The sequence below is a fragment of the Arenimonas sp. genome (genome assembly GCF_036275555.1).
GTDB lineage: Bacteria > Pseudomonadota > Gammaproteobacteria > Xanthomonadales > Xanthomonadaceae > Arenimonas.
In genome coordinates this window covers 55235-112237 of sequence record NZ_DASUDO010000031.1, presented here as the reverse complement: position 1 = coordinate 112237, position 57003 = coordinate 55235, and the positions used below count along the sequence as shown (strand labels likewise).

The 57003-nt window shown below is 71.1% G+C and carries 48 protein-coding genes (1 of these 48 running past the window's edge); 30 read left to right on the top strand and 18 right to left on the bottom strand.

Annotated features, from left to right (window positions below):
- The 4 genes from VFV21_RS08345 to VFV21_RS08330 form a co-directional block, all read left to right on the top strand.
- Positions 1-213, top strand: partial view of a coniferyl aldehyde dehydrogenase gene (locus tag VFV21_RS08345; RefSeq protein WP_329668969.1) — the end only. Its footprint begins 1206 nt before the window's first position; 213 of the gene's 1419 nt are visible here — the last part of the coding sequence; the start codon falls outside the window, past its left edge; the stop codon is at positions 211-213.
- Positions 214-377: 164 nt separating this feature from the next.
- The gene (locus VFV21_RS08340) at positions 378-752 is read left to right on the top strand and encodes a protease inhibitor I42 family protein (RefSeq protein ID WP_329668968.1); all 375 of its coding nucleotides are present in this window, start codon (positions 378-380) and stop codon (positions 750-752) included.
- 39 nt (positions 753-791) lie between these two features.
- A complete protein-coding gene (locus VFV21_RS08335; RefSeq protein WP_329668967.1) occupies positions 792-2885 on the top strand; it encodes a M3 family metallopeptidase in 2094 nt (697 codons plus the stop codon).
- A gap of 206 nt (positions 2886-3091) precedes the next feature.
- The gene (locus VFV21_RS08330) at positions 3092-4528 is read left to right on the top strand and encodes a DHA2 family efflux MFS transporter permease subunit (protein WP_329668966.1); all 1437 of its coding nucleotides are present in this window, start codon (positions 3092-3094) and stop codon (positions 4526-4528) included.
- Positions 4529-4613: 85 nt separating this feature from the next.
- Here VFV21_RS08330 and VFV21_RS08325 read toward each other — a convergent pair whose 3' ends face one another.
- The 3 genes from VFV21_RS08325 to VFV21_RS08315 all read right to left on the bottom strand — a co-directional run bounded on the left by VFV21_RS08325 (position 4614) and on the right by VFV21_RS08315 (position 6891).
- Positions 4614-5246 carry a class I SAM-dependent methyltransferase gene (locus tag VFV21_RS08325; protein ID WP_329668965.1) on the bottom strand — a complete coding sequence of 211 codons (633 nt, stop codon included), beginning with the start codon at positions 5244-5246 and terminating at the stop codon, positions 4614-4616.
- A 31-nt stretch (positions 5247-5277) separates the two neighbouring features.
- Positions 5278-6294, bottom strand: a complete 1017-nt coding sequence (gene ltaE / locus VFV21_RS08320) for a low-specificity L-threonine aldolase (RefSeq protein WP_329668964.1) — start codon at positions 6292-6294, stop codon at positions 5278-5280.
- A 63-nt stretch (positions 6295-6357) separates the two neighbouring features.
- Complete coding sequence (locus VFV21_RS08315; protein WP_329668963.1) at positions 6358-6891, bottom strand: cytochrome b; 534 nt, start codon at positions 6889-6891, stop codon at positions 6358-6360.
- Positions 6892-7001: 110 nt separating this feature from the next.
- On the opposite strand from VFV21_RS08315, the gene xth reads away from it, so the two are divergent.
- The gene (xth, locus tag VFV21_RS08310; RefSeq protein ID WP_329668962.1) at positions 7002-7781 is read left to right on the top strand and encodes an exodeoxyribonuclease III; all 780 of its coding nucleotides are present in this window, start codon (positions 7002-7004) and stop codon (positions 7779-7781) included.
- An 82-nt stretch (positions 7782-7863) separates the two neighbouring features.
- Here the strand turns inward: xth and VFV21_RS08305 are convergent, their stop codons facing one another.
- The 3 genes from VFV21_RS08305 to VFV21_RS08295 are packed head-to-tail and all read right to left on the bottom strand — an operon-like array spanning position 7864 to position 11780.
- Positions 7864-10080: a S9 family peptidase gene (locus tag VFV21_RS08305; protein ID WP_329668961.1), complete on the bottom strand. Its 2217-nt coding sequence runs from the start codon at positions 10078-10080 to the stop codon at positions 7864-7866.
- Positions 10080-10994, bottom strand: coding sequence for an MBL fold metallo-hydrolase (locus tag VFV21_RS08300; protein ID WP_329668960.1), 915 nt, complete (start codon positions 10992-10994; stop codon positions 10080-10082). The genes VFV21_RS08305 and VFV21_RS08300 overlap by 1 nt, the downstream gene beginning before the upstream one ends.
- Before the next feature lie 24 nt (positions 10995-11018).
- On the bottom strand, positions 11019-11780 hold the full coding sequence (locus VFV21_RS08295; protein ID WP_329668959.1) for a glucose 1-dehydrogenase: 762 nt from the start codon (positions 11778-11780) through the stop codon (positions 11019-11021).
- Between VFV21_RS08295 and VFV21_RS08290 the strand changes: the two genes are divergently transcribed.
- From VFV21_RS08290 to VFV21_RS08255, 8 genes are all read left to right on the top strand, one after another.
- On the top strand, positions 11668-12678 hold the full coding sequence (locus VFV21_RS08290; protein WP_329668958.1) for an SDR family NAD(P)-dependent oxidoreductase: 1011 nt from the start codon (positions 11668-11670) through the stop codon (positions 12676-12678). The two genes, VFV21_RS08295 and VFV21_RS08290, sit on opposite strands and share 113 nt — an antisense overlap.
- 1 nt (position 12679) lies before the next feature.
- Positions 12680-13723: a saccharopine dehydrogenase family protein gene (locus VFV21_RS08285; protein WP_329668957.1), complete on the top strand. Its 1044-nt coding sequence runs from the start codon at positions 12680-12682 to the stop codon at positions 13721-13723.
- Between the two features lie 87 nt (positions 13724-13810).
- Complete coding sequence (locus VFV21_RS08280; RefSeq protein WP_329668956.1) at positions 13811-14029, top strand: hypothetical protein; 219 nt, start codon at positions 13811-13813, stop codon at positions 14027-14029.
- 11 nt (positions 14030-14040) lie between these two features.
- On the top strand, positions 14041-14604 hold the full coding sequence (locus VFV21_RS08275; RefSeq protein ID WP_329668955.1) for a TIGR00645 family protein: 564 nt from the start codon (positions 14041-14043) through the stop codon (positions 14602-14604).
- A 105-nt stretch (positions 14605-14709) separates the two neighbouring features.
- Positions 14710-16884 carry a DNA helicase II gene (uvrD, locus tag VFV21_RS08270; protein ID WP_329668954.1) on the top strand — a complete coding sequence of 725 codons (2175 nt, stop codon included), beginning with the start codon at positions 14710-14712 and terminating at the stop codon, positions 16882-16884.
- A gap of 270 nt (positions 16885-17154) precedes the next feature.
- Positions 17155-18249: a TRAP transporter substrate-binding protein gene (locus tag VFV21_RS08265; RefSeq protein ID WP_329668953.1), complete on the top strand. Its 1095-nt coding sequence runs from the start codon at positions 17155-17157 to the stop codon at positions 18247-18249.
- A gap of 116 nt (positions 18250-18365) precedes the next feature.
- On the top strand, positions 18366-19259 hold the full coding sequence (locus tag VFV21_RS08260; RefSeq protein WP_329668952.1) for a c-type cytochrome: 894 nt from the start codon (positions 18366-18368) through the stop codon (positions 19257-19259).
- Between the two features lie 71 nt (positions 19260-19330).
- Positions 19331-19603, top strand: a complete 273-nt coding sequence (locus VFV21_RS08255) for a DUF4242 domain-containing protein (RefSeq protein WP_034212617.1) — start codon at positions 19331-19333, stop codon at positions 19601-19603.
- A gap of 17 nt (positions 19604-19620) precedes the next feature.
- On the opposite strand, the gene VFV21_RS08250 is transcribed toward VFV21_RS08255, so the two are convergent.
- From VFV21_RS08250 to VFV21_RS08240, 3 genes are read right to left on the bottom strand one after another with little or no spacing between them, the layout of a single operon-like run.
- Positions 19621-21003, bottom strand: coding sequence for a TRAP transporter large permease subunit (locus tag VFV21_RS08250; RefSeq protein WP_329668951.1), 1383 nt, complete (start codon positions 21001-21003; stop codon positions 19621-19623).
- Positions 21000-21521 carry a TRAP transporter small permease subunit gene (locus VFV21_RS08245; protein ID WP_329668950.1) on the bottom strand — a complete coding sequence of 174 codons (522 nt, stop codon included), beginning with the start codon at positions 21519-21521 and terminating at the stop codon, positions 21000-21002. Before VFV21_RS08245 ends, VFV21_RS08250 begins: the two co-directional genes overlap by 4 nt.
- Entirely contained in the window at positions 21512-21829 is a 318-nt protein-coding gene (locus VFV21_RS08240; RefSeq protein WP_034212798.1) for a DUF2782 domain-containing protein, read from the bottom strand. The genes VFV21_RS08245 and VFV21_RS08240 overlap by 10 nt, the downstream gene beginning before the upstream one ends.
- Positions 21830-21929: 100 nt before the next feature.
- Between VFV21_RS08240 and polA the strand changes: the two genes are divergently transcribed.
- A complete protein-coding gene (polA, locus tag VFV21_RS08235) occupies positions 21930-24662 on the top strand; it encodes a DNA polymerase I (protein WP_329668949.1) in 2733 nt (910 codons plus the stop codon).
- Between the two features lie 246 nt (positions 24663-24908).
- On the opposite strand, the gene hemF is transcribed toward polA, so the two are convergent.
- On the bottom strand, positions 24909-25886 hold the full coding sequence (hemF, locus tag VFV21_RS08230) for an oxygen-dependent coproporphyrinogen oxidase (RefSeq protein ID WP_329668948.1): 978 nt from the start codon (positions 25884-25886) through the stop codon (positions 24909-24911).
- Positions 25887-25953: 67 nt separating this feature from the next.
- Here hemF and VFV21_RS08225 point away from each other — a divergent pair, with 67 nt between their 5' ends.
- Positions 25954-26907, top strand: a complete 954-nt coding sequence (locus VFV21_RS08225) for a pteridine-dependent deoxygenase (protein WP_329668947.1) — start codon at positions 25954-25956, stop codon at positions 26905-26907.
- A 145-nt stretch (positions 26908-27052) separates the two neighbouring features.
- Here VFV21_RS08225 and VFV21_RS08220 read toward each other — a convergent pair whose 3' ends face one another.
- On the bottom strand, positions 27053-29401 hold the full coding sequence (locus VFV21_RS08220; protein ID WP_329668946.1) for a prolyl oligopeptidase family serine peptidase: 2349 nt from the start codon (positions 29399-29401) through the stop codon (positions 27053-27055).
- Between the two features lie 120 nt (positions 29402-29521).
- Here VFV21_RS08220 and VFV21_RS08215 point away from each other — a divergent pair, with 120 nt between their 5' ends.
- Together VFV21_RS08215 and VFV21_RS08210 are read left to right on the top strand one after the other, a co-directional pair.
- Entirely contained in the window at positions 29522-29776 is a 255-nt protein-coding gene (locus VFV21_RS08215) for a YcgL domain-containing protein (RefSeq protein ID WP_329668945.1), read from the top strand.
- Positions 29769-33065, top strand: coding sequence for an ankyrin repeat domain-containing protein (locus VFV21_RS08210; RefSeq protein ID WP_329668944.1), 3297 nt, complete (start codon positions 29769-29771; stop codon positions 33063-33065). The genes VFV21_RS08215 and VFV21_RS08210 overlap by 8 nt, the downstream gene beginning before the upstream one ends.
- Positions 33066-33203: 138 nt before the next feature.
- On the opposite strand, the gene VFV21_RS08205 is transcribed toward VFV21_RS08210, so the two are convergent.
- Positions 33204-35009: a monovalent cation:proton antiporter-2 (CPA2) family protein gene (locus VFV21_RS08205; RefSeq protein WP_329668943.1), complete on the bottom strand. Its 1806-nt coding sequence runs from the start codon at positions 35007-35009 to the stop codon at positions 33204-33206.
- Positions 35010-35123: 114 nt separating this feature from the next.
- Between VFV21_RS08205 and VFV21_RS08200 the strand changes: the two genes are divergently transcribed.
- On the top strand, positions 35124-35921 hold the full coding sequence (locus VFV21_RS08200; RefSeq protein WP_329668942.1) for a hypothetical protein: 798 nt from the start codon (positions 35124-35126) through the stop codon (positions 35919-35921).
- 62 nt (positions 35922-35983) lie between these two features.
- Here VFV21_RS08200 and rho read toward each other — a convergent pair whose 3' ends face one another.
- Both rho and trxA read right to left on the bottom strand, forming a co-directional pair.
- A complete protein-coding gene (gene rho, locus VFV21_RS08195) occupies positions 35984-37717 on the bottom strand; it encodes a transcription termination factor Rho (RefSeq protein ID WP_329668941.1) in 1734 nt (577 codons plus the stop codon).
- Positions 37718-37875: 158 nt separating this feature from the next.
- Positions 37876-38202, bottom strand: coding sequence for a thioredoxin TrxA (gene trxA / locus VFV21_RS08190; protein WP_034212593.1), 327 nt, complete (start codon positions 38200-38202; stop codon positions 37876-37878).
- A gap of 168 nt (positions 38203-38370) precedes the next feature.
- Here trxA and rhlB point away from each other — a divergent pair, with 168 nt between their 5' ends.
- The 7 genes from rhlB (at position 38371) to rpoH (ending at position 44488) form a co-directional block, all read left to right on the top strand.
- Complete coding sequence (gene rhlB / locus VFV21_RS08185; RefSeq protein ID WP_329668940.1) at positions 38371-40053, top strand: ATP-dependent RNA helicase RhlB; 1683 nt, start codon at positions 38371-38373, stop codon at positions 40051-40053.
- A 12-nt stretch (positions 40054-40065) separates the two neighbouring features.
- Positions 40066-40149 carry a DUF6053 domain-containing protein gene (locus tag VFV21_RS13490; protein WP_414638525.1) on the top strand — a complete coding sequence of 28 codons (84 nt, stop codon included), beginning with the start codon at positions 40066-40068 and terminating at the stop codon, positions 40147-40149.
- Positions 40150-40175: 26 nt separating this feature from the next.
- Positions 40176-40862 carry a cell division ATP-binding protein FtsE gene (gene ftsE, locus VFV21_RS08180; protein WP_329668939.1) on the top strand — a complete coding sequence of 229 codons (687 nt, stop codon included), beginning with the start codon at positions 40176-40178 and terminating at the stop codon, positions 40860-40862.
- Positions 40859-41839: a permease-like cell division protein FtsX gene (ftsX, locus tag VFV21_RS08175; RefSeq protein WP_414638523.1), complete on the top strand. Its 981-nt coding sequence runs from the start codon at positions 40859-40861 to the stop codon at positions 41837-41839. The genes ftsE and ftsX overlap by 4 nt, the downstream gene beginning before the upstream one ends.
- Position 41840: 1 nt before the next feature.
- On the top strand, positions 41841-42686 hold the full coding sequence (locus VFV21_RS08170) for a response regulator (protein ID WP_329668938.1): 846 nt from the start codon (positions 41841-41843) through the stop codon (positions 42684-42686).
- Between the two features lie 3 nt (positions 42687-42689).
- Complete coding sequence (gene ung / locus VFV21_RS08165) at positions 42690-43412, top strand: uracil-DNA glycosylase (RefSeq protein ID WP_329668937.1); 723 nt, start codon at positions 42690-42692, stop codon at positions 43410-43412.
- A 200-nt stretch (positions 43413-43612) separates the two neighbouring features.
- Positions 43613-44488, top strand: a complete 876-nt coding sequence (gene rpoH, locus VFV21_RS08160; protein WP_329668936.1) for an RNA polymerase sigma factor RpoH — start codon at positions 43613-43615, stop codon at positions 44486-44488.
- A 57-nt stretch (positions 44489-44545) separates the two neighbouring features.
- On the opposite strand, the gene VFV21_RS08155 is transcribed toward rpoH, so the two are convergent.
- A complete protein-coding gene (locus tag VFV21_RS08155) occupies positions 44546-45166 on the bottom strand; it encodes a response regulator transcription factor (RefSeq protein WP_329668935.1) in 621 nt (206 codons plus the stop codon).
- A gap of 109 nt (positions 45167-45275) precedes the next feature.
- Between VFV21_RS08155 and VFV21_RS08150 the strand changes: the two genes are divergently transcribed.
- Positions 45276-46937, top strand: a complete 1662-nt coding sequence (locus tag VFV21_RS08150) for an MASE1 domain-containing protein (protein WP_329668934.1) — start codon at positions 45276-45278, stop codon at positions 46935-46937.
- A 5-nt stretch (positions 46938-46942) separates the two neighbouring features.
- Here VFV21_RS08150 and VFV21_RS08145 read toward each other — a convergent pair whose 3' ends face one another.
- Positions 46943-48238: an NAD(P)/FAD-dependent oxidoreductase gene (locus VFV21_RS08145; RefSeq protein WP_329668933.1), complete on the bottom strand. Its 1296-nt coding sequence runs from the start codon at positions 48236-48238 to the stop codon at positions 46943-46945.
- A 12-nt stretch (positions 48239-48250) separates the two neighbouring features.
- On the bottom strand, positions 48251-50443 hold the full coding sequence (locus VFV21_RS08140; RefSeq protein WP_329668932.1) for a primosomal protein N': 2193 nt from the start codon (positions 50441-50443) through the stop codon (positions 48251-48253).
- 423 nt (positions 50444-50866) lie between these two features.
- Between VFV21_RS08140 and VFV21_RS08135 the strand changes: the two genes are divergently transcribed.
- Positions 50867-51760: a sigma factor-like helix-turn-helix DNA-binding protein gene (locus VFV21_RS08135; RefSeq protein ID WP_329668931.1), complete on the top strand. Its 894-nt coding sequence runs from the start codon at positions 50867-50869 to the stop codon at positions 51758-51760.
- Between the two features lie 34 nt (positions 51761-51794).
- Positions 51795-52412: a DUF3106 domain-containing protein gene (locus tag VFV21_RS08130; protein WP_329668930.1), complete on the top strand. Its 618-nt coding sequence runs from the start codon at positions 51795-51797 to the stop codon at positions 52410-52412.
- 6 nt (positions 52413-52418) lie between these two features.
- Here VFV21_RS08130 and VFV21_RS08125 read toward each other — a convergent pair whose 3' ends face one another.
- Positions 52419-53609 carry a DUF3667 domain-containing protein gene (locus VFV21_RS08125; RefSeq protein ID WP_329668929.1) on the bottom strand — a complete coding sequence of 397 codons (1191 nt, stop codon included), beginning with the start codon at positions 53607-53609 and terminating at the stop codon, positions 52419-52421.
- Between the two features lie 59 nt (positions 53610-53668).
- On the opposite strand from VFV21_RS08125, the gene VFV21_RS08120 reads away from it, so the two are divergent.
- Positions 53669-55027, top strand: coding sequence for an MATE family efflux transporter (locus VFV21_RS08120; RefSeq protein ID WP_329668928.1), 1359 nt, complete (start codon positions 53669-53671; stop codon positions 55025-55027).
- 60 nt (positions 55028-55087) lie between these two features.
- Positions 55088-56959, top strand: coding sequence for a signal peptide peptidase SppA (gene sppA / locus VFV21_RS08115; protein ID WP_329668927.1), 1872 nt, complete (start codon positions 55088-55090; stop codon positions 56957-56959).
- The last annotated feature ends 44 nt before the right edge of the window (positions 56960-57003 follow it).

The window sequence follows — 57003 nt, the reverse complement described above, 5'->3', positions numbered from 1 at the left end:
GTGAACGACTGCCTGATCCAGTTCGGCCAGCACTCGCTGCCGGTCGGCGGCGTCGGGCCCAGCGGCATGGGCGAGTATCACGGCCACGCGGGCTTCCTGGCCTTCAGCAAATCCATGCCGGTGCTGTACCAGTCCCGCCTCAACGGCATGTCGGTATTCGACCCGCCGTTCGGCAAGCTGGCCGATTTCGTCGTGAAGCTGTTCACGCGATGAACGCACGATCCACGCGTCTGGGCGGCTCGCTGGCGGCGATCGTGGCGGCCGCGATCTCGGCGGCGAGCCCGCCCGCACCGTTTGGCGCGTCACTGGCCGACAGCACGGCCGCGTCCGCCGGTGGCTCCCACGCGAACCCCGGGACCAAAGACGCCGTTGTTCCCGTGGCTGCGGGAACCGCCGCTTCGCCCCTGCGCCTGGTCGCCGCCGACAGCGGCCGCGCGATGACGCTGCCGGTCGGCGCCGTGCTGCGCGTGGAGCTGGACGCCAACTACAGCACCGGCAGCGAGTGGCAGCGCCGCGACGCCTTCGGCGCCGTGCTCGATTCCGTGCCCTGCGAGGGCCTCGTGCGCGAGCCGCTGGTGAAGGCCGGCGAGCCCGCGCCGCCGGTCGGCACCGGCAGCCTGGCCCGCTACTGCTTCCGCGCGGCCGCGCCCGGCCGCGCCTTCCTCTACCTTTTCTACGGCCGCGCCTGGCAGCCCGACTCCTCGCCGCTGGGCAGCTTCAACCTCGATGTCACCGTCACGCCCGCCGCCTGAGGCTTGGAATCCGCGGTCCGCAACGCCATCTGGAAACGCATGAACACTGAAAACCCCCTCCTCGCCGCCGGCGAACTCCCCGCCTTCTCCGCCATCACGCCGGACCACGTGAACCCGGCCATCGACGAGGTGCTCGCCGGCTTCCGCGCCGAAGTGGCGCGCCTGGTCGCCGACCCGCAGGCGCGCGACTTCGCCCGCCTGATGGCGCCGCTGGAACGTTGGGAAGAGCGCCTCGGCCGCTGCTTCGCGCCGGTGTCGCACCTGCATGGCGTCAAGGATTCGCCCGAGCTGCGCGCTGCGTATTCGGCTGCGCTGGAAAAACTCACCGAGCACGGCACCGAGCTTGGCCAGAACCGCGATCTGTACGAAGCGGTGAAAGCCGTGCGCGAGGCACCGGGCTTTGACGCGATGGATCGCGCCCGCCGCACGGTGGTCGAGGACAGCCTGCGCGGCTTCCGCCTGTCGGGCGTGGCGCTGGAGGAGCCCGCGCGCTCGCGCTTCAAGGACATCCAGACCCGGCTGAGCAAGCTCGAGACCGAGTTCGAGGAAGCGGTACTCGATGCCACCGACGCGTGGACGCGGCCGGTGGCGGAGGCAGAGCTCGCCGGCCTGCCGGAATCCGCGCGCGACATGCTGCGCACGATGGCGAAGGACAAGGGCGTCGACGGCCACGTGGCCACGCTGAAGGGCCCGGTGGTGCAGGCCATCCTCACCTTCGCCGACGACCGCGCGCTGCGCGAGCAGCTCTACACCGCCTACAACACCCGCGCTTCCGACCAGGGCCCGCAGGCCGGCACCCGCGACAACAGCGCGCGCATCGAGCAGATCATGGCGCTGCGCCATGAGGCCGCGGCGCTGTTGGGCTTCGACTCCAGCGCGCACCTGTCGCTGGCCGACAAGATGGCCGGCACGCCGGAGCGCGTGCTCGGCTTCCTGCGCGAACTGGCGGCCAAGGCCCGGCCGGTCGCGGCGCGCGAGCTCGACGAGCTGCGCGCCTTCGCCGCCGCCGAGCTCGGCATCGCCGACCTGCAGCCCTGGGACGTCGCGTACTCCGCGGAAAAGCTGCGCGAGCGCCGTTTCAACTTCAGCGAAGAAGACCTCAAGCCCTATTTCCCGCTGCCGGCGGTGATGCAGGGGCTGTTCACCGTGGCGGAGCGCGTGTTCGGCGTGAAGCTGGTCGAGCGCCACGGCGTGGATGCCTGGCATCCGGACGTGCACTACTTCGACGTGGTGGACCACGACGGCACCGTGCGCGCCGGCGTCTACCTCGACCACTACGCCCGCGCTGGCAAGCGCGGCGGCGCCTGGATGGACGTGTGCCGCTCGCGCATGGACGACGGCGAGTCGCTGTTCAAGCCGGTGGCCTATCTCACCTGTAATTTCGCGCCGCCGGCCAGGGATGGCCAAGTGTCGCGAGCGCAGGATGCGCAGGAGCGACCGGCGGGCGAGGGCAAGCCTGCGCTGCTGACCCACGACGACGTGATCACGCTCTTCCACGAGTTCGGCCACGGCATCCACCACCTGCTCACCGAGGTGGACTGGCCCAGCATCGGCGGCATCAGCGGCGTCGAGTGGGATGCGGTGGAACTGCCGAGCCAGTTCATGGAGAACTTCGCGTGGCAGCGCGAGGCGCTCGATATGTTCGCGCGCCACTGGCAGACCGGCGAGCGGCTGCCGGACGACCTGTACGCGAAGATGCTGCAGGCGCGCCACTTCCATGCCGGGCTGTTCCTGGTGCGGCAGCTGGAGTTCGCGCTGTTCGACTTCCGCCTGCACCTGGAGTTCGACCCGGCCCGCGGTGCGCGCGCGCTCGACCTGCTCAACGAAGTGCGCGACGAAGTCGCCGTGCTGCCGCCGCCGGCCTGGCACCGCGGCCCGCATGCCTTCACCCACATCTTCTCGGGCGGCTACGCGGCCGGCTACTACAGCTACCTGTGGGCCGAAGTGCTGAGTGCCGATGCCTTCGCGGCCTTCGAGGAAGCCGGCGTCTTCGACGCCGACACCGGCGCCCGCTACCGCCGCGAGATCCTCGCGGTCGGCGGCTCGCGCCCGGCGCTGGAAAGCTTCGTCGCCTTCCGCGGCCGCGAACCCCAACCCGACGCCCTGCTCCGCTCCTACGGCCTCGCGGCGTGACGGGGTGAAGGGCAGGGGGCGGACGCGGATTTGCGCGGATGAACGCGGATGAAGCAAAGGCAGGGTGGCTCCCTGCCGGCAGGTGCGTGCCCGCGAAAGCCAACTTATTTTGCTTTTTCTTTATCCGCGTTCATCCGCGTAAATCCGCGTCAGAAGCTTCTCCACCCCTGCCAGCCTGAATCCGTCCCCATGATCGAACGACGAGCATGCCCATGAACCCCGGTCGTCGCTTGGCGATGATCGTGGCGTGTGCGCTGTTCATCGAGAACATGGACTCGACGGCGATCGCGACGTCGTTGCCGGTGATCGCCGAGGACCTCGGCACCGAGCCGATCGCGCTCAAGCTCGCGCTCACGGCCTACCTGCTGGCGCTGGCGGTGTTCATTCCCGTCAGCGGCTGGGTGGCGGATCGGTTCGGGGCGCGCGGCACGTTCATGGCGGCCATTGCCGTGTTCCTGCTCGGGTCGCTGGCCTGCGCCGCCAGCGGCACGCTGGAGCAGATGGTGGCGGCGCGCTTCGTGCAGGGCATGGGCGGCGCGCTGATGGTGCCGGTGGGGCGGCTGGTGCTGCTGCGCACGGTGCCCAAGAGCGAGCTGGTGCAGGCGCTGAGCTGGCTGACGATTCCCGCGCTGGTGGCGCCGATCCTCGGCCCGCCGCTGGGCGGCTTCATTTCCACCTACAGCGACTGGCGCTGGATCTTCCTGATCAATATCCCGATGGGCCTGCTCGGGTTGTTCCTGGCCTGGCGCTTCGTGCCCGACCTGCGCGAGCCGGTGAAGCCGCTGGACTGGGCGGGTTTCGCGCTGTCCGGCCTCGGCCTAGCGCTGGCGCTGTTCGGGTTCTCCAGCCTCGGGCGGCACATGGTGTCGACGCCGGTCGCGGTGGGCTGCCTGCTGCTCGGCCTCGGCGGCATGGCGGGCTACGTGTGGCATGCGCTGCGGCATCCGCATCCGCTGATCGACCTGCGCCTGCTGAAGCTGCCCACGTTCCGCGCCGGCGTGATGGGCGGCATGCTGTTCCGCATCGGCATCGGCGCCACGCCCTTCCTGCTGCCGCTGATGCTGCAGCTCGGCTTCGGGCTCACGCCGCTGGCCTCGGGCCTGCTCACGTTCGTGTCGGCGGTGGGTGCGATGTTCATGAAGACGATCGCGGCCAGCGTGCTCAAGCGCTTCGGCTTCCGGCGCGTGCTGTGGGTGAACGCGCTGCTGGCGTCGGCGATGCTGGCGGGATTTGGCCTCTTCCGCGCCGACACCGCGCACTGGGTGATCATGGCGGTGCTGCTGGTGTCGGGCTGCTTCCGCTCGCTGCAGTTCACCAGCCTCAACGCCATCAGCTACGCCGAGGTGGACCCGGCGCGCATGGGCCAGGCCAGCAGCCTGTCGGGCATGATGCAGCAGCTGTCGCTGGCGCTGGGCGTGGCGATCGGCGGCTACGCGCTGCAGGTCGCGGGCCTGTTCACCGGCCAGGACTACGCCGCGGCCAGCAACTTCGGTTGGGCCTTCCTGACCGTGGGCACGATCTCGGCGCTCTCGGCCTGGGTGATGTTCCGCCTCCCGCCCGACGCCGGCGCCGAAATGGCCGGCCGCGCCGAGCCCGGGCACGAAGTCACCGAACCCAAGGCCGCCCAGCGGCCCAACACCTGACGCCGCCCCCTGTGGGAGGGACTTCAGTCCCGATGCCTTTCGCCGGAAAGCATCGGGACTGAAGTCCCTCCCACAGAGGAAAGCGTCAGGGCTTGATGGCTTCGAGTTCCCAGAGGAGCCAAGCGGGGGAGAGTTGGGCGCGCTTGCCTCGCAGGAAGCGGATCCAGCGGCGCACGGCGCGGGCGAAGCGCTTGGCGGGGCCGTGGTTCTGCGGGGAGTGGGCGAGGGCGCTGTAGGCGCTGGCGCGTTCGGTGCGGACCACGCGCAGGGCGCGGAACTTGCCCTGGAACCCGTACATCCTGCCCAGCGGCGACTCGCCGCAGAAGTAGGCATGGGTCTCGTCGGTGATGATGTTGACGTGGGTCGGGTCGACGAACGCTTCCGGGTGCGGGTAGGCAGGCGTGAGCGCGTACAGCCGGCCGCCCGGCGCCAGCACGCGCCAGATCTCGTCCATCAGCCGCACGAAGGGAAAGCAGGTGCCGCCATGGCCATCAGGGAAAAGGCGCGGCACGTGCTCGAGGTAGTCGAAGGCCGAGACCGAGCCCAAGCTGCTGTCGGCGAACGGAATCGGCTGCAGCACCAGGTTTGCGACGCGGTGTTCGTAGTCCACCGGGCCCTCGGGGGCGCGGATGTCCAGGCCGTACAGCGTGCCGCGGCCATAGGGATTGCGCGGCTGCGTGCCGCAGCCGAGGTCGAGGTGGCAGTCGGGAAGGCTCATGGCCCGATTATGCCCAAGCCCGTGCGCGGCATCACCGGAAGAACGCGCGGAACGCGGCGATGGCGCGCGCGAGCCCGGCGTCATCCACGTCCAGGTGCGTGACCAGGCGGATGCGCGGCCCGCGCCCGGCCGAAATGAGCACGCCGTCGTCGCGAAGCCTGGCGGCCAGCGCCGCCTGCTGGCCGTCGGGCACGGTGATGAAGACGAGGTTGGTCTGCGGCGGCTCCACCTGCACGCCGGGCAGCGCGGCCAGCGCTTCGGCCAGCTGCGTCGCGCGGCGGTGGTCGTCGGCCAGGCGCGCGACGTGGTGGTCCAGCGCATGCTGCGCCATCGCCGCCAGCTGGCCGGCCTGGCGCCAGCCGCCGCCGAGCACCTTGCGCCAGCGCCGCGCCTTGTCGATCAGCGCGTGCGGGCCGAGCAGCACCGAGCCCACCGGTGCGCCGAGCCCCTTCGACAGGCATACCGACACGGAATCGAAGTGCGAGGCGATGTGCGCCGCGCTGACGCCGCCGGCCACCGCGGCATTGAACAGACGCGCGCCGTCGAGGTGGTAGGCCAGGCCGTTCGCCTTCGCCAGTTCGCGGGCCTGCGCGAGGTAGGGCAGGGGCAGCACGCGGCCGTGCCAGGTGTTCTCCAGCGCCAGCAGGCGCGTGCGCGCGAAGTGCGGGTCGCCCGCGGGTTTGATCGCCGCGGCCACGGCGTCGAGCGGCAGCGTGCCGTCGGGCGCGTTGACGATCGGCTGCGGCTGGATCGAACCCAGCACCGCGGCGCCGCCGCCCTCGTACTTGTAGGTGTGCGCATCCATGCCCACCAGGTATTCGTCGCCGCGCTCGCAGTGCGCCATCAGCGCCAGCAGGTTGCTCTGGGTGCCGCTGGGCACGAACAGGCCGGCGGCGAAGCCGAGCTCGCCGGCGAGGCGTTCCTGCAGCGCATTCACGCTGGGGTCGTCGCCCATCACGTCGTCGCCAACCGGCGCGCGCAGGCCGGCCTCGCGCATCGCGTCGGTGGGGCGGGTGACGGTGTCGCTGCGGAGATCTACCGGGGGCATGCGCGGCCTGCGTGGCGGGAAGCGAGCCGCCACTCTGGCCGAGCCACGCCGCGAAGGCAACGCTCAGGCCATGCGGCGCAGGGTGTCGTCGCGGCGGACGAAGTGGTGGTAAAGCGCCGCCGCCACATGCAGCCCGACGACGTAGTAGAACGCCGTGCCGACCCACTCGTGCAGCTCTTCCAGCTGGCCCGCCAGCGCGGCATCGGGCGCCAGCAGCGCGGGCAGGGCGATCTGCGTGAAGGGAACCAGGATCGCCTTTCCGTCGGTCCAGGCGGTGCCCAGCCCGAGCAGGGGCTGCACGATGAGCATCGCGTACAGCAGCAGGTGCACCGCCTTGGCCGGCAGCGCCTGCCAGGCCGGCAGCGGCGGCCGGACCGCGGGCGCCGGCCGCGAGAACGCCAGCCGCAGCCGGGGCAGCATCAGCGCCAGCAGGGCGATGCCGACCCAGAAATGGGCCTGCACCATCGCCATGCGGGCGGGCGTGCCGCGCTCGAACCATTCGCGGCCCTCGATGAAGACGAAGGCCAGCACGATGCCGAGGAACATCAGCCAGTGCAGGGCGCGTCGGGACGGGGCGTAGCGGCGGGCGGGGTCCATCGGAAGGCTCCGGTCGGTTTCCTGAGCATCACATTACGCCGGACGGGTGCGCCTGCCTTGATGCCGGTCAAGCGGTCGCCCTCGCCAGCGCGAACCGTTAGCATTCGCGCATGGACACGACCACGATCGCCAGCTGGAACGTCAATTCCCTCAACGTCCGCCTCCCGCACCTGGAGGAATGGCTGAAGCTGCGCGCGCCCGACATCGTCGCGCTGCAGGAAACCAAGCTCGAGGATGCGCGCTTCCCCGACGACGCGCTGGCGGCGCTGGGCTACCGCAGCGTGTTCGCGGGCCAGAAGACCTACAACGGCGTCGCCATCGTCTCGCGCGAGCCGGCGACGGACGTTCAGGTCGGCATCCCGGGTTTCGAGGACGAGCAAAGGCGCGTGATCGCCGCCACGGTGGGCGGGCTGCGCATCGTCAACCTGTACGTGGTGAACGGCCAGGACGTCGGCACCGACAAGTACGACTACAAGCTGCGCTGGCTCGACGCCGTGCACGGCTGGCTGGCCGACGAGCTGAAGGCGCACCCGCGGATGGTGGTGTTGGGCGATTTCAACATCGCCCCCGACGACCGCGACGTGCACGACCCGGCGGTCTGGAACGACGCCAGCATCCTCACCTCTACCGCCGAGCGCGCCGCGCTGCGCCGGCTGCTGGCCCTGGGCCTGCACGACAGCTACCGCCTGCACAACGACGAGGGCGGTGTCTTCAGCTGGTGGGATTACCGCGCCGCCGGCTTCCGCCGCAACCTGGGCCTGCGCATCGACCTGTGCCTGGTCAGCGACGCCCTGCGCGAGCGCTGCGTCGGCGCCAGCATCGACAAAGAGCCGCGCACCTGGGAGCGCCCCAGCGACCACGCCCCGGCCCTCGTCCAGCTGGCCCGCTGACCCCCCCCTTGTAGGAGGGACTTCAGTCCCGATGCTCTTGGGCGAAAGGCATCGGGACTGAAGTCCCTCCCACAGCGGTCGGCTACTTCAGGCAGCGGGCGAGGAAGGCCTCGGACAGGCGGTAGCGGTGCAGGGCGTCGGCGCCCGTGAGGCCGTGCTTGGCGCCGGGGTAGGTCATCAGCTCGAACGGGGTGCCGCGCTTCTGCAGCTCCGACATCAGCTTGGTCGAGTTGGTGAACAGCACGTTGTCGTCGGCCATGCCGTGCACCAGCAGCAGCTTCGAGCGCAGTCCGTCGAGGTGGGTGAACACCGAGGCGACGCGATAGCCCTCGGGGTTCGCCGCCGGGTGGTCCATGTAGCGCTCGGTGTAGTGGGTGTCGTACAGCGCCCAGTCGGTCACCGGCGCGCCGGCGATGCCGCAGGCGTAGTGGTCGCTGGCCTGGGCGAGCAGCATCAGGGTCATGTAGCCGCCGTTCGACCAGCCGTGCACGCCGATGCGCGCGCCGTCCACCCAGGGCTGGCGGCGCAGGAAGTCGACGCCCAGCTTCTGGTCCTCGACCTCCACCGTGCCCTGCTTGCCGTACAGCGCGCCGCCGAACTTCGCGCCGCGCCGCGGCGTGCCGCGGTTGTCGAGCGAGAAAACGACGTAGCCGTTCTGCGCCAGGTACTGGTTGAACAGCGCATCGGCGCGCCCGGGCCAGGCGCGCGTCACCGTCTGCGCCGCGGGGCCGCCGTAGACGTACACGACCACCGGATACTTCTTCGCCGGATCGAAGCCGGCGGGCTTGATCAGGCTGTAGTGCAGGGTCTCGCCGCTGGCCGCCTCCAGCTGGCCGAACTCGACCGGGCGGTGCGCCGCCCGGTAGGGCGCGTAGGGATGCGCCGGGTCGGCGAGGTCGTTGGCCACCAGGGTCGCCAGCTTCGTGCCATCGGCGCGCAGTAGTTCGGTCTGCGGCGGCGTCTCCGGGTTGGACCAGAGGTCCACGAACACGGCGGCGTTCGCGCTGAACACGGCCTGATGCATGCCGGCCTCGCGGGTCAGGCGACGCGGCTCGCCGCCGGCCAGCGGCACCGCGTACACGTGGTTCTCCAGCGGCGAATCGCGCGTGCCGGAGACGTAGGCGAAGCCCGCGGCCTCGTCCACGCCCAGCAGCGCGTCCACCGTCCACTCGCCGGAGGTCAGCGCGCGCAGCGGCTTGCCGTCGGCGTCGTGCAGGTACAGGTGCTCGAAACCGCTGCGCTCGGACAGCCACAGGAAGCGCCCATCGGCCAGGAAGCGCAGGCCGTCGTGCAGCGGCACCCAGGTCTCGCTGGTCTCGGTGAGCAGCACGCGCTGGCTGCCCGTCGCCAGCGTGGCCTCCACCAGGTCCAGGCGCCGCTGGTCGCGCGACTGGCGCTGGAAGGTGACGCGGTCGGCGCCGCGCCAGTTCACGCGCGCCAGGTAGATGTCGGCTTCCTTGCCCAGGTCGACGTCGGTGACGCGGCCATCGCGCAGCGAGGCCACGTGCAGGCTGATGCGCACGTTCGGGTCGCCCGCGGCCGGATAGCGCTGCTCGACGATCTCGGTGCGGTCGGCGTACACCTCGGGCCGCTTCTGGATCGGCACCGGCGACGCGTCGATGCGCGCGAAGGCGATGGCCGAATCATCCGGAGCCCACCAGTAGCCGGTGTGCCGGCCCATTTCCTCGTCGGCCACGAACTCGGCGACGCCATTGCCGATCACCTCGCTGCCGTCGGTGGTGAGGGCGCGCTCGCGGCCGGTGGCCAGGTCGATCACCCACAGATTGCGGTCGCGCACGAAGCTGACGTAGCCGCCGCGCGGCGACACCTTCGGGTCGGTGGCGAAGCCCGTGCCCGAGGTGAGCTTGCGCACCGGATCGGCCACGCCTTCGCCCAGGTCGTACAGGTACAGTTCGCCGCCCAGCGGGAACAGCAGCGCCTTGCCGTCCGGCGCCCACTGGTACTCGACGATGCCGCGGAAGGCGGCGATGCGCTGGCGCTCGCGCCGCGCCTTCTCTTCGTCCGAAAGCACTTCGTCGCCCGGCAGCACCACCGCCGAATCCACCAGCAGGCGGCGCTCGCCGTCGGCGATGGCGTACTCCCACAGGTCGAGCTGGAAGCGGTCGGTGTCCTTGCCCTGCAGGAAGGTCACGCGCGAACCGTCCGGCGAGATCGCCGGCTTCATCAGGCTGGGGCCCGACAGCGGCGCGCCGCCGGTGATGGCCTCGAGGCTCAGCGTCTCTTGCGCGGTGGCGGCGGCGGTCAGGGTCATCAGGGTGGCCAGCAGCAGGCTCTTCATTACTTCGCGTCCCCGGCCGGGGCCATGCCCTGGTAGTTGATGCGCACCCAGCGGTCGGGCGGCAGGAAGCCCTGGCCCCACTGCGCGTCGAACTCGGCGGTCGGCTTGGCGGCGAGCACTTCCTCCAGCGTCTTGCCCTCGCCGATCAGCGTTTCCAGGCGCGCATGCACCACGCGCAGCATCTGCAGGTACTCGGCCAGCTGCCGGCGCGTGATCACCGCCGGGCCGTGGCCCGGGATGAAGCGGGTGTCTTCGTTCGACATCTCCATCAGCTTGGCGGTGGCGTCGGCCATGCCCTTGAGGCTGCCGCCGTTGCTGTAGTCCACCACCGGGTACAGCCCGTAGAACACCAGGTCGCCGGTGTGGATGACGTTGGTCTCCGGCAGGTGCACGATCGCGTCGCCGTCGGTGTGCGCGCTGGGGATGTGGATGGTGCGCACCGTGTGGCCGCCGACGTGGAAGGTGACCTGGTCGTTGAACGTGATCACCGGCAGCGCGCCCTTCGGCGCGGCCGGCACGGTGCGATCAAAGGCCGCCATCACCTGGTCGGACGACAGCCGCGTGCGCACGTTGTCGTGCGCCACCACCAGCGTGCCCGCTTCGGCGAAGGCTTCGTTGCCGCCGGTATGGTCGCCGTGCCAGTGCGTATTCAGGACGAAGCTCACCGGCTTGTCGGTGATCGCCGCGACGGCGGCGCGGATCTTCGGCACCATCGGCGCGTACTGGTCGTCGATCAGGAAGGCGCGGTCGGCGCCCACCACCAGGCCGAGGTTGCCGCCGGCGCCCTTGAGCGCGTACACGCCCTCGGCCACCTTAGTCGTTTCGATTTCGATCTTCGAGAAATCTTGCGCGGCCGCCGGCGTCGCCAGCAGCAGGGCCGCCAGCGCGGCGGGAATCAGGGCGGTGCGGTGCATGGGTGGCTCCGGGGTTAGGAAGGGTCAGGCCAGGTAGCCGCCGTCCACCGGCAGCGACACGCCGGTAAGGTACGAAGACGCCGGTGAAGAAAGGAACAGCACCGCCGGCGCGATCTCCCCCGGCTGCGCCATGCGTGCCAGCGGGATCAGCTGCAGCATCATCGCCATGATCTTGGGGTTGCCGGTGAGCGCCGAAGCGAACTTGGTGTCGGTCAGGCCCGGCAGCACCGCGTTCACGCGCACGCCCAGCGGCGCCAGCTCCTTCGCGAAGCCTTCGGTCATGTTGACGATGCCGGCCTTGGTCATCGAATAGACGAGTTGCCCGGGCGCGGCGCGCTCGGCGTTCACCGAGGCGATGTTGATGATGCTGCCGCCGCGGCCCTTCATGCGGCGCGCCGCCTGCACGGTGGTCCAGAAGTAGCCGCGCAGGTTCACTTCGACCGTCTTCTCGTAGGCATCCAGCGTCATGTCGATCGCCGGGCCGAAGTAGGGGTTGGCGGCGGCGTTGTTCACCAGCACGTCCACGGCCCGGCCGTCGGCGTCGAGCTTTTCGAACAGGCCTTCGATCGCGGCCGGGTCGCCGACGTGCACCGCGTGCGCCTCGGCCGAGCCGCCGGCCGCGCGGATCTGGCTGGCCACCGCCTCGCAGCCCTCGAGCTTGCGGCTGGTGCAGATGACGTGGGCGCCGTGCGCCGCCAGCAGGTGGGCGATGGCTTCGCCGATGCCGCGGGACGCACCGCTGACGAGGGCGGTCTTGCCGGAGAGGTCGAACAAGGGATCAGGCACGGAGGGCTCCACGTGGGCGTGTGAATTACGTACGGCTTGGTATGCTCCGGAATCTAGCACAGGCCCCGTCGAGGCCTGGCACACACCGGGGGAACGATCCATGGCGCAGCGGCGGGTACTGATCACGGGGGCGGGCAGCGGGCTTGGGCAGGCGCTGGCGATGCGTTATGCCAGGGCCGGCGATCGCGTCGCCTGCGTGGATATCGACGCCGCGCGCGCCGAGCTCACCCGCGCCGCGCTGCCCGGCAGTGGCCACCTCACCATGGCCGCCAACGTCGCCAGCGACGAGGCCATGGAGCAGGTGCACGAGACCGTGGCCCGCGAGTGGGGCGGCCTGGACGTGTTGGTGAACAACGCGGGCATGGCCACCGGCGGCGCCATGGTCGAGACCACGATGGCCGAGTGGCGCACCGTCCTCGACGTCAACGTGCTCAGCGTGGTGCGCGGCTGCCGCCTGTTCCTGCCCGGCATGATCGCCGCCGGCCGCGGCCACGTGGTCAACACCGCCAGCTTCGCCGGCCTGGCCGGCGCGCCCAGCATCATGAGCTACGGCGTGTCCAAGGCCGCGGTGGTGGCTTTGTCCGAGCAGCTGCGCGCCGAAGTGCACGACAAGGGCATCCGGGTCAGCGTGCTGTGCCCGGCCTTCTTCCGCACCAACCTGCTCGAGAGCTGGCAGGGCAATCCCAAGCTCAAGGATTTCGCTGCGAAGATGATGGACACCTCGCCCGACACGCTCGACTCCGTGGCCGACCACGTGTTCGCGGCGCTCGAGCGCGGCGAGTTCCTGGTGCTCCCGACCAAGCGCGAACCGATGCGCTGGCGCCTGAAGCGCTGGCTGCCGGAAACCTACTTCCGCCAGCTGCTGAAGATGGTCAAGTCGCGCGCGGCGGGGCACTGACATGGAGTGGATGATCTACGGCGCCAACGGCTACACCGGCCGCATGATGGTCGAAGAGGCGGTGAAGCGTGGCCTGCGCCCGGTGCTCGCCGGCCGCAGCGCGGCCTCGCTGGAGCCGCTGGCAAAGGCGCACGGATTGCCCGTGCGCGCCTTCGCGCTCGACGATCCGCAGGCCTTGCGCAGCGGGCTCAACGGCATCGGCCTGGTGCTGCACTGCGCCGGTCCGTTCTCGGCCACCTGCGCGCCGATGCTCGAGGCCTGCCTGGCGTCCGGGGCACACTACCTCGACATCACCGGCGAAATCGACGTGTTCGCGCACTGCCACGCGCAGGACGCCCGCGCCCGCGACAAGGGCATCGTGGTGTTGCCGGGCTCGGGCTTCGACGTGGTGCCCACCGACTGCCTGGCGGCCCAGCTCAAGCGCGAGCTGCCGACGGCCGATTCGTTGGTGCTGGCCTTCGAGGCCGGCGGCGGCCCCAGCCCCGGCACCGCCAAGACCAGCGTCGAAGGCCTGGGCAAGGGTGGCCGCGCGCGCATCGACGGCAAGATGACGCGGGTTCCCCTGGCCTGGAAGACGCGCACCTTCGAGCGCGACGGCGAGCAGCGCTTCGCCATGACCATTCCCTGGGGCGATGTCTACACCGCCTACGTCTCCACCGGCATCGGCAACGTCGAGGTCTACATGGGCGTACCGCCCGACACGGCGAAGAAGCTGCGCCGCCTGCGCCTGTTCGGGCCGCTGCTGGGCCTGGGCCCGGTGCAGTCGCTGCTCAAGAGGCAGGTGGAGAAGCGCGTGCGCGGCCCGTCCGACGCCACCCGCGGCAAGACCGGCTGCGTGGTCTGGGGCGAGGCGCGCGACGCTTCAGGCCGGGAGGTGAAGCGCCGGATGCGCACGCCCAATGGCTACGAGATCACGGTCACCGCGGCGCTGGGCATCGTCGCCCGGCTGCTGGAGGGCCCGGCGCCGAAGGGCGGCTATTACACGCCCTCGGCCCTGATGGGCGCCGATTACGTGCTGGCCCTGCCGGGGGTATCGCTGGACTGAACGACGCCCGGCGGCGGCGCTTGGCAGCGCCCCGCGTTGCCTCTACCCTTCGCGTGCCCGGTCCCCGGGCCCACCTGGAGTAGAACCATGCGCATGCCCGCCATCGTCATCGGCGTCATCCTGCTCGTCATCGGCGGCCTGATCGCCGGCGGCGTGTTCAAGTTCCAGACCACCGAGAAGGTCGCCGACATCGGCCCGATCGAGATCAGCAAGACCGACACCAAGTCCCCGCCTCTCAACCTCGGCTGGATCCTGCTCGGCGCCGGCGCCGTGGCGGTCGTGGTCGGCGTGGCCAGCAAGAAGTAACCGGACCTCCCATGAACAACACTGACTCCAGCGCGGCGCCGAAGCTCGGGCCGCTTTCCAAGCTCATCTTCGCGTCGCGCTGGCTTCAGCTGCCGCTTTACCTGGGCCTGATCGTGGCCCAGTGCGTCTACGTGTTCCTGTTCCTCAAGGAACTCACCCACCTGGTGGTGGACGCGAACACGCTCACCGAGCAGCTGATCATGCTGCTGGTGCTGGGCCTGATCGACGTGGTGATGATCTCCAACCTGCTGGTGATGGTGATCGTCGGTGGCTACGAGACCTTCGTGTCCCGCCTGAACCTGCAGGGCCACCCGGACCAGCCGGAGTGGCTGAGCCACGTGAACGCCTCGGTGCTCAAGGTGAAGCTGGCGATGGCCATCATCGGCATCTCCTCGATCCATCTGCTCAAGACCTTCATCGCCATCGGCGACCTGGGGGCCCCGGGTTCCAAGTTCACCGAGGCCGGCGTGATGTGGCAGACCATCATCCACACCATCTTCATCCTCTCGGCGATCGGTATCGCCTGGACCGACAAGCTGATGGCGCAGTCGGTGTCGGTCAGCAAGAAGCACTGACGGCCACCTTGTGGGAGGGACTTCAGTCCCGATGCCTTTCGCCGAAAAGCATCGGGACTGAAGTCCCTCCCACAGCGAATCCCCTGGCGCCGGTAGAATGGCGCCATGGATGTCTCCCACCTGCTCGATGAACTGAACCCGGCCCAGCGCGAAGTGGTCTCCGCGCCGCCAGGCCACGCCCTGGTGCTGGCCGGCGCCGGCTCGGGCAAGACCCGCGTGCTCACCCACCGCATCGGCTGGTTGAATGAGGTCGTGGGCGTGCCGGCGCACGGCATCCTCGCCGTCACCTTCACCAACAAGGCCGCCGCCGAAATGCGCGGCCGGGTCGAGGCGCTGCTGCGCCATGGTGCCCGCGGCATGTGGATCGGCACCTTCCACGGCCTCGCGCACCGCCTGCTGCGCCTGCACTGGCAGGAGGCCGGGCTGCCCGAGTCCTTCCAGGTGCTCGACCAGGACGACCAGGTCCGCCTGCTCAAGCGCATCAGCGCCGACCTCGAGCTCGACGAGGGCCGCTTCCCGCCGCGCCAGATGGCGTGGTGGATCAACGCGCAGAAGGACGAGGGCCGGCGCCCGAAGCACATCCAGCCGGCCGGCGGCGATTTCTACGGCCAGACCATGCTCAAGGTTTACGAGGCCTACGAGGCCCGCTGCCAGCGCGCGGGCCTGGTGGATTTCGCCGAGCTGCTGCTGCGTGCGCATGAGCTCTGGCTCGAGCACCCGGCGCTGCTGCACCACTACCAGCAGCGCTTCCGCCACCTGCTGGTGGACGAGTTCCAGGACACGAACTCGATCCAGTACGCCTTCGTGCGCGTGCTGGCCGGCGACACCGGCGAGGTGTTCGTGGTCGGCGACGACGACCAGGCCATCTACGGCTGGCGCGGCGCCAAGGTCGAGAACGTGCAGCGCTTCCTGCGCGACTACCCGGGTGCACGCACGCTCAAGCTCGAGCAGAACTACCGCTCCACCGGCAACATCCTGGCGGCCGCCAACGCGGTGATCACCCACAACCCCGACCGCCTCGGCAAGCAGCTCTGGACGGCAGACGGCGAGGGCGAGCCGATCGACCTGTTCGCCGCCTACAACGAAGTGGACGAGGCCCGCTTCGTGGTCGAACGCATCCAGGCCTGGATCCGCGACGGCGGCAGCGCCGGCGAAAACGCCGTGCTGTACCGCTCGAATGCCCAGTCGCGCGCGATCGAAGAGCAGCTGGTGCAGGCCGGCCTGCCGTATCGCGTGTACGGCGGCCAGCGCTTCTTCGAGCGCATGGAAATCAAGGACGCGCTGGCCTACCTGCGCCTGATGGCGAACCGCAGCGACGACGCCGCCTTCGAGCGCGCGGTCAACACGCCGCCGCGCGGCATCGGCGGCAAGACGCTGGACGAGGTGCGCCGCCACGCGCGCGAGCAGGCCGTGCCGCTGTGGCAGGCCGCCGTGGCGCTGTCGGAAGGCGGCGCGCTGCCGGGCCGCGCGCGCAACGCCCTGCGCGCGTTCGCCGACCTGGTCGACGCGCTGCAGGCCGACACCGCCGAGCAGCCGCTGCATGAAGTGTTCGACCACGTCATCGCCACCTCGGGTCTGCGCATGCACTACGCGCAGGAATCGAAAGGCCAGCTCGATTCGCGCACCGAGAACCTGGACGAACTGGTGTCGGTGGCCAGCCGCTTCGAGCGCCGCGACGACGAAGCCAGCGCCGAGATGAGCGAGCTGGTCGCCTTCCTCAGCTATGCCTCGCTCGAGGCGGGCGAGGGCCAGGCCGAGGCCGGCGAGGACGGCGTGCAGCTGATGACGCTGCACAGCGCGAAGGGCCTGGAGTTCCCGCAGGTGTTCCTGGTCGGCATGGAGGAAGGCCTGTTCCCGAGCGGAAAATCCATCGAGGAAAGCGGGCGGCTGGAGGAAGAGCGCCGCCTGGCCTACGTCGGCCTGACCCGCGCGCGCCAGAAGCTCGTGCTGACCTACGCCGAGTCGCGGCGCCTGCACGGCATGGAGATGTACGGCACGCCCTCGCGCTTCCTGCGGGAAATCCCGCCGGCGCTCATCGCCGAGGTCCGGCCCAAGGTCACCGTCAGCCGCCCGTCTTACGGTCCGCCGCGCAGCGCGGCGCTGGAGTCGGGCACCGGTTCCGGACTGCGCTTGGGCCAGCGCGTCACCCACCCCAGCTTCGGCGAAGGCACGGTGATGGACGCCGAAGGCAGCGGCCCGCATGCCCGCGTGCAGGTCAACTTCGAGCGCGGCGGCGCCAAGTGGCTCGTGCTCGGCTACGCCAACCTCACCCCCGCCTGACGTGCGCTGTCTGGGATTGGGGCCGAAGGGCGTTTTTGACGCGGATTTACGCGGATAAACGCGGATAAAGCAAAGGCTGGAATGGGCCCCGGCGAGATGCTGCGCTGCGCGGAAATCCAACGCCAAGTGCTCTTGCTTTATCCGCGTTTATCCGCGTAAATCCGCGTCCAAAACCGCTTTCCGCCCCACCAGTCCCCAAAGCCCCACCCCCTCGCCGCAGCCCGGTGTACGACGCATACTTGGCGGATTGTCGGGAAAGGGATGGGAACCATGAAGCGACGTGAACTCCTGCGCGGTGCCGGCGTGGCCGCGGTGGCGACCGGACTGGCGGCCTGTGGTGCGAAGCCGACTGGCGAGGCCGGCGCGGCGTCCACCGAGAAGTTCGTCTGGAAAATGGTCACGTCCTGGCCCACGAATTTCCCGGGCCTGGGCACCGGCGCCGCGCGCCTGGCCGAAATGATTACCGCCGCCAGCGGCGGCCGGCTCACGGTGAAGGTCTACGGCGCCGGCGAGCTGGTGCCGGCCTTCGAAGTGTTCGACGCGGTCAGCCGCGGCACCGCCGAGATGGGGCATTCCGCCAGCTATTACTGGAAGGGCAAGGCCGCGGCGGCGCCGTTCTTCTGCGCCGTGCCCTTCGGCCTCAATGCCCAGGAAATGAACGGCTGGCTCTACCAGGGCGGCGGCCTCGAACTGTGGCGCGAGCTGTACGCGCCCTTCGGACTGGTGCCGTTCCCGGCGGGCAACACCGGCGTGCAGATGGCGGGCTGGTTCCGCAAGCCGATCGCCTCCCTGGCCGACCTGCAGGGCCTGAAGATGCGCATCCCCGGCCTTGGCGGCGAAGTGATGGCGCGCGCCGGCGCGACGCCGGTGAACCTGCCGGGCGCCGAGATCTTCAGCTCGCTGCAGTCGGGCGCGATCGACGCGGCGGAGTGGGTGGGGCCTTACAACGACCTCGCGTTCGGCCTGCACCGCGCCGCGAAGTATTGCTATTACCCGGGCTGGCAGGAGCCGGGCCCGACGCTGGAATGCATGGTCAACCAGGCCGCGTACGACACGCTGCCGCCCGACCTGCGCGAGATCGTCGCGCTGTGCTGCCGCGCGGTGAACGACGCGATGCTGGCCGAGTACACCGCGCGCAACCAGCAGGCGCTGGACGTGCTGGTGCGCGAACACGGCGTCGAACTGCGCCAGCTGCCCGACGACGTGCTGCTGGCGTTGCGCCGCACTTCCGACAAGGTGCTCGAGGAAGCCGCCGCGGCCGATCCCATGGCGCGCCGCGCACTCGACTCGATGCAGGCCTTCCGCGCCCAGGCCAAGGCCTGGCACGCGGTGTCGGAAGAGGCCTACTTTGCCACCCGCGGCTGACCCTGCCGGAGGTCACGGTCCGCGCCGCCAGCCGAAATCGCGGCTGAACGCCGCGGGGCCGCTTCGTCGCGGAAACGTCGTATTGATGGCCATCCCCGGAATTGGATGATGGCGTCATGGGCAAATGGTTGAAGCGGTTGGCCTGGCTGGCCGGTGTTTTCGTGGTGGCGATCGGTGCCCTCGGCGCCGTGGCGTGGTGGCACTCGGAGCGCGCGTTGGCGACCGTCCACCCGGTGAAGGATCCCTCGCTCGTGTTCGCGGGGGACGCCGCCGAAGCCGAGCGTGGCGCGCATCTTTACGCCGTGCTGGGTTGCGTCGACTGCCACGGCGCCGATGCCCGCGGCAAGTTCGTGTTCGATGCGATGCCGGTGGCGCGCATCGTCGGCTCCAACCTCACGCCCTCGGCGATCGCCGGGCGCTACGACGCCAACCAGCTCGCGGCGGCGATCCGCCACGGCGTGGGTCCGGACGGTCGGCCGCTGCGCTTCATGCCGTCGGGAGACTTCAAGGATCTGTCCGACGCCGACACCGCCGCGCTGGTGCGCCACCTGCAGTCGCTGCCGCCCTCGGACCACGCGCCCGGCGAAACCGTGATCGGGCCGATGGCCCGCGTGCTGCACCTGTTCGGCCAGTTCGACCTCGCGCCCGCCGAGCACATCGACCACGCCCCGCGCTCCCGCGGCGCGCCCCCGGCCGGCCCCACCGCGGAATACGGGGCCTACCTGGCCCAGGTCTGCACCGGCTGCCACGGCGCCGACTGGGCCGGCCAGCGCGTGCCGGGCACGCCGCCGGAGCTGCCCGCGGCGAGCAACCTGACCCTGCACGAGAACGGTCTGGCCGGCTGGACCGAGGCCGACTTCATCCGGGTGATCCGCGAGGGCAAGCGCCCCGACGGCCGCGAGCTGCACGGCTTCATGCCCTGGCGCATTTACGGCGCCATGACCGACGAGGAGCTGCAGGCGCTGTGGCGCCACTTCGAGCGCCTGCCGCCCCGACCCGGCGCCGGCTGACCGGGACCCGGCCGCCCGGGGCGGTGCGCGCCGTTCTCCCTCTCTGTGGTACCCAGAACCCGGAGAACGACATGCCCAAGTACGTGATCGAACGCGACATCCCCGGCGCGGGCCAGCTCAGCGCCGAGCAGCTCAAGGGAATCTCCCAGACGTCCTGCGCCGTGCTGGGCGAACTCGGCCCCCGCATCCAGTGGCTGCAGAGCTACGTCACCGGCGACAAGGTCTACTGCATCTACATCGCGCCCGACGAGGCGATGGTGCGCGAACACGCGGCGCGCGGCGGCTTCCCGGCCAACCGCGTGTCCGAGGTGGCGACCATCATCGATCCCACCACCGCGGAGTAGCCGCCGACGCGGCCGGATCAGCCGTACAGCCAGTCCGGCAGCGCCGTCGCCAACGACGGGAACAGCGCCACCAGCGCCAGCATCAGCAGCTGCAGCCCGATGAAGGGCACCACGCCGCGATAGATGTCGCCGGTGGCCAGTTCCGGCGGCGCCACGCCGCGCAGGTAGAACAGCGCGAAGCCGAACGGCGGGGTGAGGAAGGACGTCTGCAGGTTGATGGCCATCATCACGCCCAGCCATACCGGGTCCACGCCCAGCGCCAGCAGCACCGGCCCGACGATCGGCACCACCACGAACACGATCTCGATGAAATCGAGCACGAAGCCGAGCAGGAACATCAGCAGCATCACCGCCACCACCGCGCCCCACTTGCCGCCGGGCAGCGCGGTCAGCGCCTCGTGCACCAGCTCGTCGCCGCCGTAGCCGCGGAACACCAGCGAGAACAGCGCCGCGCCCAGCAGGATCGCGAACACCATCGCGGTGACCTTCACCGTCTGCGCCGACACTTCGCGCAGGCGCGCCCAGCCGAGCTGCCCGTGCAGCGCCGCGAACAGCGTTGCGCCGACGGCGCCGACGGCCGCCGCCTCGGTGGCCGTGGCGAAACCGCCCAGGATCGAGCCCAGCACCAGCAGGATCAGCGACAGCGCCGGCACGATCGCCTTGGCCAGCGCCAGCTTGCCGCGCGGCGCCAGCGACGCCACCGCAGGCGCGCGTGCCGGCTGCCGCCAGGCCACCCACAGCGCGTAGGCCAGGTACAGGCCGACCAAGCCCAGCCCCGGCACCAGCGCACCGGCGAAGAGATCGCCGACCGAAATCGTCTCGGGCGCGAAGACGCCCTGCTTGAGTTGCGCCTGCTGGTAGGCGTTGCCCAGCTGGTCGCCCAGCAGCACCAGCACGATCGAGGGCGGGATGATCTGGCCCAGCGTGCCCGAGGCGCAGATCGCACCGCTGGCCAGCCGCGGGCAGTAGCCGTTGCGCAGCATGGTCGGCAGCGAGATCAGGCCCATCGCCACCACGGTGGCGCCAACGATGCCGGTGGACGCCGCCAGCAGCGCGCCGACCAGCAGCACCGCCACCACCAGGCCGCCGCGCACCTGGCCGAACAGCGAGGCCACGGCCTCCAGCAGCGATTCGGCGATGCGCGATTTCTCCAGCATCACGCCCATGAACACGAACAGCGGCACCGCCACCAGCGTCTCGTTGGTCATCACCCCGAATACGCGGTTGGGGAAGGCCTCGAGGAAGCTGGGATCGAAGCTGCCGGCCAGCATGCCCGCGCCCGCCGCCAGCAATGCCACGCCGCCGAGCACGAAGGCCACCGGGAAGCCGCTGGCCAGGCCGATGAACAGGCCGAGCAGCAGCAGCACGAGCATCAGGATCTGCTGGTCGTGCAGGCTCATCGGGCCTCGCGCGCGAAGGCCGCGGGCAGCGAGCGCAGCGCCAGCGCCACGCCCTGCAGGAACAGCAGCGCCGCCGACACCGGCAGCAGCGCCTTGAGCAGGTACCAGCCGGGCAGGCCGCCCGGATCACGCGAACCCTCGCGCGCCGACCAGCTGGCGGCCACGTAGTCCCAGCTCATCGCCAGCATGAACACGCAGAAGGGCAACAGCAGCGCCAGCGTCGCCGCCAGGGTCACCCGTGCCTGCGCCTTCGCCGACCAGCGCTGCGAAAAGACATCCACCCGCACGTGCCCGTCGTGCCGCAGCGTGTAGCCCAGGCCCAGCAGGAACAGCGACGCGTGAAGCCACAGCACCGCCTCCTGCGCCGCCACCGAGCCGGCGTTGAAGGCGTAACGCGCCAGCACCAGCCCGAACACCAGCGCCACCAGCACGGCCGCCAGCACGCCGGCCAGGCGGCCGGCGGCTTCGTTGACGGCATCCACGGCGCGCAGCAGCGGCGCCACCCGGCTCAATCCCATTCGTAGATGACCCAGTGCACGGGCTGGATGCGCGGATCGCGCTCGTCGCGGTTGAAGCGGCCGTTGCCGTCGGTATCCATCAGGTAATACGGCGGGCCGCGCTCGGGCGTGACCTTGACCATGTACAGCACGCCGTTCTGGCGGTACTCCTCGACCCGGTCGCCGTTGGGCTCGACCCGGATCGCGACTTCGGGCACCTCGTCGTCGGCGGGCGCGGCGGCCTGCACCTTCTCCGGGATCGGGGCTTCGTCGCGGGCCGGTTCGGCCTGGGCCGAGAGGGCCAGCAGCAGGGGAAGCAGGATGGCCATGGGGGTGTCCTCGCGCGGGCCTTCGAGGATGGCAAATGCGGCGCGGGCGCTCAAGGCCCGCGGGGCTTAAAATCGGGGCCTCGTCCAGAAAGGCCCCGCCATGTCCCGCCTCGTCCTGATCGATGGCTCGTCCTACCTGTTCCGGGCCTTCCACGCGCTGCCGCCGCTCACCGCGCCCGACGGCACGCCCACCGGCGCCCTGTACGGCATCGTCAACATGCTGCGCGCCACGCTGAAGGAGAACCCGGACTACACCGCCTTCGTGCTCGATGCTTCCGGCCCGACCTTCCGCGACGAGATGTACCCGCAGTACAAGGCCAACCGCCCGCCGATGCCGGAAGACCTGCGCGCCCAGGTCGAGCCGATGAAGCAGATCGTGCAGGCGCTGGGCTTCCCGCTGCTGTGCGTGCCCGGCGTGGAGGCCGACGACGTGATCGGTACGCTGGCGCTGCAGGCCCACGCCGCCGGCATCCCGGTCACCATCTCCACCAGCGACAAGGATTTCGCGCAGCTGGTGCGGCCCGGCATCACCCTCACCAACACCATGACCGGCAGCGTGCTCGACGACGCCGGCGTGATGGAGAAGTTCGGCGTGCGCCCCGACCAGGTCATCGACCTGCTGGCCCTGATGGGCGACACCGTGGACAACGTGCCCGGCGTCGACAAGTGCGGCCCCAAGACCGCCGCCAAATGGCTGGGCGAGTACGGCACCCTCGAGGCCGTGATCGCCAGCGCCGACAAGATCGGCGGCAAGATCGGCGAGAACCTGCGCGCCGCGCTCGGCCGCCTGCCGCTGAACCGGCAGCTGGTCACCATCAAGACCGACGTGGCCCTGGACCAGGCGCCTTCCGACCTGACGCTTCGCCCGCGCGACGTGGATGCCTTGCGCGAGCTCTACACCCGCTGCGGATTCGGCAGCGCCCTGCGCGAGCTCGACGGCGGTTCGGCCCCGCCCGCGCGGGGAGCGCGCCCCGCCGCGCCCGCCGCCGTCGCCGAGGAGGCGCCCGATGCCGCGCTGTCCGCGCCGGGCGAGTACGAATGCGTGCTCGATGCCGCGTCGCTGCAGGCCTGGGTCGCCCGGCTGCAGGCCGCCGACCTCGTGTCCTTCGACACCGAAACCGATTCGCTCGATCCGATGCGCGCCAACCTGGTCGGCCTGAGCTTCTGCGTCGAGCCGGGCCAGGCCTGCTACATCCCGGTCGGCCACGATTATCCCGGCGCCCCGGCCCAGCTCGATCGCGACGCGGTGCTGGAAGCCCTGAGACCGGTGCTCGAGGACGCCGGCAAGCCCAAGCTCGGCCAGCACGGCAAGTACGACCTGCACGTGCTTCGTCGCCACGGCGTGGACGTGCGCGGCTACGCCGAGGACACGATGCTCGAGAGCTTCGTGTACAACGCCGGCGGGCAGCGCCACGACATGGACACGCTGGCGCAGAAATACCTCGGCTACACCACCATCAAGTACGAACAGGTGGCCGGCAAGGGCGCCAAGCAGATCCTGTTCTCGCAGGTGGCGCTGGACGACGCCACGAAGTACGCCGCCGAGGACGCCGACGTCACCCTGCGCCTGCACCGCGTGCTGTCGGCGAAGCTGGCGGCCGAGCCGACGCTGCAGGTCGTCTACCGCGACATCGAAATGCCGCTGGTGCCGGTGCTCACGCGCATGGAGGCCACCGGCGTGCTGATCGACGTGGCCGAGCTGCGCCGCCAGAGCGCCGACCTGTCGCAGCGGATGATGGCCGCGCAGCAGCGCGCGCACGAGCTCGCCGGCCGCGCCTTCAACCTCGATTCGCCCAAGCAGCTGGGCCAGCTGCTGTTCGAGGAGCTCAAGCTGCCGGCGCTGGTGAAGACCCCCACCGGCGCGCCGTCCACCAACGAGGAAGCGCTGGAGGCCATCGCCGACCAACACGAGCTGCCGCGACTGGTGCTCGAGTACCGCGGCCTGGCCAAGCTGCGCAACACCTACACCGACAAGCTGCCGGACATGGTCAACCCCGACACCGGCCGCGTGCACACCAGCTACCACCAGGCCGGCGCCGCCACCGGCCGCCTGAGTTCGAACGACCCGAACCTGCAGAACATCCCGATCCGCACCGAGGACGGCCGCCGCATCCGCACCGCCTTCATCGCGCCGGAAGGCCGCCGCATCGTCGCCTGCGACTACTCGCAGATCGAGCTGCGCATCATGGCCCACCTCTCCGGCGACCCCGGCCTGGTGCGGGCGTTCGAGGGCGGGCTGGACGTGCATCGCGCCACCGCGTCGGAAGTCTTCGACGTGCCGCTGGACCAGGTCAGCGGCGACCAGCGCCGCGCCGCCAAGGCGATCAACTTCGGCCTGATGTACGGCATGAGCGCCTTCGGCCTGGCCAAGCAGCTGGGCATCGGCCGCGGCGACGCGCAGGACTACATCGCGCTGTACTTCGGCAAGTACCCGGGCGTGCGCGACTACATGGAGCGCGTGCGCCAGCAGGCGCGCGAGCAGGGCTACGTCGAGACGGTATTCGGCCGCCGCCTGCAGCTCAACGAGATCCACTCGCGCAACCAGGCCCAGCGCGCCGGCGCCGAGCGCGCCGCCATCAACGCCCCGATGCAGGGCACCGCCGCCGACATCATCAAGCGCGCCATGGTCTCGGTGCAGGACTGGCTGGACGGGCAGGGCGGCCGGGCCACGATGATGATGCAGGTGCACGACGAACTGGTGTTCGAGGTCGACGCCGGCTTCGTGGACACCCTGGTCGAGGAGGTGCGCCGGCGCATGGTAGCCGCGGCCGAGCTCCGGGTGGCCCTGGTGGTGGACGTGGGCAGCGGTTCGAACTGGGAAGAAGCGCACTGAACTGTGACGGATTTCGCCTTGTTTATCAGGCGCTTGCCCGGGGCATGAATCCCTCCTGAATTTATTTCGGGAGATGCCAAGCTGTTCACGAACTTCTCATGGTCCGGGGGGTCTACTAGGCGCGTCGGATGCAAGGTCCGGCGCAGGATCACTCCCTCCCCTGAGTGGATCCACCGGGAACCGGGCTCTCCCCAGCCTCAGGTTCCCACCCCTGACCCCGCGGGCTTCCCCTGGCCCGCGGGGTTTTTATTTGCCCGCGCCCAGCCAGTCGCGGGGTTTGAGGTAGTCGGCGAGGCGGGCTTCGGGGCTGCCGGGTTCCGGGGTGTAGGCGTATTCGAAGCGCACGCGCGGCGGCAGGCTCATCAGGATCGATTCGGTGCGGCCGCCGCTCTGCAGGCCGAACAGCGTGCCGCGGTCCCAGACCAGGTTGAACTCCACGTAGCGGCCGCGGCGATAGAGCTGGAATTCGCGCTCGCGCTCGCCGTGCGGCGTGTCCTTGCGGCGTTCGACGATGGGCAGGTAGGCGTCGAGGAACGCGTCGCCGACCGCGCGGGTGTAGGCGAAGCTGCGCTCGAAGCCGTCGGCATGCAGGTCGTCGTAGAACAGGCCGCCGACGCCGCGTGCTTCGTCGCGGTGCTTGAGGAAGAAGTACTTGTCGCACCAGGCCTTGTGCTCGGCGTAGCGGGTGGGGCCGAACGGAGCGCAGGTTGCGTGCGCGACCTGGTGCCAATGACGCACGTCTTCATCGAAGGGATAGAAGGGCGTGAGGTCGAAGCCGCCGCCGAACCACCAGATCGGATCGCGGCCTTCGGGGCGGGCCTCGAAGAAGCGCACGTTCGCGTGCGAGGTCGGCACGTAGGGGTTGCGCGGGTGGATCACCAGCGACACGCCGACCGCGCGCCAGGGCGCGCCGGCGAGTTCGGGCCGGTGTGCGGTCGCGGAAGCGGGCAGGGTGGCGCCCGAGACATCGGAAAAGCCGACGCCGGCCTGTTCGAACACCGCGCCTTCCTTCAGCACCCGGCTGCGGCCACCGCCGCCCAGGGACGGGCCAGTGTCCCGCGAGGCAGGATGCCGGGAGGGACCGCCGCCCGGGGACGGGCCGCCGCTACCTTCGCGGGTCCAGGCGTCCTCGGCGAAGCGGCCGCCGTCGATGGCTTCGAGGCCGGCGCAGATGCGGTCCTGGAGCGTGCGCAGGTAGTCCTGCACGGCGTGGAAGTCGGTCATGGGGCACCCGTGGCAAGCAGGCCGCCATGATAGCCGCCCCGGCCGGCGGCTATAATCGCGCCCAGCAATGAACTCCCCCGACCCCATTCCCGCGCGGCTCCGGATCGTTCCCGAACGGCGCGACGAGGCCCTGATCCCCTTCCGCTTCCAGTCCGGCGTGGCCTCGCCGCTGGCCATCGAGTGCCCGCCGCTGGCGGGTCCCGCCGATGAGGCCTGGCTGGCCGGCGCCATCACCGAGTCGGCCGAGACCGCCGGCGCCGCCTGGGCCCACGGCGAGCATTACGCGCTGGTGGCGCTGGCGCTGGACGAAGCGGCGGGCGACATCGAGGCCGCCGCCGCCCTGGCTTACGAACGCCTGCTGGTCGCGGTGCGCCCGTCCGCGCATCCCTACCTGCTGCGGATCTGGAATTACTTCGCCGCCATCAACCAGGGCGAAGGCGACGAGGAGCGCTACCGCCGCTTCTGCGTCGGCCGCGCCCGCGCCGTGGACGGCATGTTCAACGACCCGCCGCCGGCCGCGACCGCGATCGGCACCGTCGGCGCGCCCGGCCAGCTGAAGGTGGTGGCGCTGTGCTCGCGCGCGCCGGCCATTGCGCTGGAGAATCCGCGGCAAACGCCGGCCTGGCAGTACCCGCGCGAACACGGCCCGGTGTCCCCGGGTTTCTCGCGCGGCGCGATTCTCGACGCCGACACTGCCACCCCGCGCCTGCTCGCGTCCGGCACGGCCAGCATCGTCGGCCACGTCTCGCTGCACCTCGGCGACTGTGCCGAGCAGCTGCGCGAAAGCCTGCGCAACCTCGACGCGCTGATGGCCCAGGCCGCTGGAAAGACCGGGCACCGCTTCCAACCCGCGGGCTGCGAGGCGCTGCGCATCTACCTGCGCCACGCCGCCGACCTCGACGCGGCGCGCGCGGTGATGGCCACCACGGGCATCCCGGCCGACCGCATCAGCTACCTCCGCGGCGACGTCTGCCGCCGCGAACTCGACGTCGAACTCGAAGGCGTCTTCGCGGCAACTTGAAGCTGTTTTTTTGCCACGGATGAACACTGATAAACACAGATAAAGAAAAAGCCGGGGACGGCAAGGCGTCCCCGGCTTTCCTTGAGCAAATGGTTTGCTCGCTTCTATCCGTGTTTATCAGTGTTCATCCGTGGCAAAAACGCCCTTACTTCAGGTTTTCGTCGAAGAGTTCCAGGATGCGGCGGTACTGGTCGTACCAGCTTTCCGGGTGCTGGTAGCCGTGGCGCTCCAGCGGGTAGCTGGCCAGCTCCCAGTCGTGCTTCTTGAGTTCGATCAGGCGCTGCGCCAGGCGGATCGAGTCCTGGTAGAAGACGTTGTCGTCGATCATGCCGTGGCTGATCAGCAGGTGGCCGCGCAGGTTTTCCACGTACTCGATCGGCGAGGACTTGCGGAAGGCCTCCGGGTCCAGCTCGGGCGTGTTGAGGATGTTCGAGGTGTACTCGTGGTTGTAGCTGGTCCAGTCGGTGACCGGGCGCAGCGCGGCACCGGCCTTGAAGATGCCGGGCTCGCGGAACAGCGCCATGAAGCTCATGAAGCCGCCGTAGCTGCCGCCGTAGATGCCGACGTTGGCGGCGTCGCCCTGGTGCTGCGCCACCATGTACTTCACGCCGTCCACGTAGTCCTCGAGCTCCGGGTGGCCCATCTGGCGGTAGATCGCCGTGCGCCAGTCGCGGCCGTAGCCCTCGGAGGCGCGGAAGTCCATGTCGAGCACGATGAAGCCACGCTCGACCAGCAGCTGGTGGAACATCTGCTCGCGGAAATAGTTCGGGTAGCGGTCGCTGACGTTCTGCAGGTAGCCGGCGCCGTGCACGAACATCACGATCGGGTACTTGCGGCCGGCCTCCAGCGTCGCCGGGCGGTAGAGCTTGGCCCAGACCGTGCCGGCGCCGTGCGTGGACGGCACTTCCACGGTCTGCGGCGCGAGCCAGGTGCGCGACTTGAAGTCTTCGCTGCGCGTGTCGGTGAGCTTGCGCGCCTCGCCGCCGGCGACCGGCTGCAGCGCCAGCTGCGGCGGCGTGTGGTGGGCCGACCAGCGCAGCAGCAGCTGGCGGCCGTCCGGCGAGAGCGAGAAGTCCTCGACGCCGTCGAGCGCCGTCACCTCGCGCACGTCGCCGCCGTCGCGCGACACCGCGCAGACCTCGTAGTCACCCGGGCGCGCGCGGTTGCAGACGAAGTACGCGGTCGCGCCGTCCAGCGTCCACTGCGGCGACGACGCCTCCCACTTGCCGCGGGTCAGCGCCTTGGCGCGGCCGCCCGGCGTGGCCGTGTACAGGTGCGACCAGCCGCTTTCCTCCGACAGGAACCACAGCGTCTTGTTGTCCGGCAGCCAACCGAACTCGTTGAAGTTCCAGTTGATCCAGGCCGTGTCGGTGAGGCGGTGCAGCGGCTGCAGTGCGCCCGCGTCGAAGTCGACGGTGGCGATCCACCGGTCCTTGTTGTCCACTGCGCGGGCCATCACGGCGACGCCGCGGCCATCGTCCGACCACTGGATGCCGCCGATGCGCACCGCGCGCTCGCCCTTGAGCGGTTCGAGCTTGGCGGCGCGGCGCAGGTCGGCCAGCGGGTCGGTGGCGATGCCCGGCAGGGGCGCGAACGGCAGGTCGCGCACGCGGTTGTCGCGCAGGTCCACCAGCTTGAGCTGCTGCGCGAAGGGCGCGTTGCGGCCGACGCGCACGCGCACGTCCTCGGCTTCCTCGTAGCCCGATTCGGTCACGTACTTCGGCATTTTTCCGGTGCGGCCGGCCTCGGCGCCCTTGGCTTCGGTGACCACCAGCAGCCAGCGGCCGTCGGGCGACATCGAGCTCGCGCTGATTTGCAGCTTGTCGCCGAGGTAGGCCGGCGCGGCGGCGCGGGTCGGGTCGGCGGCGCGCAGCGCTTCGGCATGGTCGCGAAGGGCCTCGCGCTGCGCCTTCTCGCGCGCCAGCGTGCTGCTCAGGCGCAGCTGGTGGTCGCGCAGGGCGTCGGCTTCGGGCGCGGCGGCCGGGTCCTTTTCGGCGCGCGGCAGGGCGGCCGGCTGGGCCAGGCGCGCCTCGGGCGACCAGCGGAACCAGTCGTTGCCCACGCTCCACACCACGTCGCGGCCATTGGCGGCGAAGCGCGCATTCGCCTCGGTTTCGGCGCTGCGGGTGAGCTGCTGCAGCGCGCCGCCCACCTCGCGCAGGAACACGTCGCCGTTGCGCACGAACACCGCGCGCCGGCCGCTGGCATCGAAGTCGACCTGGGCGGCGTCCACGTCCGCCAGCGCGGCGCCTTCGACGCGCACCGGCGTGCCGCCGGCCACCGGCAGCGTCCAGGTGTCGCGCACCGGCGATCCCTCGCGCTTGAGCGTGTACAGCGCGCGCTGGCCGTCGAGCGACCACCAGGCCTGTTCCACCGGCGGGCCGATCCAGTCCGGGTGCGCCATGGCTTGGTCGAGGGTCAGCGGGGTGTCGTTCGCCAGGGCCGGCGCGGCGCAGGCCGCGAGCAGGGCGAGGGCGAGGTGGCGGTGGCGCATGGCGGCTCCCAGTGGGCGATGACGGCCCGCAAGCCTAGCAAAGCCGGTGTGTGGGCGGCCCGTGCTGCTTTTCCCCCGTGGCGTTTGCGGCGACAATCGCCCGAACCCTGCGGCGGCACCATGCAAGCCTACGTCTACAAGTCCCTCCGGAAGCCCGACACCTACGTCTACCTGCGCAAGCGGGACGACTTCGCGCTCGTGCCGGAACCCGTGCGCGCGCCGCTGGGCGAACTGGTCTTCGTGCTGGAAGTGGCCCTGACGCCCGAGCGCAAGCTGGCCCAGGCCGACCCGGCCGTGGTGCGCGCCAACCTCGCGGCACATGGCTTCCACCTGCAGTTCCCGCCGACCGTGTTGGACCCCCTGGTCGATGGCTGAACCCCGCCGCGTCGCGCTGGCCTGGGCCTGGCTGCTGTTGGGCGCCGGCCTGACCCTGGCCGTGGCCTGGCCGCATCCGGCCGGCCTGCTTGGCGCCTGGCTCGCCCAGCCTGCCTTGGCGCTGGGCCTGGCCAGCCTGCGTAGCCTGCGGCCGACCCCGGGTTTCGATGCCGCCGGCCTGCGCGAAGCCCTCGGCCTCGCCCTGGTCTGGCTCCTGGGCCTGGGCCTGATGGCCCTGGCCACCGCCTGGCCGCTGGCCGCGCTGCGCGATACCGGCTCGCTGACCTCGGCGCTGGCGCTGAGCGGCATGGCAGGCGCGGCGCTGCTTTGCCTGTGGCGGGCCTGGCCGGCCTTCGGCCTGGCTGAGCGTGAATCGGGCCGCCTGCCGCCACTGGCTGCGGCCGTGGGTTCCGGCGGGCCGGAGGAGGCGGGGCGCGGCTTCGTGGTCGCGCTCTCCGTGTTCGTCGTGCTGGCGGGTTCGCTGCTGCTGGCCTGGCCGGGCCTCGTGCCGGCGCCGCACCGCTGGCTGGCGGCCGGCGGCCTGCTGGCGGTCGCCGTGGCCGCGCATGTCCTGGTGCAGCGCTTCGGCGCGCCGCCGGCGCCGCCTTCGCTGGCCAGCCTGCCGATCTACGGCGATGACGACGAAGAGGACGCGCCGCCGCTGGCCCTGGGCGACGGTGGCCTGTCTCCGGAAGCGGAACTCTATGCCGCGGCCCGCGCCGGTCGCATCGAGGCCGCGCTGTCCCTGCTCGCGTCCGGCGTCGACCCCGGCGCCGAGCCCGATCCCGACGACCGCGACCAGCGCACGCTGCCGATGCTGGCCGCGTTGCTGGGCGACCTGCGCCTGCTGCGCGAACTGATCGCGCGGGGCGTCGACCTCAACGACGAGCACGCCGGCCTGACGCCGCTGCTGGCCGCCACCCGCGACAGTTGGCACGGGCGTCCCGAGGCGGTGATGACCCTGCTCGCCAACGGCGCCGACGCGCGCCGCGCCGACGCCGATGGCAACACGCCGCTGCACCACGCCGCGCGCAGCACCGACGCCGCCGTGGCGGCCCTGCTGCTCGACGCCGGCGCCACCCTCGAGGCGCTCAACGCCGAAGGCTTCAGCCCGCTGGGCATCGCCTGCGCGGCCGGCAACTGGCGCCTCGCGCGCTTCCTGATCGAACGCGGCGCCAAGCCCGAGCCCAAGGACGGCCAGCCGGCGCTGCTGGCGGCCGTGGTCGGCGACGACGACACCGCCGGCGTGCAGCTGCTGCTGCGTCACAAGGCGAGGGTGGACGCGCGTGGCGCCCGCCAGCGCACTGCGCTGCTGCTGGCCTGCGCCGCCGGCAACGCCGAGATCGTGGGCGAACTGCTCGACGCCGGCGCCGACCGCAACGCGCACGACGCCGACGGCATCACGCCGCTGCTCGAAGCCGCCCGTGGCCACCACGCCGCCGTGCTGGCGCGGCTGGCGCAGGCGCGTCCGGACGTGTCGGCGGTCGACGGCCACGGCCGGAATGCGCTGGTGCTGGCCACCGAGGCCGGCGCGACGCCGGAGTTCCTGCGCCACCTGATCGCGCTCGGCGTGAATCCCGAACAGCGCGACGCCGACGGCCGCCGCGCGCTCGAGCACGCGCTCGGCGCCGGCCGCTGGCCGCTGGTGGCGGTGCTCGACCCCTCCTATCCGCTGCCGGCCAGCGTGGCCGAGGGCCTGTCCGAGGGCCACTTCGAGAAGACGCCGCGCGAACTGCTGCGCGAGGCCCTGCAGTCCGGCCGGCGCGAATCCGCCGAGGCCATGCTGCGGCTCGGCGCCGGTCCGGATGCGGCGGGCATGGCTTCGCTGCTGCTCGAGTTCTCCGGCGAAGGCGATGCGGTCGGTTTCGACTGGTTGCTGCGCCATGGCGCCCGCGCCGACTTCGCCATCGACGGCGAGCAGAGCGTGCTGTTCCACCTGCTGGGCCGCGGCGGCCACGCGCTGCCGGCGCTGCAGCGCCTGCTGGAAGTGGCGCAGCCGGTCGGCGGCCGCGGCGGTTTGTCGCTGTGGCTGCAGGCCTGCCAGAGCGGCGAGCACACCACGCGCGGCCACGAACAGTTCGCGCTGGCCTTGCTCGAGCGCGGCGCCGACGCGTTTGGCGGCGCGCCCGCGGATCCGCCGCTGGGCCTGGCGATCCAGCTCGGCTGGCTGCGCCTCGCGGAAGCCCTGCTGGCCGCCGGCGTGGATCCGAACGCCCGCGACGGCCGCGGCCACACCGCGCTGCACGTCGCCGCCACGCTGGGCCGCGAGAGCGCGCTGCGCGTGTTGATCCGCCACGGCGCCTCGCCCGCGCTGTCCGCACCCGACGGCCAGACGCCGCTGGGCCTGGCGCTCGCGGCCGATCGCCGTGAACTCTCGCACTGGCTGGAGTGGCGCCAGTGGCAGCTGCCCGGCCGCGCGCTGCAGGCCGCCGACCTGCCGGCCGCCGCGATGGCCGGCGATGCCGAGGCGGTGCTGCGCCTGCTCGAGCTCGGCCTGCCGGTGGACGGCACCGATACCCAGGGCTGCACCGCGCTGCTGCGCGCCGCCGGCGGCGGGCACGACGTGGTGGTGGCCCTGCTGCTTGAGCGCGGCGCCGACACCGCGCTGTCGGCGCGCACCGGCGCCACGCCGCTGTCGGCCGCGATCTCGATGCGCCATGTCGGCGTAGTGGACCAGCTGCTGCGCGCCGGCGCCGCGCCCGACCTCGCCCTGCCCGGCGACGTGACGCCGCTGATGCTGGCGGCCGCGCTGGGCCAGCCCGAACTCGTATCGCGCCTGCTCGCGCACGCCGCCAACCCGCGGGCGCGCGACGCCCAGGGCCTGAGCCCGCTGCATTGCGCGGCGCTGCACGCCTTCTCGTCGCGCGATCGCCAGCGCGTGCTGGCGCTGATGGACATCCTGCTGCTGGCCGACGCGGCGCCCGACGAGGCCAGTGACCTGGGGCAGACGCCGCTGCTGATGCTGCTCGGCGCCCGCGCCGAGCCCGGCGCCGCCTGCGACGAAGAAGTGCTGCTGGCGGCGCTGGAGCGCCTGCTGGCCGAGGACGTCAGCCTCGAGGCGCAGGACCAGCGTGGCTTCACCCCGCTGCACCTGGCCGCCCTGCACGGCCTGCCGCGGGTGGTGCAGCGCCTGCTGCGCGAGGGCGGCAACCGCCAGGCGCGCGACGGATTGGGCCGCACGCCGCACGACATTGCGGTGCTGCGCGGCTTCGTGGACGTGGCGGCGGAGTTCGAGCCGGCCCGCAGCGGCACGCCGTCGTTGGCGAGGTTCCTGCGGGATCCGCGGTGAAGCCGGAACAGTTGAAGCCGGAACAGTTGGAGCAGGAGTTAGTTGATAGGAGTTAGGAGTTAGTGGGGACGGCCAGCTCGGAAAGCGCCGCTCTCCCTAACTCCTAACTTCTATCCACTAACTCCTGCTACTCAGCCGTCACCGCCCCGCATCCCCATCATCCTCCACCGGCCCGATATCGGCCTCGAACAGGGTCTCCAGCTCGCGCTGCGCCTCGCGCGCCGAGGCCACCAGCGCGGCCTCGTCGTCGTAGACCAGGTGCTGCTGGCGGAGCAGGGCTTCGTCGTGCTCGCGGAACTTCTCGGTGTTGCGCGCCGCTTCTTCGGCCGGCACGCCCAGCGCCTCCATCACGCGGCGGCCCATGACCAGGCTGGAGTGGAAGGTCTCGCGCGTCACCTGCACGTCCATGTCCATCAGCTTGAAGGCGTGCTGGCGGTTGCGGGCGCGGGCGTACACCTTCAGGTGCGGGAACATGCGCTTCACCAGCCGCGCCGTGCGTACGTTGGCGTCGGGGTCGTCGGTGGTGAGCACGAACACCTCGGCCAGGTCGGCGCGCGCCGCCCGCAGCAGCTCGGGCCGCGCCGGGTCGCCGAAGTAGATCTTGTTGCCGAAGCGGCGCAGGAAATCCACCTGCTCGGCGCTGGTCTCCAGCGCGGTGAACGGGATCTTCTGCGCGCGCAGCATGCGGCCGACGATCTGCCCCATGCGGCCGAAGCCGGCGATGATCACCCGCGGGTGTTCGTCGTCGATGGTGTCGTGCGCCCGCTGGGGCTTGGGCTCGGGATGCGTCTGCAGCCAGCGCGACACCGCCATCAGCGCCAGCGGCGTGGCCGCCATCGACAGGCCGATCACCACGAACAGCTTGTCGCGGATCGCGGCATCGATCAGGCCGGCCTTGAGCGCCTCGGCGAACACCACGAAGCCGAACTCGCCGCCCATCGCCAGCACCGCGCCCAACCGCAGCGCCTCGCGCGGCGCCAGCCCGCCCGACCAGCGGCCGATCGCCATGAGCAGCAAGGTCTTCAACGCCAGCAGCGCCACCACGCCGCCCAGGATGACCGCCGGCTCGCGCGCCACCACGCCCAGGTCGATGCTCATGCCGACCGCCATGAAGAACAGCCCAAGGAACAGGCCCTTGAACGGCTCGATGTGCGACTCGAGCTCGTGCCGGTACTCCGAGTCCGCCAGCAGCACGCCGGCCAGGAAGGCGCCCAGGCCCATCGACAGCCCGACCCACTGCATCAGCCAGGCGTTGCCGACCACCACCAGCAGTGCGGTGGCGGTGAATACCTCCACCGAGTTGGCGCGGGCCACGACGCGCAGCAGGTGCCGGAGCAGCAGCCGGCCACCGACGATCACCGCGGCGATCACCACCACCGCGTTGAGCACCGACGCCAGCGGCGGCGCCGACTGCTCGAGCGCCTTGGCCTCGCCCATCAGCGGGATCGCCGCCAGCAGCGGGATCGCCACCAGGTCCTGGAACAGGAGGATCGCGAAGGCGACGCGGCCGTGCGCGGCGGTCAGCTCCTTGCGCTCGGCCAGCAGCTGCAGCCCGACCGCGGTGGAGGACAGCGCCAGGCCCAGGCCCACGACCACCGGTGCCTTCCAGCCGCCCAGGAAGGTCGCGGCGACCAGGCCGATCGCCGCCGCCGACACCAGCACCTGCAGGCCGCCCGTGCCGAACACCTGCCGGCGCATCACCCACAGGCGCGGCGGGCTCAGCTCGAGGCCGATGATGAAGAGCAGCATGACTACGCCGAATTCGGACGCGGCCAGCACGTCCTCGGGGTCGGGCACCACCGCCAGGCCTTCGGGGCCGATCGCCACGCCGGCGGCGAGGTAGCCGAGGATCGCGCCCAGCCCCAGGCGCCGGAACAGAGGCACCGCGACCACCGCCGCGATCAGGAAGACGAGGATGATGCCGAGGTAGCCGGTGCCGTGCATGGCCCGATTATGCGTCAGCGGCGTGACGACGCGACATGGCGCGGACGCCTCGCCTTGTCCCGCCCGTCGACCGATGCTTAACTCCGGCCTCGTCCCCCCGGAATCGAATCCATGATGAAGCTGCTTGTCCCCCTCGCCGTCCTGGTCGGCGCGCTGGCCTCCCCGTCGGCGTCCGCCAGCGATCTGCAGGAGGTGTTCACCGCCAGCACCCATGGCGATCTGGCGATCGACGCCGAGGGCCGCGTCGTCGAAGTGAAGCTTGACCACCAGCAGCTGGGCGAGGGGGTCATGAAGAGCTTCGAGCAGCAGATGATGGGCTGGCGCTTCGAGCCGATCCTGCACGAAGGCAAGCCGGTCAAGGCCTATGCCTACGTCAACCTCGCCCTGTTCGTCGTGCGCCAGCCGGGCGAGCAGGGCGTGCGCATCGGCTTCAAGGAGGTGACCTTCATCGACGCCACCGACCAGGGCGCGGCGGACGTCGCGGCCCGGCGGGTCAAGCCGCCGCGCTATCCGCGCCGGCCGGCGGACCATGGCGTCGGCGCCCGCGTGAAGCTGTTCGTGCAGACCGACGACGAGGGCCGGGTGATCCGCTCCGCCGTGGAAGAGCTGCTATTGCTGGGGGGTGAGGTGGAGACCAACCAGGTCGAGCGCCACGTCGAGGCCTTCCGCGAGGCCTCCGAGCAGGCCGCGGCCGGCTGGGTCATCCCCGACGTCAAGGGCGGCCGGGCCGTGGTTCCGGTTCTTTACACGCCGCCGGGTTTCCAGGGGCGCTGGGTCCGCACGCGGATGGCGCCCGTGCAGGCGCCGGCCTGGGTGGCGGAGGAGCGCGCCAAGGACGAGGCCGCCGAGCTGGGCGACGGCGGCGTCGCGAACTCGGAGCGCTGGAAGCTGCAGACGCCGATCGGCGGCTGAGCCGGCGCAGGCCACGAAAAAGCCCCGCTTCCGCGGGGCTTTTTCTTTTCCTGCCGGGTGCCTCAGCGCTTCATCGAGGAGAAGAACTCGTCGTTCGACTTGGTGTTCTTCATCTTCTCGAGCAGGAACTCCATCGCGGCCAGCTCGTCCATCGGGTGCAGCAGCTTCCGCAGGATCCAGATCTTCTGCAGCATGTCCGGCTCGATCAGCAGCTCTTCGCGGCGGGTGCCGGAGCGGTTGATGTTGATGGCCGGGTAGACGCGCTTCTCGGCGATGCGGCGGTCCAGGTGCACTTCGCTGTTGCCCGTGCCCTTGAACTCTTCGTAGATCACCTCGTCCATCTTCGAGCCGGTCTCGACCAGCGCGGTGGCGATGATGGTCAGCGAGCCGCCTTCCTCGACGTTGCGGGCCGCGCCGAAGAAGCGCTTCGGACGGTGCAGCGCGTTGGCGTCGACGCCGCCGGTGAGCACCTTGCCGGAGCTGGGCACCACGGTGTTGTAGGCGCGGGCCAGGCGGGTGATCGAGTCGAGCATGATCACCACGTCCTTCTTGTGCTCGACCAGGCGCTTGGCGCGCTCGATCACCATCTCGGCGACCTGCACGTGGCGCGCGGCCGGCTCGTCGAAGGTGGACGAGATCACTTCGCCGCGCACGCTGCGCTGCATTTCCGTCACTTCTTCCGGGCGCTCGTCGATCAGCAGCACGATCAGGTGCACTTCCGGGTGGTTGTGCAGGATGGCCTGGGCGACGTTCTGCATCAGCATGGTCTTGCCGGCCTTGGGCGGCGAGACGATCAGGGCGCGCTGGCCCTTGCCGATCGGCGACATCAGGTCCATCACGCGGCCGGTGATGTCTTCCGACGAACCGTTGCCGCGCTCGAGCTTGAAGCGCTCGCGCGGGAACAGCGGCGTCAGGTTCTCGAACAGCACCTTGCCCTTCGACGCCTCCGGCGGTTCGCCGTTGATGGTGTCGACGATGTTGAGCGCGACGTAGCGCTCGCCGTCCTTCGGGCTGCGGATGCGGCCGGCGATGTGGTCGCCGGTGCGCAGGTTGAAGCGGCGGATCTGGCTGGGCGAGATGTAGACGTCGTCCGGGCCGGCCAGGTAGCTGGCGTCGTCGCTGCGCAGGAAGCCGTAGCCGTCGGGCAGGATCTCGAGCACGCCGTCGCCGGCGACGCCGGCGGGGTGGCGGGTGAGCACCTTGAGCAGGGCGAAGTTGACGTCCTGCTTGCGCATGCGGGCGACGCCCTCATGCAGGTTCAGCTTGTCGGCGATTTCCAGCAGCTTGTGCGCCGGCATGCGCTTGAGGTCGTTGAGGCTGTAGACCGGGAAGTCCGGCGGCAGCTGCGGCATCGGGCGATCATTGCGCTCGCCGCCGCCGTTGCCGCCACCGCCGTTGCCGGCCTCGTCATCGCCGCCGCCGCCGTCGCGCGGACGGTCGCGGAAGCGGTCGCGCTTGTCGCGGAAGCGGTCGCGGCGGTTGCGCCGGCCTTCGCGGAAGCCGCCTTCGCCCCCCTGGCCGCCTTCGCCGCCCTGGCCACCGCCTTCATTCTGCGGGCCGCCGCCGTGGCTGCCGCCCTGGGGCTGGCCGCCGCCTTCCTGGCCGCCGCCGGAGCGCGGCTGGCCGCCCTCGTGGCCGCCGCCGGACGGGGCGTCGCCGCCGCCGGACGCCGGCGCGGGGGCGCGCTCGGGAGCCGGGGCGTTCGTGGTTTCCGCGGGGTTCTGGCTGGGGGCGCTGCGCGGCTTGCGCGGGCGCTTCTCGGCGCTTACGCCGGATTCGTTTTCGTTATCGGACACAGGATTCACCTCGCGAACGCGAGCGTGGGGGAGGGAGGGGTTCTTGCAGAAGAGAGTGGGCGCCCGGGGCGCCTCGACGTCGTTACGCTACCACCGGCTGCCCCGCGGCGACAACCCGCATGGGGCAGGAAGCCCCGGCCGGGGCCGGGGCGCGGCGCTCAGAGCGCCTTGTCCATGAACTGCGCGAGCTGCGACTTGCCGACCGCGCCGACCTGGGTCGAGTGCACCTTGCCGTCCTTGAACATCATCAGGGTCGGGATGCCGCGGACGGCGTACTGGCGCGGGGTCTGCGGGTTGTGGTCGATGTTGATCTTCACCACCTTGACCTTGCCGGCATAGGTGCCGGCCAGCTCGTCGACCATAGGGCCGATCATCTTGCAGGGGCCGCACCACTCGGCCCAGAAATCCACCAGTACCGGGGTGTCGGACTTGAGCACCTGGGCCTCGAAGTCGCTGTCGCCCACGTGTAGGACCTGGTCGCTCATGCCTCAAACTCCTGATTTTCTTGGGGGATGCGGCCGGTTGCCGCCATCGTTGGGTTAAACTGGGGCGCTTTCGCCGATAAACAACCGACAGCGGCACCCCCGGACGCCACGAGTTTGCGATTCCCGGACAGGCCGCGCAAGCGCAGAGACGCGCCCCAAGAGAGTCCCATGTCCGATAAACCGCTGACTGACATCGTTTTTTCCAGCTTCGAGCTGCATCCGGCCCTGCAGGCCGGCCTCGAATCCGCGGGCTTCACCCGCTGCACCCCGATCCAGGCCCTGACCCTGCCGCTGGCGCTCAACGGCCGCGACGTCGCCGGCCAGGCCCAGACCGGCACCGGCAAGACCCTGGCCTTCCTGGTCGCCCTGATCAACCGCCTGCTGACCCGCCCGGCCCTGGCCGACCGCAAGCCCGAGGATCCGCGCGCGCTCATCCTCGCGCCCACCCGCGAGCTGGCCATCCAGATCCACAAGGACGCCGTGAAGTTCGGCTCCGACCTCGGCCTGCGCTTCGCCCTGGTTTATGGCGGCGTGGATTACGACAAGCAGCGCGAGCTGCTGCAGCAGGGCGTGGACGTGATCATCGCCACCCCGGGCCGCCTGATCGACTACGTCAAGCAGCACAAGGTCGTCTCGCTGCACGCCTGCGAGGTCTGCGTGCTCGACGAGGCCGACCGCATGTTCGATCTCGGCTTCATCAAGGACATCCGTTTCCTGCTGCGCCGCATGCCCATCCGCACCGAGCGCCAGACCCTGCTGTTCTCCGCCACCCTCAGCCATCGCGTGCTGGAGCTGGCCTACGAGCACATGAACGAGCCCGAGAAGCTCGTCGTCGAGACCGAGTTCATCACCGCCGCCAAGGTCCGCCAGCTGGTCTATTTCCCGGCGGATGAAGAGAAGATCCCGCTGCTGATCGGCCTGCTGACCCGCAGCGAAGGCCACCGCACGATGGTGTTCGTGAACACCAAGGTGTGGGTGGAGCGCGTGGCCAAGGCGCTCGAGCGCGCCGGCTTCCGCGTCGGCGTGCTGTCGGGCGACGTGCCGCAGAAGAAGCGCGAAACGCTGCTGGCGCGCTTCCAGAAGGGCCAGCTCGACCTGCTGGTCGCCACCGACGTGGCCGCCCGCGGCCTGCACATCGACGGCGTCTCGCACGTCTACAACTACGACCTGCCGTTCGACGCCGAGGACTACGTGCACCGCATCGGCCGCACCGCGCGCCTGGGCGCCGAGGGCGACGCGATCAGCTTCGCCTGCGAGCGCTACGCGATGTCGCTGCCCGACATCGAGGCCTACATCGAGCAGAAGCTGCCGGTGGCCGCGGTCGAGCCCGAGCTGCTGATCGCCAAGCCGCGCGCACCGCGACCCCAGGTCGAGGGCGAGGACGACGGCGAGGCCGAGAGCGTCACCGCGATCTTCCGCGAAGTCCGCGAGGCCAAGGCCGCCGAGGACGAGAAGCGCGGCCGCGGCGGCCGCAGCGGGGGTCGCGACGGCGGCCGTCCGGGCGGCGGTTCGCGCGAGCGCAGTGGCCCGCGCCCCGGTGCCCAGCGCGAGCGCAAGCCGGCGCCGCCGGCGGAAGCCGCGGTGGAAGCCGTCGAGCGTCCGGCCCAGCGCCCGGCGCCTTCCTCGCCGATGCAGGCCGATCCGAATGCGCCGGCGCGCAAGCGTCGCCGTCGTCGCGGCGGTCGCCCGGTGGGCGATGCCGCCGCCGTCGAAGGCGGCAAGCCGCGCGGAGAGCGCAAGCCCGAGGCCGCGCCCGCGAAGGCCCCGGCGGGCGAGAAGCCCTCGCTGCTCGGCCGCATCAAGGCGGGCCTCAAGTCGCTGGTGAAGCGCACCCCGCCCACCGGCCACTAAGCCGCGCCCTCTGTGGGAGGGACTTCAGTCCCGATGCTTTCCGCGAAAAGCATCGGGACTGAAGTCCCTCCCACATTTTCATGTCTGCTAGATTGACCGCACCGTCGACGCCCCCGATCGCCATGGCCCTGCTCCGTTTCGACAACGTTTCCAAGGCCTACCCCGGCAGCGCGCCCGCGCTCAGCGAGGTCAGCTTCTCGGTGGAAGAGGGCGAAATGCTGTTCGTCACCGGCCATTCGGGCGCCGGCAAGTCCACCCTGCTGCGCCTCGTGCATCTGTCCGAGCGCCCGAGCCGCGGCACCGTGCTGGTGAACGAGCGCAACCTGGCCAAGGTCCGCGGCGGCAAGGTGCCGCTGCACCGGCGCCAGGTCGGCGTGGTGTTCCAGGACCATCGCCTGCTCACCGACCGCAGCGTGTTCGACAACGTCGCGCTGCCGCTGCTGATCGCCGGCACGCCTGGCGCCGAGGTCGGCAAGCGCGTGCGCGCGGTGCTCGACAAGGTCGGCCTGGGCGATCGCGAGCGCTCGTTGCCGCTGCAGCTTTCCACCGGCGAGCAACAGCGCGTCGGCATCGCCCGCGCCATCGTCGCGCAGCCGCAGCTGCTGGTGGCCGATGAGCCCACCGGCAACCTCGACCCGCAGCTGGCGGCCGAGATCATGCAGCTGTTCGCCTCGCTGCCCGCGCTGGGCACCACCGTCATGGTCGCCAGCCACGACCTGGCCCTGGTCAAGCGCATGCGCCGCCGCGTGCTGGTGCTCGACCACGGCAAGCTCGCCGACGACATCTCGCCCGAGGACCTGGCGGCGTGAACACCAAGGCCACCAAACCCGCCGCCAAGCCCGTCGCCGCCGAACGCGTGAAGCCGGGCGGCCTCGGCAGCCGCCTGCGCGCCTGGCGCGAGCAGCACCTGTATTCGCTGGTCTCGAGCCTCGGCCGCCTGCTCAAGCGCCCCTTCGCCACCGGCCTGACGGTCGGCGTCATGGCAATTGCGATCGCGCTGCCGCTGGGCCTGGGCCTGGCCTTGGGCAACATCGAACGTTTTTCCGGCAGCGTGTCCGAATCGCGCGAGATCGGCGTCTTCCTCAAGGCCGAGGTCACCGTCGCCCAGGCCCGCGACCTCGCCACCGGCATCGGTGCCCGTCCGGACGTCGCCGCGGTCATCGTGCGTACGCCCGAAGAGGGCCTGGCTGAATTCCGCGCCATGAGCGACCTCGCGGGCGCGCTCGAGGTGCTGGACGAGAACCCGCTGCCCACCGTGCTGGTGGTGCAGCCGCGCGACGACGGCGACGCCCTGGCCGCCGACCTGCGCGAGCTGCCGCAGGCCGAAGTGGTCCAGCACGACGCCGCCTGGCGCCAGCGCCTGTCGGCTTGGCTGGCCTTCGGCGAGCGACTGGTCCAGGTCGTGGCCGTGCTGCTCGGGCTGGGCGTGCTGCTGGTGGTGGGCAATACGGTCCGGCTCGACATCGGCGCGCGCAGCGAGGAAATCGCCGTCCTGCAGCATCTCGGCGCCACCGACGCCTTCGTGCGCCGGCCCTTCCTGTACCTGGGCGCGTGGTACGGCCTGGCCGCGGGCCTGCTGGCGGGCGGGCTGCTGGTGGTCGCGGGGCTGCTGCTGCAGGGCCGGCTGTCGGCCCTGGTGGCCAGCTACGGCAGCCAGTTCGACCTCGCCGGCCCCGGCTGGCGCGGCAGCCTGGCGCTGCTGGCCGGCTCGGCCCTGATGGGGTGGCTGGGCGCATGGCTCGCAACCGGGCATCATCTACGTCGGACCCGTCCGGTGGACGTCTGATATGAGCAACCCGAGTTTCCGCAGCTTCGACACCGCTTCGCCGCGCATCATGGTCGTGGACGTCTCCAAGGTCGTGCGCAAGATGATCGAGGGCGTGCTGCGCCAGCAGCTGCCGGACATGGAGTTCGTCGGCTGCGAAACCGGCGAGGAGGCCAAGGCCGCCCTGCAGGCCGGCGCCGTGAACCTGGTCACCACCGCCCTGCGCCTGCCGGACATGGACGGACTGGACCTGGCCCGCTACCTGCGCGAGCACACGCCGCAGGCTTACATCCCCATCATCGTGGTCTCGGGCGACGTGCAGGAGCGCCTCGAGAGCCGCTCGATCAGCGACGACGTCACCGATTACTTCGACAAGGCGCTGGGCTTCAACGCGCTGGCCGCCTTCATCAAGGGCTACGTCGCGCCCGAATCCGAGGCCGGCGGCGAAGTGCTTTACGTCGAGGACAGCCGCGTCGTGGCCATGGCCACCCGCCGCATGCTCGAGAAGCACGGCCTCACCGTCACCCACGCCACCGGCGTCGAGGATGCGATCGCCCACCTCGAGACCGCCAAGGCCCAGGGCAAGATCCCCGGACCGGACGTGGTGCTCACCGACGTCTACCTGAAGGGCGAGCTGACCGGCAAGGACCTGCTTCATTCCATCCGGCACGAATTCGGCTACGCCAAGGGCATGCTGCCCGTGCTGGTGATGACGGGCGACGCCAACCCGGCCAACCAGAGCGACCTGCTGCGCGAGGGCGCCAACGACCTGGTGCAGAAGCCCATCGAAGAACGCCTGCTGGTGACCAAGCTGCTGTTCCAGCTGCGGGTCGGGCGCATGCTGCGCGCCAAGCTCGCCAAGAAGTAGTCCGTGTCCGACGAGGACCGGATCCGGCTGGGGCCGTCCTGGAAGGCGCGCGTCGGCGACTACCTCCAGCGCCCCGACATGCGCGAACTCGGCGCCTTCCTGCGTCAGGAAAAGGCGCGAGGCAAGGCCATCTTCCCGGCCGGCCCGCGCATCTTCTCCGCGCTCGACGCCACGCCCTTCGACCAGGTCAAGGTCGTCATCCTGGGCCAGGACCCCTACCACGGCGCCGGCCAGGCCCACGGCCTGTGCTTCTCGGTGCTGCCCGGGGTGCCGGTGCCGCCCTCGCTGCAGAACATCTACAAGGAAATGAAGGCCGACCTCGGCATCCCCCCGGCCGACCACGGCTGCCTGGCCAGCTGGGCCCGGCAGGGCGTGCTGCTGCTCAACGCGGTGCTGACCGTGGAGGAGGGCAAGCCCGGCTCGCACCAGGGAAAGGGCTGGGAGGGCTTCACCGACGCCATCGTCCAGGCCCTGGACCGGGAGCGCGAGGGCCTGGTGTTCATGCTCTGGGGCAGCTACGCCCAGGCCAAGGGCAAGCTGGTGGACCCGCGCCGGCACTGCATGCTGCGGGCCCCGCACCCCTCGCCGCTGTCGGCGCACCGCGGGTTCCTGGGCTGCGGCCACTTCGGCAAGGCCAACCGCTGGCTGCAGGGCGCCGGCCTGGCCCCGATCGACTGGGCGCTGCCGCCCCGGGCCGAGGTCGAGGCCTGGCTCGCGAACTCCTGAGCCCTGGCGCCGGGCGCCGACCCCGGGCGATGGCCGGTGGGTGGGTTCGCCGGCCCGGGCTGGCCCGACCCCCTTGAACCCCGCGGCACGGCCCCCAGAACAGGCAGGTCGCCAGGGGATTGGCTGTTCCATTCATGGGACGGACAGGGAACTTTTGGCCTATTCAGCACTCCAACAGGCCGAGTGCTAAACTCCGGCCCATGAAAGAGGAACGCATGACCACCACCGCCCTGATCGCGAACAACCTGCCGATCCCGAGTGCGCTCGGTTCGCTGGATGCGTACATCGCCGCGGTCAACCGCGTCCCCGTGCTCACCGTCGAGGAGGAGCAGGACCTCGCGCGCCGCTTCCGCGACGAGGAAGACCTCGACGCCGCCAAGGCCCTGGTCGTCTCGCACCTGCGCTTCGTCGTGCACGTGGCCCGCGGCTACCAGGGCTACGGCCTGGGCATGGGCGACCTGATCCAGGAAGGCAACATCGGCCTGATGAAGGCCGTCAAGCGCTTCGACCCCGACCAGGGCGTGCGCCTGGTGTCGTTCGCCGTGCACTGGGTGCGCGCCGAGATGCACGAGTTCATCCTGCGCAACTGGCGCATCGTCAAGGTCGCCACCACCAAGGCGCAGCGCAAGCTGTTCTTCAACCTGCGCAAGAGCAAGAAGCGCCTGGGCTGGATGAACGACGCCGAAGTCACCGCCGTGGCCAAGGACCTCAACGTTTCCAAGCGCGAAGTGCTGGAAATGGAGTCGCGCCTGAGCGGCCGCGACGTCGGCTTCGACGCGCCGGACGAAGACAACGAGAACGCCCCGCCGTCGCCGGTCGCCTACCTGCGCGACACCAGCGACGACCCGGCGATGGCCTACGAGCGCGAGAGCCACGAGGACGACCAGCTCGAACTGCTGCGCGAGGGCCTGGCCGGCCTCGACCAGCGTTCGCGCGACATCCTCAAGCGCCGCTTCCTGGGCGAGCCCAAGGCGACGCTGCAGGAGCTGGCCGACGAGTACGGCGTCAGCGCCGAGCGCATCCGCCAGGTCGAGGCCAACGCGCTCAAGAAGATGCGGGCGCTGTTCGCGGCCTGATCCTCGCCGCAACGCGATGAAGGACGGCCCCGCGAGGGGCCGTCTTCGTTTCCGGGCTCAGCCGAGGTCGGCCAGCAGGCCGCGCTCGCGGGCGATGCGCGCCAGCTCGGTGGCGTTGCGGGCGCCGAGCTTCTCCATGAGGTTGGCGCGGTGCCGGTACAGCGTCTTGTCGCTGATGCCCAGGTCGTAGGCGATGGCCTTCGGCGGCCGGTCCGACAGCAGCCCGCGCAGGGTGGCGCGCTCGCGCGGGGTCAGCAGTGGCGCCGGGTTGGACACCGGCGGCGCCAGGTCCGAGCTCAGCACCACCTCGCCGGCGGCGATGCGGCGCAGGCCGTCGAGCAGCTCGTCGGCGGCCACCGCCTTGGTGAAGTAGCCGCGCGCGCCCTGTTCGAGCGCGCGCAGGACCAGGCCGGAATCGTCGTGCATGCTCAGCACCACGCAGCGCAGGCCGTGCATCAGGTCGCGCAGCAGGGCAATCAGGTCCAGGCCGCTGCTGGCGCCGTCGCCCAGGCTGATGTCGACCACGGCGATGTCGGCCGCCACGCGCTCGAGCGCGGACAGCGCCTCGTCGGCGTTGCGGGCTTCGGCCACTACCAGGAATCCGGGGGAACTCTCGATCAATCGCTTGAAGCCCTCGCGGACGATGGCATGGTCGTCGATGAGGAGGACGCGGATCATGGCGCGGAGTTTGACAGTTCCGGGTCGCGCCCGAACCCGGGGGTGAGATTTTTTCTTAGTGTGACGGGAGTCCTTGTCTGGGCCCCGATTGCGTACGGACAATCCGCGGATGTACGCGGCGCCTTCCCCTCCCGCCCCCGGAACCGCGTCCTGGCCTGCCTGGGTCGCGGTGCTGGCCTTTGGCCTCGGTTATTGGGTGCTGCTGGTGCTGGGGTTCCTGCACTGGCACGTGGCGACGGGCCTGCTGTTCCTCGCGCTCTGGCTGCTGCCGCGCCGCAAGTGGCCCGCCATCATCATTGCGACCATCCTGGTGCGCTGCCTCAACGGCGTGCTGGTGGGCTGGCGCAACGGCGTCGAGGGCGGCTTCCTCGACTACTGGCACGACGCCACGTCGTTCCTGCTTGGCAATTTCGCCGAACCCTTCCTCGCCATCGCCGGCGTCGCGCTGCTGTTCCGCGCCGACGTGCGGCCGCTGGCGCTGGCCAGCGTGGCGGGCATCGAACGCTTCCTGGTCGCGGGGCTGGTCGCGGCGGCGCTGCTGGCGGGCAAGGACCTGCTCTACGTGCTCAACGAGGGCAGCGTCAGCGACCTGCGGCTGGCGCTGCTGGTGGACACGAAGCGCCTGGGCACCGACGTTTCGCTGCTGGCCTTCTTCTTCGTCAAGAACCTGCTGGGCCACTTCATCGGCGTGCTGCTGGTGGTGCCCTTGGGGGCGTGGTGCGTGGAGCCGCGCCATCGCGCGGGCTCGCGCCGGATCCTGGGCGAGGCGATGATGCTGGCGCCGTTCTTCATCGGCCTGCTGGTGCTGGTGGCACTGGCGCGTGACTCCAACGCGCTGGCCGAACTGCTGCGGATGCTGGTGCTGGTGGCGGTGGTGGTGTTCTCGATGCGGCACGGCTGGCGCGGCGCGACGCTGTCGCTGTGGTCGGCCAGTACGTTGATCGCCCTCGAGGACCACCTCGGCTTCGCCGCGCAGTGGCCAGTGTGGCTGCAGCTGTTCATCGCGATCGCCGGCGCGATGGCGCTGATGTTCGGCGCCACGGTCGACGGGCTGCGCCAGCAGGCCGGGGAGCTGGCGCAGGCCAAGCGCCACCAGTTGCGCCTGGCCGAAGAGCTGCACGAAGCGGCCTTGCGCAACCTCAAGGTCGAGGAGCGCGAGCGCCAGCGCCTGGCCGGCGAACTGCACGACGAGTTCGGCCAGAACCTGGCCGCGCTGCAGACCCACCTGAAGCTGTCGGCGCCGGACCTGGCCGCCGCCGGCCGCGAGGGCGTGGTCGATCGCCTGCTGGAGATCACGCGGCTGATGCAGCAGAACATCGGACGCGTGCTTGATTCGCTGCGCCCGGCGGCGCTCGACGAGCTGGGCCTGTTCGGTGCGATCGACCGCGGCAGCTTGCGCCGCCTCGCCGAAGACGCGGGCCTGGTGTTTGAGACCCGGCTGGAGGGCGATGCCCGGCTGCTGGCGCGCCTGAATCCGGTCTACCGGGTCGCGGCCTTCCGCGTCGCGCAGGAGGCCATCACGAACGTCGTGCGCCACGCCCGCGCCACGCGCTGCACGCTGCGGCTGCGGGTCAGCGCGCGCGGTGGCCAGCTGTGCCTGTTCCTCGACATCCGCGACAACGGCCAGGGCCGCGTGGCGCAGCTCCGCCCGGGCAACGGCATGACCGGCTTGCAGGACCGCGTGCTGGCGCTCGGCGGCCGCCTCGTGATCAGCCAGCGCAAGCCGGGCCTGCGCGTGCACGCCCTGCTCCGGCAACCGCTCCGCCGCTGAGTCCGTCAGCCGGGGTCGGGTTCCGAACCTGGCCCCGTTTTCGTGGCGATGATGCGGGCGTGGCGCTGGTAGGTCCAATACGACCAGGCCCAGTTCACCAGCACGATGATCCGGTTGCGGAAGCCGATCAGGAAGAACAGGTGGGCGACCAGCCAGAACCACCAGGCCAGCAGCCCGGAAAGTTTCAGCCGACCGAAGTGCACCACCGCGGCCATCCGGCCGATGGTGGCCAGGTTGCCGTAGTCGCGGTATTCGAAGGGACGACCGGGCGCGCCGCGCAGGCGGTCGCGGAGGACGGCGGCCGCGTGCGCGCCCATCTGCTTGGCGGCCGGTGCGACGCCGGGAACGGGGCGGCCGCCGCTGGCGACGCTGGCCAGGTCGCCGACGACGAACACTTCCGGATGCGCCGGCAGCGACAGGTCCGGCGCCACGGGCACGCGCCCGGCGCGATCGGTCTGCAGCCCGAGCTGGCGGCCGAGCGGCGAGGCGGCGACGCCGGCGGCCCACAGCACGGTGCGCGCGGTGATCCGCGCGCCGCCGACGTCCACGCCGGCCGCGTCGATGGCCGTGACCGGCGCGCCGGTGTGCACGTCCACGCCCAGCGCGGACAGCTGGCGGCGCGTGGCTTCCGAAAGGGTTTCAGGCATCGATGCGAGCACGCGCGGCCCCGCCTCGACCAGATGCACGCGCGCGCGCCGCACGTCGGCGCGGCGGAACTCGCGCGGCAGCGTGTGGCGCGCAATCTCGGCCAGCGTGCCCGCCAGCTCGACGCCGGTCGGGCCGCCGCCGATCACCACGAAGCTGAGCCAGGCCTCGCGCCGCGCCGGATCATCCTCGCGCTCGGCCGCCTCGAACGCGGACAGCACGCGTGCCCGGATCGCCAGCGCGTCTTCCAGCGTCTTGAGGCCCGGCGCATGCGGCGCCCAGTCGTCGCGGCCGAAATAGGCGTGGGTGGCGCCGGTGGCGACCAGCAGGTAGTCGTAGTCGAGCTCGCCCCCCGCCAGGCGGACGCGCCGTGCGGCGAGGTCGATGCCGAGCGCCTCGTCCATGCGCACGGTGGCATTGGCCTGCTTGCGCAGGATGTGCCGCAGCGGCGCGGCGATGTCGGGCGCCGACAGCCCGGCCGTGGCCACCTGGTAGAGCAGCGGCTGGAACAGGTGGTGGTTGGTGCGGTCCACCAGGGTGATGCGCACGGGCGCGCGGGCCAGCGCGCGCGTGGCCCAGAGGCCGCCGAAGCCGCCGCCGAGCACGACCACGTGCGGCGTCGCGGTGTCGGCGGGGCGGGTGTCGTTCGGGGCCATGGTGGATTGCCGTCAGTAGAGGTCGGTGGGATCGACGTCGAGCGACCAGCGCACCTTGCGGGCCGACTTCAACGCCTGCAGGCGCGGCAGCCAGTCGTGCAGGGCGGCATGCAGGGGCGCGCGCTGGGTCGCGTCGAGCAGGATCTGGCCGCGCGCCTTGCCGGCGCGGCGCGCCATCGGCGCCGGCATCGGGCCGTTGAGCTGCACGCCCTCGCGCGCCACGAAGGCGTCGCGGGCCTCGCGCAGGAAGCCCTGCATCTCGCCCTCGGTCGGCGCTTCGGCGCGCAGCAGCGCCAGGTGCGCGTACGGCGGGAACTGCGCCACCTCGCGCTCGGCCAGCTGCAGCGCGGCGACGGCGGGATAGCCGCCGGCAAGCAGGGTGTTGAGCAGCGGATGCTCCGGGTGGTGCGTTTGCAGCAGCACTTCACCCGGCAGCTGGGCGCGACCGGCGCGGCCGGCGACCTGGATCAGCAGCTGCGCGAGTTTCTCGCCGGCGCGGAAGTCGGCGCTGAACAGGCCTTCGTCCACGCCCACCACCGCCACCAGCGTCAGCCGCGGCAGGTCATGGCCCTTCGCCAGCATCTGGGTGCCGACCAGGATGCCCGAGCGGTCGCCGAACTCGGCCAGGTGTTTCTCGATGGCGTCGCGGCGGCGGGTGGTCTCGCGGTCGACGCGGATCATCAGCGCGTCGGGGAAGCGTTCGGCCAGCGCCTCCTCGATGCGCTCGGTGCCGGCGCCCTGCGGCTGCAGCGCCAGGCTGGCGCAGTCGGGGCAGGCGTTGGGCGGGGTCGCGCGCGCGCCGCAGTGGTGGCAGACGAGGCGGCGGCCGCCGGCGTGCACCGTCATCGCCGCATCGCAGCGCTTGCAGTGCGCGCTCCAGCCGCAGTCGTGGCAGATCAGCACCGGCGCGTAGCCGCGGCGGTTCTTGAACACCAGCGCCTGCTCGCCGCGCGCCAGGCAGCGGCCCACCGCGTCCAGCAGGTCTTCCGACAGCCCGTTGCGCAGCGGACGCTTGCGGATGTCGACCACGCGCACCGACGGCGGGCGCGCACCGCCGGCGCGCTCGCCCAGCCGCAAGTGCCGGTAGCGGCCGGAGAGGGCGTTGTGCAGGGTTTCCAGCGAGGGCGTGGCGCTGCCCAGCAGCACCGGCACGCCGAGCTTGCTGGCCCGCACCAGCGCCAGGTCGCGGGCGTGGTAGCGGATGCCGTCCTGCTGCTTGTAGGAACCGTCGTGCTCTTCGTCCACCACGATCAGGCCGGCCTCGGGCAGCGGGCAAAACACCGCCGAGCGCGTGCCCACCAGCACCCGCGCCTCGCCGCGCAGCATCGCGGTCCAGGCGCGCGCACGTTCGCCGTCGGCCAGGCCGGAGTGGTAGGCCAGCACCGGCACGCCCAGCCGGCTGCGGAAGCGCGCCAGCGCCTGCGGCGTCAGCCCGATCTCCGGCACCAGCACCAGCGCCTGCCGGCCGGCGGCCAGGCAGTCGGCGATCGCCTGCAGGTAGACCTCGGTCTTGCCGCTGCCGGTGACGCCCTCGAGCAGGCAAGGGCGGAAGCCTTCGCCCTCGCGCAGGGCCGCCAGCGCCTGGGCCTGGGCCGGCATCAGCGGCGGGCCCGGCGCGGCCGCGGCGGGTTCGGGCCGGCCAGACAGCACGAGGCGCTCGGCCAGGCCGCGTTCTGCGAGCGCGCGGGCGGCGCCGCGCCAATCCCCGGGCTGCTGGTCCAGCAGGTCTTCGCCCAACGGCCGCCCGGCGAGCTGCAGCAGCAGCCGGCGCGGCTTCCCGTCCCGCCCCGGCGCGGCCGCGGCGGCCCGCCCGGCGGGCGTCAGCGTCCAGCCGTGCCGGGCGGTTTCCGGCAGCGGCTGGCCGGCGCGGATCGGACCGGGCAGGGCCGTGGCCAGCACCTCGCCCAGCGGCGCGTGGTAGTAGCCCGCCAGCCAGCGCAGGCTCTCGAACAGTTCCCCGCCCAGCAGCGGCGACGCGTCCAGCCGCTCCAGCACCGGCTTGAGGCTGTCTCCGCCGCCCTCGGCGGGCCCGACCCCGACCACCACGCCCACCTGTTCGCCGTCCCCGCGTCCGAACGGCACCCGGACCCGGCAGCCGATCCAGCCGGCGTCCGCCGCCATCCCGGCCGGCGGCCGGTAGTCGAACGCGCGCGGCAGCGGGACCGGCAGGGCGATGCGCAGCACGGTGTCGGGGGTGGACGGCATGTCCTCAGTCTAGCCTGAGGCCCTGTAGGAAGACCGCTTGCGCCACTTGCGCACTATTGCTGTCCGCGACATCAGAAAACGGCCCTAAGCTACTGTTCATCAAACCGAATCTTCCTTATCCACACCGCATGTGGATAACTCTGTGGAAGAGGCTTGGAGGAAGCTTGCGCACCCCCCACGCCAAGGGCGCTTGGGCCGGGTTGGCGATTTTTTAACCAAGCCGTCATAGTGCTTTCCAATCAACAAGTTACGGCAATCACAAATCGGTCATCACGGCCTTCACGGCGGCCTCGGGGCGCCGATGGCCACCCCGCTTGGCGCTGTGCACAACGTTTCACGCCGGAAGCCGCGCCGGGCTTGGCGGAGCAGGGTTTTCGCCCCTGTCAACCGGCCCGGACTGTGACGGGTTCGATAGAATGCGGCGTGCCTTCCGCTGCCCCGACCCCCGCCTCCCCCGCCCCCGTCTCGTCCGCCCTGTCCGCCTTCCTGCGCGGCATCGAGCGCCGGGCGTTCGTGTTCGTGCAGGTCCAGTGCGGCCGCGACGAGGTGGCCCAGGCCGCCCTGGGGCGCGCCATGCGGGCGTTCCGCGAGGTTTCCGCCCACAGCCCGCTCTCGGCCTGGCCGGCGGCCTTCTGGGCCCTGCTGGTGGCCCAGGCCGAGCTGGCCGAGGGCCAGAGCGACATCCCCGAGCTGGGCGCGCTCAGCTCCGGGCCGCGCGCCGCCCTGCTGCTGCGGATCGTCGCCGGCCTCGATTTCGCGCACGCGGCCCAGGTGCTGGGCGTCAGCGAGCCCACCTATCGCTTCGCCTTGCAGCGTGCGCTGCAGCAGCTGGGCGACGCGGGTGTCAGCTACGCCGTGCTGGGCGCGCTGCGCGAGCGCCTGCACCGGCAGGTCAAGACGCTGCCGCCGGAGCGCGCCGAAGCGCTGGCCGAGCTGCGCGCCCGCGTCCTGCGCGACGCGCCGGAACCGGCGCCGGTTGCCGCTCCGCCGTCGTCGCCCTGGCCCCGGCGCCTGGCCTGGGCCGCGCTCGCGCTGCTGGCGCTGGCGTTCGGCGCCACCTTCTGGCCGCAGGCGCCCGCGCTGGCGCCGGGCGGCGTCCAGGCGCTGCCGGTCGAGCCCGCGCCCGCGCCGATGCCGGCCGGCAGCGACGCCGACCTGGTCACCCATCCGGACTTTGCCCAGATCGCGGCGCCCGAGGACGAAGCGCTGGCGACCGACCTGGCCCTGCTCAGCTGGCTGGCCTCGGGCGAAGCCGACGCCGCCCTCGGCGCCGCCGAAGAATCCACCCCCGACGCGGAGGCCGACGATACGCCCTGACCGAAGCGCCCGCGGGCTGGGCCTGCTGCTGGCCTTGGTCGTCGCCCCGCTGGCGGCCTTCCCGTCGCTGCCGCTGGAAGAGCGCCAGCTGTTGGCGCCGCTGGCCTCGGCCTGGCCGGCGCTCGATGCCGACACCCGCGCGCGGCTGCGTGCGAACGCCGCGCACTGGGCGGCGCTCGACGCGCCCTCGCGCGAAGCCCTGCGCCAGCGCGTCCGCGAATGGGACGCGCTGCCGCCGGCCGAGAAGGCGCGCCGCCGCGGACCGTTCGCGGCCTGGCTGGCCCTGTCCGATGCGGAGCGTGCGCAACTGCGCGCCGCCGCCGCCCGCTTCGCCGCACTGCCGCCCGAACAGCAGCAGGCCCTGCGCGCCGCCTTCGAACAATTGCCGTCGGACCAGCGCCAGGACTGGTGGCTGGGCCCCGAGGTCGGCGGCGGCTTCGCCGAGCTGCGGCCGCTGTTTGCGTTCGTGCCGGAAGGCGAGCGCGCCGCCCTGCGGGCGCTGCTGCGGGAACTGACGCCGGCCACGCGCGCCGACCTCGCGATCCTGGCGCGGCGCCTGCCGGCCGGCGAACGCGAGGAGCTGCGCCGCGCGCTGGTGGCCGCCCCCCCGGAAGCCCGCGAGGCGCTGGTGCGCGAGCGCCTCGGCCGCTGAGCCGGCCTACAGGTTGACCAGGCTGGCCAGCAGGCTCGCGGTGGCGCCGAAGCTCAGCAGCACCAGGTAGCAAGTGCCCAGCAGCGTGTACTTGAGCAGGGTCATGAGCCAGCCCTGGCGGTAGATGCGCTTCTGCATCAGCAGCAGGTAGACCGGCATCCAGCACACCAGCGCCACCTCGGCGGTGCGGATGCTGGCCGGCAGCCAGCCCAGGCCGCTGGCCCAGCCCGCCATCGCATCGAGCAGCAGCACCAGCAGTAGCCCCGCGCACAGGAAGCTGTGGCTGTGCAGCGCCACGATCAGGTGCTCCATGTACAGCCGGTGCTTGAACGCGTACGCCACCTTCAGCAGCGCCGCGAACAGCGGCAGCAGCACGAACAGCGTGGTCGGCACCGTCGACAGGAAGGCGTCCTTGAGCAGGTTCGGGTCGTCCTGGATGCGCTTGATGTTGCCCTGCGCCCGATCGACGTAGGCGTTGAGCCGGGCGTTGCCCGATTCGCCGAGCCAGCCGATGGCGAGCGGGTTCTTCTCCCGGTCCCAGGGCGTGCCGTTGAAGCTGATGGTGCCGGTGTCCTCGCGCGTGACCGGCAGCGGCTGGCCGGTGCGCTCGCTCTCCCGGATCTCCTCGATGCGGCGTTCGGCCTCGTTCGCCACGGCCTTCTCGGCGATGTCCAGCCCGATCGAGACGCCCGGCACGCGCTTGGATTCTTCGCGCGCACCGCGCACCTCCGCCAGCGCCTCGTCGCGGATCTTCTCGACCTCGGCCACGGTCCTGGCCGCGAGCATCCGCTCGCCGAAGCCTTCGTTGACCACGCCGCCGTCCTCGCCCAGCCGGACTTCGGCGGCGTCGCGCGGGGTGTTGTCGATCTGGAAGCTCAGCTGCGCGGCGAAGAACGCGAACAGGCTCAGGAACACGAACAGCCGCACCGGGCTGACGTAGCGCACGCGGCGCCCCGCGAAATACTCGTCGCTGAGGTAGCCGGGCCGGAACAGCAGCGGGCCGAGGGTGCGCAGGATGCGCGAATCAAGCTCGAACACCGAGTCCATGAAGTCGCCGATGATCGAGCTGAAGTGCCGCACCAGCCCCTTCGTCGGCTGGCCGCAGGCATAGCAGTGCTCGCCCAGCAGGGCCTCGCCGCAATTCTGGCAACGGCGCACCGGGGCGGCGTCGGGGGACGGGGTGGTTTCCGTGGTCATGGAAGGCTCCGGGGCGGCAGCCGCTAATATAGCGGTCCTCCGCCTTCCGGCACCGCCCCATGAGTCACTCCGAAACCCGCGCCGCGCGCCTGCTGCGCGAGATGCGCGTCAGCTTCGTGCTGGCCCTGCCGCTGGTGCTGGGGCAGGTCTCCTCGATGGCGATGAACATCATCGACACCTGGCTGGCGGGCCGCCACGGGCCGGTCACGCTGGCCGCGGTGGGCGTCGGCAGCGCGGTGTGGTCGGTGGTGATCCTGGTCAGCATCGGCGTGCTGATGGCGGTGCCACCCACGGTGTCCCAACTCAACGGCGCCGGGCGCCGGGCCGAGATCGGGCCCCTGTTCCGGCAGGCGGTGTGGCTGGCGCTGGCCCTGGGCTTCGGCCTGTTCTTCGTGGTGCGCGCCGGCGCGCTCGCGCTCGAACCCATGGGCATCACCGCCGAGGCGCGGCCCGAAGCCGTGGCCTTCCTGCGCGCGATCAGCTGGGGCGCCCCCGCGCTGGCGCTTTACTTCTGCCTGCGCAACCTCAGCGAAGGCGTGGCCTGGACGCTGCCGACCATGGTCTTCGGCATCGCCGGCCTGGTGCTGCTGGCGCCGCTGGGCTGGGCCCTGATGTTCGGCCTGCAGCTGGGTGCGGCGGGCCTGGGCTACGCGGTGGCGATCACGCTCTGCTGCCAGTGCATCGGGCTGGGCAGCTATCTCTTCCGCTCGCGGCGCTTCGCCGACCTCGGGCTGTTCGCCCGCTTCGACCCGCCGCGCTGGGCGCCGATCCGCGACCTGCTCAGGCTCGGGCTGCCGATGGGGGTGTCCGTCTTCATGGAGGGCAGCCTGTTCGTCGCCACCGCCCTGCTGATCGGCAAGCTGGGCACGACCCAGATCGCGGCGCACCAGGTCGCGATCCTGATGGCCAGCCTGTGCTTCATGGTGCCGCTGGGCGTGGCGATGGCGACCACGGTGCGGGTCGGCCATGCGGTCGGCGCCGGTGACCCCTCGGCGGTGCGCTGGTCGGCGGCGGCCGGCTACACGCTGGCGATGCTGGCGCAAACGCTGTCGGCGCTGGTGCTGGTGTTCGCGGGCGTGTGGCTCGCCGGTTTCTTCACGCAGGATCCGGCGGTGATCGCGCTGGCGGGGCTGCTGATGGCCTATGCCGCGGTGTTCCAGTACCCGGACGGGCTGCAGGCGATGTCGGCCGGCGCGCTGCGCGGGCTCAAGGACACCCGCGTCCCGATGTTCATCACGGTGCTGGCCTACTGGGGCGTGGGGCTGCCGCTGGGCTACTGGTTCGGCCTGGCGAAGGGCCAGGGCGCGCCCGGGCTCTGGACCGGACTGATCCTGGGCCTGAGCGTCGCGGCGGTCCTGCTGGGCTGGCGCTTCTGGCGGCTGGCCCGCCGCCCCCTGGCGCCGGTCCGGGTGACGTAAGGCGCATGCGGTCTTCACCCCGGCTGGGTATGCTGGCCCGAAGTTAAGTGGAGTACCGCAATGTCCGAAGCCAAGCGCGGGCCGATCCTGGGTTTCTTCCGGGGGGTCTGGAGCGTCCTCACCTTCTTCCAGCAGCTGGTGTTCAACATCTTCTTCCTGCTGTTCCTCTTGTTCGCCTTCATCTTCCTGCTGGCGATCGCCGCCAGCCCCGGCGTGCAGCCGATCCAGGAGGACACCGCGCTGGTGCTGGACCTCGATGGCCGCCTGGTCGAGCAGTTCAGTTCGGCGCCGGTGGACCGCGTGATCAACCGCGCGACCGGCCAGGCCCAGCCCGAGATCCAGCTGCGCGACCTGCTGCGGGCGATCGAGGCCGCGCGCGAGGACAAGCACATCGACCGCATCGTGCTGCTGACCGACGGCTTCTCCACCTCGGGCTTCGCCGCGCTGCGCGACCTGGCGACGGCGCTGCGCGAGTTCCGCGCCTCGGGCAAGCAGGTCGTGGCCTATGGCACCGACCTCGAGCAGCGCCAGTACTACCTTGCGGCGCAGGCCGACGAGGTCTACATGGACCCGCAGGGAGGCGTGCTGCTCGAGGGCTTCGGCCGCTATCGCATGTACTACCGCCAGGGCCTGCAGGAGAAGCTCGGCGTGGACGTGCACCTGTTCAAGGTCGGCGAATACAAGTCCGCCGCCGAGCCTTACGTGCTAGACGCCGCTTCGCCGGAAGCGCGCGAGGCCGACCTGTACTGGATGAACGACGTCTGGCAGCGCTTCGTCGCCGACATCGCGCAGGCGCGCAAGCTCGAGGTCGACGCGCTCAACGCGATGATCAACGAGCTGCCGGCCCGCGTGCAGGCCGCGCAGGGCAACCTGGGCCAGCTGGCGCTGGACGAGAAGCTGGTGGACGGGCTGCGCACCGGCCATGAGTTCGAGCAGATGCTGGTCGAGCGCGGCGCGCTGGACGAGGAGAACCAGACCTTCCGCCAGATCGACCTCGCCGGTTACCTGATGCACGTGGACCGCCCGCACCTGGGGCCCGACGAGCGCCCGAAGGTCGCCGTGGTGGTGGCGCAGGGCGAGATCACCTATGGCGAGCAGCCGCCGGGCACGGTGGGCGGCGAATCGACCGCGGCGCTGCTGCGCGCGGCGCGCGAGGACGAGAGCGTCAAGGCCGTGCTGCTGCGGGTGGATTCGCCCGGCGGCGGCGTGTTCCCGTCCGAGCAGATCCGCCGCGAGGTGGAGCTGGTGAAGGCAGCGGGCAAGCCGGTGGTCGTCTCGATGGCGAACGTGGCCGCGTCCGGCGGCTACTGGATCTCGATGAACGCCGACAGGATCTACGCCGACGAATCCACCATCACCGGCTCGATCGGCATCTTCGGCCTGTGGATGACGGTGCCGCGCGTGCTCGAGAAGATCGGCGTCAGCACCGACGGCGTCGGCACCACGCCGCTGGCCGGCGCCTTCGACCCGACCCGCCCGCTGGATCCGAACGTGGGCCTGCTGATCCAGTCGGTGATCGACCGCGGCTACGCCGAGTTCATCGGCAAGGTGGCCGAAGCGCGCGATGGCACCCCGGCCGAGATCGACGTGCATGCGCGCGGCCGCGTCTGGAGCGGCGCGCAGGCCAAGGACCGCGGGCTGGTGGACGAGCTGGGCGGTTTCCAGGCCGCGCTCGACGCCGCCGCGAAACTCGGCGAGCTGGGCGACGACTACGTGGTGAGCTACATCGAGAAGCCGCTGACGCCGTTCGAACAGTTCGTGGTGAACCTGGGCAAGAGCTCGCGCACCGAGGGCCTGCTGCGCGTGCTGGCGCCGACCCCGCTCATGATCGACCGCGAGACCCTGGCCACCGCCGAGCGCGAGCTGGCCTGGCTGGACGGCAAGGGCCGCTCGCCGTTCCGCGCCGTGGCGCACTGCCTCTGCGCCTACTGAGGCGCGGCCGCCGTGGAACCCACGACGCCCGGGCTTGCCCGGGC

Bases quoted from the DNA above. Each gene is read 5' to 3' on its own strand.
- VFV21_RS08335 (WP_329668967.1), top strand. From the start codon at position 792: ATGAACACTGAAAACCCCCTCCTCGCCGCCGGCGAACTCCCCGCCTTC.
- VFV21_RS08330 (WP_329668966.1), top strand. From the start codon at position 3,092: ATGCCCATGAACCCCGGTCGTCGCTTGGCGATGATCGTGGCGTGTGCG.
- VFV21_RS08325 (WP_329668965.1), bottom strand. From the start codon at position 5,246: ATGAGCCTTCCCGACTGCCACCTCGACCTCGGCTGCGGCACGCAGCCG.
- ltaE (WP_329668964.1), bottom strand. From the start codon at position 6,294: ATGCCCCCGGTAGATCTCCGCAGCGACACCGTCACCCGCCCCACCGAC.
- VFV21_RS08315 (WP_329668963.1), bottom strand. From the start codon at position 6,891: ATGGACCCCGCCCGCCGCTACGCCCCGTCCCGACGCGCCCTGCACTGG.
- xth (WP_329668962.1), top strand. From the start codon at position 7,002: ATGGACACGACCACGATCGCCAGCTGGAACGTCAATTCCCTCAACGTC.
- VFV21_RS08305 (WP_329668961.1), bottom strand. From the start codon at position 10,080: ATGAAGAGCCTGCTGCTGGCCACCCTGATGACCCTGACCGCCGCCGCC.
- VFV21_RS08300 (WP_329668960.1), bottom strand. From the start codon at position 10,994: ATGCACCGCACCGCCCTGATTCCCGCCGCGCTGGCGGCCCTGCTGCTG.
- VFV21_RS08290 (WP_329668958.1), top strand. From the start codon at position 11,668: ATGACGTGGGCGCCGTGCGCCGCCAGCAGGTGGGCGATGGCTTCGCCG.
- VFV21_RS08285 (WP_329668957.1), top strand. From the start codon at position 12,680: ATGGAGTGGATGATCTACGGCGCCAACGGCTACACCGGCCGCATGATG.
- VFV21_RS08280 (WP_329668956.1), top strand. From the start codon at position 13,811: ATGCGCATGCCCGCCATCGTCATCGGCGTCATCCTGCTCGTCATCGGC.
- VFV21_RS08275 (WP_329668955.1), top strand. From the start codon at position 14,041: ATGAACAACACTGACTCCAGCGCGGCGCCGAAGCTCGGGCCGCTTTCC.
- uvrD (WP_329668954.1), top strand. From the start codon at position 14,710: ATGGATGTCTCCCACCTGCTCGATGAACTGAACCCGGCCCAGCGCGAA.
- VFV21_RS08265 (WP_329668953.1), top strand. From the start codon at position 17,155: ATGAAGCGACGTGAACTCCTGCGCGGTGCCGGCGTGGCCGCGGTGGCG.
- VFV21_RS08260 (WP_329668952.1), top strand. From the start codon at position 18,366: ATGGGCAAATGGTTGAAGCGGTTGGCCTGGCTGGCCGGTGTTTTCGTG.
- VFV21_RS08255 (WP_034212617.1), top strand. From the start codon at position 19,331: ATGCCCAAGTACGTGATCGAACGCGACATCCCCGGCGCGGGCCAGCTC.
- VFV21_RS08250 (WP_329668951.1), bottom strand. From the start codon at position 21,003: ATGAGCCTGCACGACCAGCAGATCCTGATGCTCGTGCTGCTGCTGCTC.
- VFV21_RS08245 (WP_329668950.1), bottom strand. From the start codon at position 21,521: ATGGGATTGAGCCGGGTGGCGCCGCTGCTGCGCGCCGTGGATGCCGTC.
- VFV21_RS08240 (WP_034212798.1), bottom strand. From the start codon at position 21,829: ATGGCCATCCTGCTTCCCCTGCTGCTGGCCCTCTCGGCCCAGGCCGAA.
- polA (WP_329668949.1), top strand. From the start codon at position 21,930: ATGTCCCGCCTCGTCCTGATCGATGGCTCGTCCTACCTGTTCCGGGCC.
- hemF (WP_329668948.1), bottom strand. From the start codon at position 25,886: ATGACCGACTTCCACGCCGTGCAGGACTACCTGCGCACGCTCCAGGAC.
- VFV21_RS08225 (WP_329668947.1), top strand. From the start codon at position 25,954: ATGAACTCCCCCGACCCCATTCCCGCGCGGCTCCGGATCGTTCCCGAA.
- VFV21_RS08220 (WP_329668946.1), bottom strand. From the start codon at position 29,401: ATGCGCCACCGCCACCTCGCCCTCGCCCTGCTCGCGGCCTGCGCCGCG.
- VFV21_RS08215 (WP_329668945.1), top strand. From the start codon at position 29,522: ATGCAAGCCTACGTCTACAAGTCCCTCCGGAAGCCCGACACCTACGTC.
- VFV21_RS08210 (WP_329668944.1), top strand. From the start codon at position 29,769: ATGGCTGAACCCCGCCGCGTCGCGCTGGCCTGGGCCTGGCTGCTGTTG.
- VFV21_RS08205 (WP_329668943.1), bottom strand. From the start codon at position 35,009: ATGCACGGCACCGGCTACCTCGGCATCATCCTCGTCTTCCTGATCGCG.
- VFV21_RS08200 (WP_329668942.1), top strand. From the start codon at position 35,124: ATGAAGCTGCTTGTCCCCCTCGCCGTCCTGGTCGGCGCGCTGGCCTCC.
- trxA (WP_034212593.1), bottom strand. From the start codon at position 38,202: ATGAGCGACCAGGTCCTACACGTGGGCGACAGCGACTTCGAGGCCCAG.
- rhlB (WP_329668940.1), top strand. From the start codon at position 38,371: ATGTCCGATAAACCGCTGACTGACATCGTTTTTTCCAGCTTCGAGCTG.
- ftsE (WP_329668939.1), top strand. From the start codon at position 40,176: ATGGCCCTGCTCCGTTTCGACAACGTTTCCAAGGCCTACCCCGGCAGC.
- VFV21_RS08170 (WP_329668938.1), top strand. From the start codon at position 41,841: ATGAGCAACCCGAGTTTCCGCAGCTTCGACACCGCTTCGCCGCGCATC.
- rpoH (WP_329668936.1), top strand. From the start codon at position 43,613: ATGAAAGAGGAACGCATGACCACCACCGCCCTGATCGCGAACAACCTG.
- VFV21_RS08155 (WP_329668935.1), bottom strand. From the start codon at position 45,166: ATGATCCGCGTCCTCCTCATCGACGACCATGCCATCGTCCGCGAGGGC.
- VFV21_RS08150 (WP_329668934.1), top strand. From the start codon at position 45,276: ATGTACGCGGCGCCTTCCCCTCCCGCCCCCGGAACCGCGTCCTGGCCT.
- VFV21_RS08145 (WP_329668933.1), bottom strand. From the start codon at position 48,238: ATGGCCCCGAACGACACCCGCCCCGCCGACACCGCGACGCCGCACGTG.
- VFV21_RS08140 (WP_329668932.1), bottom strand. From the start codon at position 50,443: ATGCCGTCCACCCCCGACACCGTGCTGCGCATCGCCCTGCCGGTCCCG.
- VFV21_RS08125 (WP_329668929.1), bottom strand. From the start codon at position 53,609: ATGACCACGGAAACCACCCCGTCCCCCGACGCCGCCCCGGTGCGCCGT.
- VFV21_RS08120 (WP_329668928.1), top strand. From the start codon at position 53,669: ATGAGTCACTCCGAAACCCGCGCCGCGCGCCTGCTGCGCGAGATGCGC.
- sppA (WP_329668927.1), top strand. From the start codon at position 55,088: ATGTCCGAAGCCAAGCGCGGGCCGATCCTGGGTTTCTTCCGGGGGGTC.